Genomic DNA, 49,178 nt, shown 5'->3' on the forward strand with positions numbered 1-49,178 from the left:
GCGGGGCGCAACTAACAACTCCCGGGGGGGCTCCTGCGACCCCACCACGGCCCCCGCCGCCGGGGGGGGGCCCGGGGGGGGGCCCGGCGGGGGGGGGGCCGGGCCCCCGCCCCTTCGCCTTCGCGGCGGTGTCAGTTCACGCCGCCCATGAGCGCCTTGACCTTCTTCCGGTACATGAAGATCGCGACACCGGCGAGCGCGGCCAGGACACCCTGGCTGGCGAACCACGCCTGACTGTCCGTCGGGGCACCGATGAGCTGGAGCAGTGCGATCACGGAGTCACCCGCCGTCACGGCGAGGAACCACACGCCCATCATCTGGGAGCTGTACTTGACCGGGGCGAGCTTCGTCGTGAGCGACAGGCCGACGGGCGAGAGGCACAGTTCACCGACGGTCTGGATGAAGTAGACGCTGACGAGCCACATCGGGGAGACCTTGGTGTCGCCCGACGCCATGCCCTGGGCGATCATCATGACGCCGAACGAGCCACCGATGAGGACGAGGGCCGCAGCGAACTTCGAGAGCGTGCTCGGCTCCTTGTTCCGCTTGAAGAGCGCGACCCACAGCATCGCGAAGAGCGGTGCGAGCGCCATCACGAACAGCGGGTTCAGCGACTGGAACCAGCTCTCCGGGAAGTCGAAGCCGAACAGCGTGGACTGCGTGCTGTTCTTCGCGAAGAGCGAGAGCGTCGAGCCGGTCTGGTCGTAGATGCCCCAGAAGATGGCAGCGGCCACGAAGAACCAGACGTAGCCGGACATGCGGCCCTGCTCGATCGGGGTGAGCTCCTTGTCCCGCTTGATCCGGAACAGGTACCAGGCGGGCAGCACCAGACCGAGGACGGTCAGCGGCCACAGGGCCCAGTTGATGGTGAAGAGGCCCGCGAGCCCGACGATGGCGTAGGCGGCGCCGGCGACGCCCAGCCAGACCAGGGCCTTCCGGATCACGGTGGAGCGCTCGACGGGGCTCAGCGGGGCCGGGACCTCGCTCGACTTCTCGCTGAGGTGGCGGGAGCCGATGAAGAAGAAGAGCAGACCGAGGGCCATGCCGACGCCGGCCATGGCGAAGCCGAGGTGCCAGTTGACCTGCTGGCCGACCCAGCCGATGGTCAGCGGAGCGACGAAGGCACCCAGGTTGATGCCCATGTAGAAGATCGTGAAGCCGCCGTCGCGCCGGGGGTCGTTCTTGTCCGGGTAGAGGTGGCCGACCATCGTGGAGATGTTCGCCTTGAGGACACCGGAACCGGCCGCGATCAGCGCGAGACCGATGAAGAAGGACGCCTGGGCGGGGACGGCCAGCAGGAAGTGGCCGGCCATGATGACCACGCCCGCGACGGCCACGGCCTTCCGCGCGCCCCATACGCGGTCGCCGAGCCAGCCACCCGGCAGGGCGAGAAGGTAGACCATCGCGTTGTAGACCGAGTAGATCGCGACGGCGGTCGCGTCCTTCATCCCGAACCCGCCGTCGGCCACGTTCGTGGCCAGGTACAGCACGAGGAGGGCGCGCATGCCGTAGAAGCTGTAGCGCTCCCACATCTCGGTCATGAAGAGGAAGGCCAAGCCCATCGGGTGGCCGAGGAACGTCTTCTCGGAACCAGGGGTTCCGGTCGAAGCCGTCTTCAGGCTGGACGCCATGTCGATCCTTGCTCTGTCGGGACGCGCGCCTTGTGAGCGTGGTGCGCCCGGTGGGGGAGGCCGGCACCGGTGGCGCCGCGGGCGGCCCCACCGGGATCCACGCCCCGGGAGACGCGTCGTCGCGTCCCGGAACCCGGCCCACAGGTCATTCACTGTCCTCCAAGGTGCGGCAGGGCCGACCTCACGCAGAAGAGGACCTTGGCTCATGAAACTGGCCAAAGGTCCCCGTGTACCGCTACAGACGTCTCGCCACCATACGACATGACACTGTCGGATATGGAAGGACTTGAGAGATGGATCACAGGTCCTGATGCAACCGAACGGGAACATTCGAAGGTCTCGCGCGCGACCACCACAAGATCCGCAGGCGTTCCACGGGCCCGGCCGATCACGCCCCGGCCGGGCACCCGCGCCGACTACCATCACCCCATGACCCGTGTACTGCTCGCCGAGGACGACGCATCCATCTCGGAACCGCTGGCCCGCGCCCTGCGGAGAGAGGGGTACGAGGTCGAGGTCCGCGAGGACGGTCCGAGCGCCCTCGACGCCGGACTCCAGGGCGGCGTCGACCTGGTCGTGCTCGACCTCGGACTGCCCGGCATGGACGGACTGGAAGTCGCCCGGCGGCTGCGCGCCGAGGGCCACACGGTCCCGATCCTGGTGCTCACCGCGCGCGCCGACGAGGTCGACACCGTCGTCGGGCTCGACGCGGGCGCCGACGACTACGTCACCAAGCCCTTCCGGCTCGCCGAACTCCTCGCCCGGGTCCGGGCCCTGCTGCGGCGCGGCGCCACCGAGCCCGCCGTCGCCCCCTCGACCCACGGCGTCCGCATCGACGTCGAGTCGCACCGCGCCTGGATGGGCGACGAGGAGCTCCAGCTCACCGCCAAGGAGTTCGACCTGCTCCGGGTCCTGGTCCGGGACGCGGGCCGGGTCGTCACCCGCGACCAGCTGATGCGCGAGGTCTGGGACACCACCTGGTGGTCCTCCACCAAGACCCTCGACATGCACATCTCCTGGCTCCGCAAGAAGCTCGGCGACGACGCGGCGAACCCGCGCTACATCGCCACCGTCCGGGGCGTCGGCTTCCGCTTCGAGAAGAGCTGACCCGCCCGCCAGGGTCCGGCCCGGGAAGGGCCGGACCGTCGGGGGCCCGTACGGGAACGGCCGGACCGGCAGGGTCCGCCGCCCGGGGGCCCGGACCCGGACCCGGAAAGAGCTGACACCGCACCGTGCGCCGCCGTCTCATCAACTCCACGCTCGCCGTGGTGCTCGTCGTCATCGCCGTCTTCGGCGTCTCCCTGGTGATCGTGGAGACCCGGACCATCACCAGCAGCGCCCAGGAGAGCGTCGACTCGGAGGCCCTGCGGATCGTCTCCATCGTCGACAGCCGGCTGATCGGCGGCGAACCGGTCAACCCCGACATCCTCGCCGAGCAGAGCGGCGCCAAGCGGTACGCCGTCATCGACATCCCCGGCCGCTCCCCCATCGAGATCGGCACCCGCCCCAGGGGCGACGTCCTCAAGGGCTTCGCGGAGGGCGAGCGCGGCGAGACCGTCACCGTCGAGGAGTCCCGCTCCGCCGTCACCGCCGAGGTCGGCCGGACCCTCATGATCATCGGCGCGGTGGCGCTGCTCGCCGTCATCGCCGCCGTCCTGCTCGCCGTACGGCAGGCCGACAAACTGGCCTCCCCGCTCACCGACCTCGCGGAGACCGCCGAACGCCTCGGCTCCGGCGACCCCCGCCCCCGCCACAAGCGGTACGGGGTCCCCGAACTCGACCGGGTCGCCGACGTCCTCGACGCCTCCGCCGAACGCATCGCCCGGATGCTCACCGCCGAACGCAGACTCGCCGCCGACGCCTCCCACCAGCTCCGCACCCCCCTCACCGCGCTCTCCATGCGCCTGGAGGAGGTCGCGCTCGCCGACGACCTGGGCACCGTCAAGGAGGAGGCGACGATCGCGCTCACCCAGGTCGAGCGGCTCACCGACGTCGTCGAACGGCTGCTCACCAACTCCCGGGACCCCCGGACGGGCTCCGCCGTCGCCTTCGACCTCGACGAGGTCGTCAAACAGCAGATCGAGGAGTGGCGGCCCGCCTACCGCAGCGCCGGACGGGCCATCGTCCACTCGGGCAAGCAGGGGATGCGGGCGGTCGGCACCCCCGGCGCCGTCGCCCAGGTCCTCGCCGCCCTCATCGAGAACTCCCTCATGCACGGCGGCGGCACGGTCGCCCTGCGGACCCGGGTCACCGGAAACCAGTCGGTGATCGAGGTCACCGACGAGGGCCCCGGTGTCCCCGCCGACCTCGGCGCGCGGATCTTCGAGCGGGCGGTCAGCGGCCGCAGCTCCACCGGCATCGGACTGGCCGTGGCCCGGGACCTGGCGGAGGCGGACGGCGGCCGTCTGGAACTCCTCCAGCAGCAGCCGCCGGTCTTCGCGCTCTTCCTGAGCCGCGAGGTCCGGAGCGTCTCCGACACCCCCAGGGAACGGCCCGTACGGTGACCGACGGGCGGTCCGTACGGTGACGGGGCCGGGGTCCGTACGGTGACGGGCGGCCCCACCGGAAGGCCCGAGCGGGGTCCGGAGGGGCCGGAAAGAAGTCCGTGGAAGTCCGTCAGACCCGGTCGGGCTGGCGGCGGCTCGCCTGCCGCGGGGCGTGCTCCAGGAACGATTCGGCGGTCTGCACCGCCTCCTTCGCGGGCAGCGCGCGGAACACCCAGGTGCGGTACGACCAGAAGCGGAACAGGGTCGCCACACCGATGCCGAAGAACTTGAAGAAGTTGCTCTGGAGCGACGAGTCCCAGCCGAAGCCGTACGTCGCCGTGTACAGCAGCCCGTTCTGGATCACCAGACCGATCAGGCTGAAGACGAGGAAGAGCGACATCTCCTTGGTGCGGCTGCTCTTGTCCCGGTCCCGGTAGGTGAAGTACCGGAAGCCGACGTAGTTGAACGCGATGGCGACCACGGTGGCCACGACGCTCGCCCGGACCACCTGCAGGTCCGAGTAGTGGCGCAGGAGATTGAACACCCCGAGGTCGACCAGGACCCCGACGGCACCCACGGCACCGAACTTGGCGACCTCCCGGGCGAGCCGGTCGAGTCGCGTGCGCAGCGCGCCGGGTTCACTCATGGTGATGGCTCTGTCCCGTCCGTTCGGGTGGCGTCCGGTTGACGTCAACCCGACCATGCTAACCAGCGCTCCCGTCACCCGCCCGTGTACCTCGGAAACCACGGGAGAACCCCCTCCCCGCCCGCCCTTCGTTGTGCCAAAGCACAGCCGGACGAGTGTTCCCCGATGGTGCGGATACCCTAAGGGGGTGACGTTCCCGGTAGTCGGTATGGTCGGTGGCGGTCAGCTCGCCCGTATGACCCACGAGGCGGGCATCCCCCTCGGCATCAAGTTCAAGCTCCTCAGCGACACCCCGCAGGACTCGGCGGCCCAGGTGGTGAGCGAGGTCGTCATCGGCGACTACCGCGACCTGGACACGCTGCGTGACTTCGCGCGCGGCTGTGACGTGATCACCTTCGATCACGAGCACGTCCCCACGGAGCACCTGAGGGCCCTCGAAGCGGACGGCGTTCCCGTCCGCCCCGGGCCCGACGCGCTGGTGCACGCCCAGGACAAGGGGGTGATGCGCGCCCGGCTCGACGAGATCGGCGCCCCCAGCCCCCGGCACCGCATCGTGACGGACCCCGAGGACGCGGCGGCCTTCGCCGCCGAGACCGGGGGCTATCCGATCATCCTCAAGACCGTGCGCGGTGGGTACGACGGCAAGGGCGTCTGGTTCGTCCGCGCCCCCGAGGACGCCCACGAGCCGTTCCGCGCGGGCGTCCCCGTCCTCGCCGAGGAGAAGGTCGACTTCGTCCGCGAGCTCGCCGCCAACATCGTGCGCTCCCCGCACGGGCAGGCCGTCGCCTACCCGGTCGTCGAGTCCCGCCAGGTCGACGGCGTCTGCGACACCGTGATCGCCCCCGCCCCCGACCTCGACGAGCGGCTCGGCGGACAGGCGCAGGAGCTGGCGCTGCGGATCGCCGCGGAACTGGGCGTCGTCGGCCACCTGGCCGTCGAGCTGTTCCAGACCGCGGACGGCCGCATCCTCGTCAACGAGCTGGCGATGCGCCCGCACAACTCCGGGCACTGGACCCAGGACGGCGCGATCACCTCCCAGTTCGCCAACCACGTCCGTGCGGTCCTCGACCTGCCGCTCGGCGACCCGCGCCCGCGCGCCCCGTGGACCGTGATGTGCAACGTCCTGGGCGGCGACTACCCGGACATGTACTCCGCGTACCTCCACTGCATGGCCAGGGACCCGCAGCTCAAGATCCACATGTACGGCAAGGACGTGAAGCCCGGCCGTAAGGTGGGCCACGTCAACACCTACGGCGACGACCTGGACGACGTGCTGGAGCGCGCCCGCCACGCCGCCGGATACCTGCGAGGAACGATCACCGAGTGAGCAGCACGAGCAGTGTCCCCGCCCCCGTCGTCGGCATCGTCATGGGCTCCGACTCCGACTGGCCCGTCATGGAGGCCGCGGCGCAGGCCCTCGACGAGTTCGGCGTCCCCTACGAGGTCGACGTCGTCTCCGCGCACCGGATGCCCCGCGAGATGATCGCGTACGGCGAGGAGGCCGCCGGGCGCGGCCTCAAGGCGATCGTCGCGGGCGCGGGCGGCGCCGCTCACCTGCCGGGGATGCTGGCCTCCGTCACCCCGCTGCCCGTCATCGGCGTGCCGGTGCCGCTGAAGTACCTCGACGGCATGGACTCGCTGCTCTCCATCGTGCAGATGCCCGCGGGCGTCCCCGTCGCCACCGTCTCCGTCGCGGGCGCCCGCAACGCGGGCCTGCTCGCCGTCCGGATGCTCGCCGCGCACGACCCCGCGCTGCTCGACCGGATGCGCGGCTTCCAGCGGGAGCTGAACGAGCAGGCCACCGAGAAGGGCAAGACGCTGCGGGCCAGGGTCGAGGGCGCCGAGTCCTTCGGGTTCGCCCGATGAGCGCCGCCGACCGCCTCGAAGAGGCCCGCGCGCTGCTCGCCGACCACCCCGTCGCCGACGGCCACAACGACCTGCCGTGGGCGCTGCGCGAGCACGTGCGCTACGACCTGGACCGGATGGACATCGGCGCCGACCAGAGCGGCGCGCTCCACACCGACCTGGCCCGGCTGCGGGCCGGGGGCGTCGGCGCCCAGTTCTGGTCGGTGTACGTGCCCTGCCGTCTCGCCGGGGACGACGCCGTCAGCGCCACCCTGGAGCAGATCGACATCGTCGACCAGCTCCTGGAGCGGTACGCGGCCGACCTCGCCCCCGCCCGTACGGCGGACGACATGGAGGCGGCCCGCGCACAGGGCCGCATCGCCTCTCTGAAGGGCGCCGAGGGCGGCCACTCGATCAACAACTCGCTGGGCACCCTGCGCGCGCTGCACGCCCTGGGCGTGCGGTACATGACGCTCACCCACAACGACAACAACGACTGGGCGGACTCGGCGACCGACGTGCCCCGCGTCGGCGGTCTCTCCGCCTTCGGCCGGCAGGTCGTCCGCGAGATGAACCGCTGCGGGATGCTCGTCGACCTCTCGCACGTGGCCGCCACGACCATGCGGGACGCGCTGGACGCCTCGGTGGCGCCGGTGATCTTCTCGCACTCCTCGGCGCTCGCGGTCTGCGACCACCCGAGGAACGTGCCGGACGACGTCCTGGAGCGGCTGCCCGCCAACGGCGGCGTCGCCATGGCCACCTTCGTGCCCAAGTTCATCCTCCCGGCGGCCGTCGCGTGGACCGCCCGCGCCGACGAGAACCTGCGGGCGCACGGCCTCGACCACCTCGACACCACCGAGCGGGCGATGGCGCTGCACCGCGCCTTCGAGGAGGCGGACCCGCGCCCGGTCGCCACCGCCGCCACGGTCGCCGACCACCTCGACCACATGCGCGAGGCCGCGGGCATCGACCACATCGGCATCGGCGGCGACTACGACGGGACGGCCTTCACCCCGGCCGGACTCGACGACGTCGCCGGATACCCGAACCTGGTCGCGGAGCTGCTGCACCGGGGCTGGTCGCACCCGGACCTCGCCAAGCTGACCTGGTCCAACGCGGTCCGCGCGCTCCGGGACGCGGAGGCCGTCTCGCGCGATCTGCGGGCCCGTACGGCCCCGTCGAACGCGACGCTCGCCTCCCTGGACACCCTGGTCCCGCAAGGCGCCTGACGGGCCGTACGGTCGTCCCGCCTCACCCGGACGGCTCAGTCCGCCGCGCTCCCCCGGGGGCCCGGTGGCACGGTGGACGGTACTGCCCCGCCGCACATGGCGGGGCGGTACTGCATCACCGAGTTCGGAGTACGCCATGGCGGAACTGCTAGACGCCCACGCCCCCCTCTCCACCGTTCCCGCCACCGGCGGCGAGCCCCAGGCTCCCGAGCCGCCCCCACCGCCCGACGAGACCAGCCGGGCCCGCGCCCTGCTGGCCGCCCAGCCCGTCACCGAGGGGCACACCGAGCTGCCCCGGTCCCTCGACCCGGAGGACCTGCCGCCCGTCCGCGCGGCGGAGGCCGGAGCCCAGTTCTGGTCGCTGCGGGTGGACGGCGACGACGGGGTCGTCGGGACCCTGCGGCGCATCGACGCGGTCCGCGCGCTCGTCGCCGCCTGCCCCGAGGACCTGCGCCTGGCGCACACCACCTCCGAGATGGCCCACGCCCGCAACTGCGGCCGGGTCGCCGCCCTGCTCGGGCCGGTCGGCTGGAACGCGCTCGGCGGCTCGGCCGCGACCCTGCGGGCCTATCACGCCCTGGGCGTACGGGCCGTCGGCCTCACCCGCTACGACCGCTTCGCCCACGGCGCGGTACGGGAGATGAACCGCATCGGCCTGGCCGTGGACCTGTCGGGCGCCGACCAGGACACGCTCCGCCGGGTCCTCGCGGTCACCCGCGCCCCCGCGCTGCTGACCCGGGCGGCCCCGGAGGGCCTCGCCGACGACGTCCTCGGCCTCCTCGGCGAGAACGGCGCGGTCTGCATGGTCACCGTGACCGGTGATCCGGCCGCCGTCGCGGACGTCCTCGACCGGGTGCGGGCCCTGGCCGGTCCGCACTGCGCGGGCCTCTCCGGCACCACCGCCCCGGCCGTCGGCTACGTCCCGCTCTTCGCGGAGCTGCTCCGCCGGGGCTGGCCCGCCCAGGAACTGGTGGGGCTCGCCCACGCCAACGTCACCCGGGCGCTGCGCGAGACGGAGTTCCTGTCCCGGACGAACCGCATCCGGCCCGCGGCGGCCTGACCGTACGACGGGAGGAGGGGGGGGGGGGCGGCCGCCCCCCCCCCCCCCCCGCCGCGGCGGGGGGGGGGGGCGCGGGGGGGCCCCCCCCCCGCCCGCCCCGCCCGCCCCCCCCCCCCGCGCGGCGGGCCGCGCGGGGCGGCCGGCGGGGCGGCCGGCCCCCCCCCCCCCCCCCCGGCCCGGGGGCCCCCCCCCCCCGGGGGGGGGGGGGGGGGGGGCGCCCCCCCCCCCCCCCCTCCTCCCGTCGGCTCGTCGTCTCAGGCGCGCGGGCGGCCCATCGCCCGGTACGTCCAGCCGGCCGCCCGCCAGCGCTCGGCGTCCAGCGCGTTGCGGCCGTCCAGGATCACCGGGGAGGCGACCACTCCGGCCAGCTCCGCCGGGTCGAGCTCGCGGAACTCGCGCCACTCGGTCAGGTGCAGCACCACGTCCGCGCCGCGCACGGCCTCCCGCGCCGAGTCCGCGTACCCCAGGGTCGGGAAGACACGGCGGGCGTTGTCCATGCCCTTGGGGTCGTAGACGGTGACCTGGCCGCCCTGGAGGTGTATCTGTCCGGCGACGTTCAGCGCGGGGGAGTCGCGGACGTCGTCCGAGTCGGGCTTGAAGGTGGCGCCGAGGACGGCGACCCGGCGGCCCAGGAAGGAGTTCCCGCCGAGGACCTCGCGGGTCATCTCGACCATCTGGCCGCGCCGCCGCATGTTGATGGAGTCGATCTCGCGCAGGAAGGTCAGCGCCTGGTCGGCGCCCAGCTCTCCGGCGCGGGCCATGAACGCCCGGATGTCCTTGGGGAGGCAGCCGCCGCCGAAGCCGATGCCCGCGCGGAGGAACTTGGCCCCGATGCGGTCGTCGTGGCCGATGGCCTCGGCGAGCCGGACCACGTCACCGCCCGCCGCCTCGCAGACCTCGGCCATCGCGTTGATGAAGGAGATCTTGGTGGCGAGGAAGGAGTTCGCGGCCGTCTTCACCAGTTCGGCGGTCGGGAAGTCGGTGACGACGAACGGGGAGCCCGCGCCGACCGGGACGGCGTACACCTCGCGCAGCAGCTTCTCGGCCCGCTCGCCGCGGACACCGACCACGACCCGGTCCGGGCGCAGGGTGTCCTGGACGGCGAAGCCCTCCCGCAGGAACTCCGGGTTCCAGGCCAGTTCGACGCCCTCGGGGAGGACGTCCGCGAGCCGTTCGGCCGAGCCGACGGGCACGGTGGACTTGCCGACGACCAGGGCCCCTTCGCGGACGACCGCGGCGAGGGAGGTGAAGGCGGCGTCGACGTAGCTCATGTCACAGGCGTACTCGCCGTGCTTCTGCGGGGTGTTCACACAGACGAAGTGCACGTCGCCGAAGGCGCCGACCTCCTCCCAGGAGGTGGTGAAGCGGAGCCGCCCGGTCGAGCCCTCGATGCCGACGACGTGCTTCGCGAGGAGCTCCTCCAGGCCCGGTTCGTACATCGGGACCCGGCCGGTGGAGAGCAGTTCGATCTTCTCGGGGACGACGTCGAGTCCCAGCACGTCGAAGCCCAGCTCCGCCATGGCCGCGGCGTGGGTGGCGCCGAGGTAGCCGGTGCCGATCACGGTGATCTTGAGGGCCATGCGGTTCTCCAGGGAAGATCGGGCGAATGCCTGCCCGAGCATAGTCCTGCCCCGGTCGGGACTCCCGGCGCGGCCTGCCCTTCGACCTGATCGACGACGGTCGGCAGGGCCGGGGGCGGGCGGCCACGGCCCGCGGCCTCCTGCGGGCCGGGACGCGCGAGAAGGGCGCCCCCGGCGGGAGGCGCCCTTCTCGTACGTACGGGGGAGGGTCAGCGGTTCGACTCGACCGTGACCTTCTGGTCGTTCTTGATCTGCTCGACGAGCTGCTTCACCTTCGGCATGTCCCACTTCAGGGAGCCCTGCGGCGCGCTGCCCGCGATCGGCATGTTCATCGACTTCCCGTCGCCGCTGTTGATGCCCTTCATCGCGAAGAACATCTGGGCGAGGTCGTACAGCGACATGTCCTTGTCCACGATCAGCGTGTCCAGACCGGCGCCGAGCGTCGGGTACAGCGCGAACGGGTTGAGGATCGTGCCCGGCGTCGCCGCCTGGTTGGCCAGCGCGGAGAGGAACTTCTGCTGGTTCTTCGTCCGCTGGAGGTCCGACTCGGCGAAGGCGTACCGGGTCCGGACGAAGGCCAGCGCCTGCTCGCCGTCGAGGGTCTGGGTGCCCGCCTGGAAGTCGGCGCCGGACTTCTTGTCCTTGAAGCCCTTCTCGATGTTCAGCTCGACGCCGCCGAGCGCGTCCACGATGTTCGCGAAGCCCGCGAAGCCGATCTCGGCGTAGTGGTCGATGCGCAGCCCGGTGTTGAACTCGACTGTCCGCACCAGCAGTTCGGGGCCGTCCATCGCGTAGGCGGCGTTCAGCTTGGAGCCGCCGCGCGCCGGGAACGACTTGCCCGACTCGGAGCCGACGAAGTTCGGGATCGTCACCCAGGAGTCACGGGGCAGCGAGACCATCGTGTTCCCGCTGGAGCAGGCCGCGAGGATCATCATCGAGTCGGTCCGCTTGCCCTCGGCGGAGCCGGTGTGCAGCTTCTTCTTCTCCTCGGCGGACATGCCCTCGCGGCTGTCCGAACCGACGATCAGATACGTCGTGCAGTCGCCCTCGGCGGGCCGCTCGATGACCTTGGAGAGGTCCACCTCGTTGCGCATCCGCGAGCTGGCCCAGGCATAGGTGCCGACGCCCCAGACGAGGACGCCCACGACCAGGACGATCGAACCGATCTTGATCCGCTTGCGCCAGTCCGGGGCGGGCCGCCCGGGACGGCCGCCGCCGGGGCCAGGCGTGTACTGCGGGGGCACACCGCCGGGGCCGCCGCCCTGGGGACCACCGCCCTGCCGGCCGCCTCCCTGAGGACCGCCGTAGACCTGGCCCGAGCTGTAGCCGGAGTCGTAGCCGGTGCCCTGCGCCTGGGTGAAGCTCGGGTTGTAGCCCTGGTCGGGATTCTGACGACGCCCCTGGCCCTGACCCTGACCCTGGCCTTGGCCGTAGCCCTGATCACGGCCCTGGCCGCCGTAGCCCTGGCCCTGGCCTTGGCCGTAGCCCTGGTCGGGGCGCGGCGGCTGCTGCGGCATCTGCGGTCGCCGCACATGGCTCATCCGGCGCGGTCCCTCGGGCTGGGGGGTCGCGCCGCCGCGGCCGTAGCCGCCGTTTTCGGGCCAGTCATTCATGCGGACCAGTGTGCCGGTGCGGACTTCACCGGCGACAGGCCGGGTGGAGGATAGGACCGGTGCTGTTGCCAAGCTGATGCAAACCCGACCGAACGGCGACGGACGACGAGCCCGGCATATGGTGGAGGGCATGACAGATCAGGGCGATATCCCGGGCAAGCCCACCTCCGCCTCCCGCACCACCCTCAGCCACATCATGACCAGCCACGACACCAACCTCCTCGGTACGGTGCACGGCGGCGTGATCATGAAGCTGGTGGACGACGCGGCGGGCGCTGTCGCGGGCCGTCACTCCGGCGGCCCGGCCGTCACCGCCTCGATGGACGAGATGGTCTTCCTGGAGCCCGTCAGGGTCGGCGATCTGCTGCATGTGAAGGCCCAGGTCAACTGGACCGGCCGGTCCTCGATGGAGGTCGGCGTCCGGGTCCTGGCCGAGCGCTGGAACGAGTCCACGCCCGCCACCCAGGTCGGCTCCGCGTACCTGGTCTTCGCGGCCGTCGACGCGGACGGCAAGCCCCGTCCCGTTCCCCAGGTGGTCCCGGAGACCGAGCGGGACAAGCGGCGCAACCAGGAGGCCCAGATCCGCCGCACCCACCGCCTCGCCCGCCGCCAGGCGATCAAGGAACTCCGCGAGCGCCGCGCGGCGGACGGCTACACGGACTGACACCCCGGCCGGACGGGACCCGCACCTCCGCCCCGGCCCTCGGACCCAGTACGCCGGACCCCGTAGGTCCGCCCCGTGCGCCCGCCCCGGGCTCCGGACGGCCCTTACGGGTACATCCCCAGGGACAGTCCCTTACGGGCGTGCCCCCTACGGCAGGACCCCCACGGGCACGCCCGTACGGCCGAGCCCCTACGGGCACACCACCCGGTCCCCCGTGACCGCCTCGAACGGGCCCGTGCGGCCCGTCTCCTCCGCCCGTACCGCCGTCACCCCCTTGTAGTCCGCGCCCACCGTCACCCGCAGCGTCCCGCCGCGCCCCGGGACCGGCCGCAGCTCCGCGCCCGGCAGGGCCGCCGCCAGGGACTTCGCCGAACGGTCCCAGCGGGGGTCGTACTCGACGAGCGTCCGTGCCTGCTCCCGCCCCGCACCCGTCAGCGGGGTCCGGGTGGTGTCGAAGCCGGTGCCGCGCAGGGCGTCGTCCACCTTCCGGCCGAGCCCGTCGGTCCGGGTGCCGTTGTAGACCTGCACCCGGATCGTGCGCGGCGCCACGTCCACCACGACCGCCGCCGGGGCCTTCGCCGAGGTCGCGGGGCGCGCCGGGGCCAGCGGCCGGTCCTCCCGGAGCGACTGGAACAGCTTCTGCGCCCGGGCCGCGTCCCACTTCACCGTGGAGCCGATCCCCTTCACCGGGAAGCTCATGTCGCCGATCGGCACGGACACGAACTCCGACGAGGCCGGAGTGAAGCCGTGCATCGCCTTGGCGAGCGCGAGCAGCTGGTCCGTGCCGAACTCCTCGTCCGCCCGGACCGAGCTGAGCATGGTCGTCGCCACCTCCCGGAACCGCACCGGGTTGAGCAGCACCCCGCCGCTGCTCATCCGCTCGATCAGGGCCGCCATGAAGCGCTGCTGCCGCTGCATCCGCCCGATGTCGGCGGCGCCGTCGATGTGCCGGGAGCGCACGTACTGGAGGGCCTGGCCGCCGTTCAGCTCATGGGTGCCGGCGGGCAGGTCGAGCCCGGTGTTCGCGTCCTTCAGCGGCCGGCTCGTGCAGATCTGCACCCCGCCGACCGCGTCCACGGTCCGCATGAAGCTGGCGAAGTCCAGCTCCAGATAGTGGTCGATCTTGACGCCGGTCATCGACTCGACGGTCCGCACGGTCAGCCCGGGACCGCCCTCCGCGTACGCCGCGTTCAGCTTCACCGGATGCGCGTGGTGCTTCTTCCCCGAGGTCAGATCGGTGTGCTCGGGCATCTCGGCGTACGAGTCGCGGGGCAGGCTCACCACGCTCGCCCGCTCGCGGTCCTCCGAGATGTGCACCAGCATCACCGTGTCGGTGCAGTGGCAGGGCGCGCCGCCGAGCCGGTACCGCGTCCGTTCCTCCGGGGTGATCCGGTCCCGTCCGTCGGTGCCGACGACGAGCACGTTCATCCCGTGCCCGCCCTGCGGCCTGTTCTTCATGTCCTTGAAGGGGTCGACCCGGGTGATCCCGGTGTCGAGCCCGGTCACCACGGCGTGGCCGATGCCGCCCGCCAGGAGGACCGTGACGGAGAGCGCCGTCGCCATCCGCATCCCCCACCGGGGGCGCCCGCGCCTCCGCCGACGGACCGGCACGGTTCGGGCGGCGGGCCGTGGACGGGGTGTGCGGGGCGGTGTGGACACGGACGGACACCTCCGCGGGCGGGACCTGGGAACCGGAAGAACGGTAGGCCCATACGATCAGAGCAGGGGAGCGCCACCCGTGCGGGCGCGCCCGGTGTCCCCCGTTCGCGGTAACGTGGCGGCAAACCACCGTCTTACCGGGGGGCGACCCCCGAACTCCGAGGAACCATGCTGCCCCCCGTCTCCGTGATCATGCCGGTCCTCAACGAGGAGCGGTACCTGCGCACCTCGGTTCGCCACATCCTGGAGCAGGAGTACGACGGCGAGATGGAGGTGGTGATCGCGCTCGGGCCGTCCACGGACCGCACCGACGAGATCGCCGCCGAGCTCGTCCGCGAAACCGCTTCGGACGGGCGTCGTGTCCAGACGGTGCCGAACCCCACCGGCCGCACACCCGCCGCGCTCAACGCGGCGATCCAGGCGTCCCACCACCCGATCGTGGTACGCGTCGACGGCCACGGGATGCTCTCCCCCAACTACATCTCGACCGCCGTCCGGCTCCTGGAGGAGACCGGCGCGCAGAACGTCGGCGGGGTGATGCACGCCGAGGGCGAGAACGCCTGGGAGGACGCGGTCGCCGCCGCGATGACCTCGAAGATCGGCGTCGGCAACGCGGCCTTCCACACGGGCGGCGAGGCCGGGCCCGCCGAGACCGTGTATCTGGGGGTGTTCCGCCGCGAGGCCCTCGAACAGCAGGGCGGCTACAACGTGGAGTTCATCCGCGCCCAGGACTGGGAGCTGAACTTCCGCATCCGCGAGGCCGGGGGCCTGATCTGGTTCTCGCCGGAGCTGCGCGTCCAGTACCGCCCCCGCCCCTCGGTGCGGGCCCTGGCCAAGCAGTACAAGGACTACGGGCGGTGGCGCCATGTGGTGGCCCGCTACCACCAGGGTTCCATCAACCTCCGCTACCTGGCCCCGCCGGTGGCCGTCTGCGCCATCGCCGCGGGCCTGGTCGTGGGCGCCGTCCTCACCCCGCTCGGCTTCCTCGTCCCGGCCGGCTACCTCGCCGCGATCACGGCGGGCTCGCTCCCGGCGGGCAAGGGCCTGCCGCTCAAGGCCCGGCTGCGGATCCCGGTGGCGCTGGCGACCATGCACATGTCCTGGGGCTACGGCTTCCTGACGAGCCCCCGGTCGCTGGCGAGGAAGGTCATCGCGAGCCGCCGCCCGGCGGTGCGCACCGGCGAGACCGAAGCGGTCTGACCCTCCGGCACCTCCCGGGCGCGACGGCTCCGGTGCGACCGGGGCCGGGCGTCCCCGGCACCGCCCGCGCATGACGGCCCCGGTGCGGCCCGGTGCGACCGCTTCGGTGAGACCGGGTGCGACCGTCCCGGCGCGACCGGGCCGCAGGGTCTCCCGTACGACCCGGGCGCGACGCGCCACGCACGACGGCCGGGCCCCTCCGAGGGGCCCGGCCGTCGTGCGTGTGCGGGGGAGCGGGTCAGCTCTTCCCGTCCCAGCGGTAGACCGAGTAGATGTCCATGCAGGTCGTCTTGTCGTCGGCGCCCTCGGGCAGGTCGCCCGCCTTCGCCGCCGGGGCCTTGTAGCGGGAGCCCTCGTGCCAGTCCGCGCCGACGACGAGGGTGATGCCCTCCGTCTTCGCGTCGGCCCTGACCTTGGCCTCGGGGATGCCGAGGGCCTTCGCCACGGAGACGGCGTTCGCCTTGCCCTGGTCGCCGCCGGACTTCGGGTAGAGGACGACGGTGTCCTCACGGGGCTGCTGCTCCGTGGTGGCCGCGGCCAGCGTGAAGCCCTTCCCCGCCAGTGCCCCGGCGATGTCCTTGGCGCGGCCCTCGACGGCCGCCCCGCCGGTGCCCGCGGTGCCGTTGGAGACCGTGACCGCGAGGGAACCGGGGTCCTCCGCGACGGCCTTCGGCTTCGCGGACGCGGTCGGCCCGGTCTTCGTCCCGGTAGCCTTGCCGTTCTTGTCGAAGGCGATGTCGTCACGGAGCATCGACCACATCTTGTCGGCCGCCGACTCGATCATGACGACCTTGTTCCGGTTCTGGGACCACTCGGCGGTCGGGACCGTCGCCGTCGTCAGCCGGTTCATCTTCACGTTCTTGAGCTGCATCGACAGGTCGAACAGCTTCTTCACGGACTTCAGCTCGTCGGAGACCTGGAGCGCCTTGGTGGCGGTCTCGGCGAGGCCCATCAGCTGGCCGGTGTCGCTCCAGGCGTCCTGCTTCTGGAGCTTGCCCACCATGCCGTTGAGGTACATGTGCTGGGCCTTGGCCCGGTTCTGGTCGCTGCCGAAGGCGTGCCGGGTGCGGAGCCACTGGAGGGCCTGCTTGCCCTGGACCTCGGTGGTCCCGGCGGGCAGCTTGAGACCGGAGCCGCCCTTCACCATGCGGGTCGGCTTGTCGTGGACACCGGTCTTCACGCAGACGGGGACACCGCCGACCTCGTCGGCCATCGCCACCACACCCGCGAAGTCGATCATCATCCAGTGGTCGATGTAGATCCCGGTGATCTTCTCCCAGGTGGTGAGGGTGCAGCCGGGACCGCCGCGCGCCAGCGTCTCGTTGATGGGCGAGCTGGTGGTCGCCGGGTAGGTCGTGGCGCCGTCCTTGCACTCCGGTATGGGCACGATCGTGTCGCGCGGTATGGAGACGATGGAGGCGTTCTGCCGGTCCGCCGAGACGTGCAGCAGCATCTGCACATCGGCCAGCGGCTTGCTGTCCCGCAGGTCCTTGCCGCCGCCGAGCGCCACGTTCTTGGCGTCGGCGCGGCTGTCGGAGCCGATGAGCAGGATGTTCAGGGGAGTGTCGCCCAGCGCGTTCGGCGTGGCCTTCTTGACGCCGCTCTCGCCGCCCGCGCGGCTGCCGCCGCGGATGTTGCTGTTCAGGTGCTCGTAGTACAGGTATCCGGCGCCGGCCGTGCCGAGTATCAGCACCGACATCGTGATCGCCACCCAGCGCAGCGCCTTGCGCTTGCCCGCCTTCTTGGCGCGCCGGGAGCCGCCGCGCCGATGGCCGGACCGGCCGCCGCTCGCGCCGCCGCCCGTGCCGCCGCCCGCCGCGCCGCGTCGGCGCTCGGCACGCGTCGGGCCGGAGGCACCCGCCTCCTCGGACACGTCGCCCGCGCCGGTGGCTCCACCGGCGTCGTGCGGTTCGTCGTCCCAGCCCTGTTCACGAGCGCGCGGAACGCTGTCCCGCGTTCCCTCCCCGCGCACGCTGTTCTGTCCCACCCCAGGTCCCCTCGTCAGTCAGGCGCGCGCCGAGCCCCGGTGTTTCCGGGTCACTTGGCGCACACCTGCTTGTCAGCTTCTACCTTCACGACGTCCGGTGCCTTCACCGGGCCGTTGACGGGCACCCCCGCGCCCTTGAAGTCGGCGCCGAGGACGAGCGTCATGGGCTCGCGCGGCGCGGCGTCCTGCGGGCCAGGCTTGAGTGCCGTGGCCGGTAGACCCATCATGTCCGCGAGCTTGCGGGCCTGATCGGCCTGGTTCGGTGCGTAGGCGAGCGTGGTCCGCGCGGCCTTCTCCGGAGCGTTGCTCCGGTTCGTGGAGCGGTTCACGCCCTGCTCGTTCTGCAGCCAGTTGATGGTCGACTGGGCCGCGCCCCGCACCCCGCTGCCGTTGTAGACGTCGACCCGTACGTCGACGGCCTCGGCGCGGGTGCCCTGGAGGAGTTTCGCCTGGGCCTGCGCCTGGGCGTTCTTGGTGTCCTGGGCCTTCTTCTTCACCTCGGTCAGCGAGACGTCGTTCTGGAGCGCGGCGAAGAGTTCCGGTGCCTGCGTCGGGTGCGGCACCACGGTGATGGGCTTGGGCTCGTCCGGGTTGTCGATCACCGGGAGCGTCGCGAACGAGATGTTCTTGGTGTCGATCCCGGAGAGTTCCCCGGCCATGTCCTGGAGCTTGGAGAGGGAACCTATGCCCTTGTCGACGGTGAGCGCGTTGGTCGCCGCCTGGGCGAGGCCGTACAGCTTCGTCGGGCTGGTGAGCGTCTCGCTCGACTTCAGCTGCCGGATCATGGAGCTGAGGAACTGCTGCTGGATCTTGATCCGGTCCAGGTCGCTCTTGTTGCCGAAGCTGGAGCGGGTGCGGACGAAGGCGAGGGCCTGCTCGCCCTGGACGACCGACTCCCCGGCGGGCAGCTTCAGATGCGACTTCGGGTCGTCGACCGGCTTCTCGACGCAGACCTTCACACCGCCGACGGCCGTGGTCAGTTCCTTGACGGCGTTGAAGTCGACCATCATGAAGTGGTCGACGGTCAGCCCGGTCAGCTCCTTGACCGTGCGCATGGTGCAGCCCGGGTCGCGGCCGTCCTGGCCGAGGCTCACGTTGAAGCGGGCCTTCTCCTGGCCGGGGATCGTCAGGATCTTCCCGTCGGGCTGCCGGCTCTCGCACTCGGGGATCGTCGTCATCAGGTCGCGCGGGATGGACAGCGCCGTGGCGTTCGTCCGGTCCTTGGAGACATGGAAGAGGATCGTGGTGTCCGCGTGGCCGGGGCTGTCGTTGTCGCCGTAGCCCGCGTTGCCCTCGCCGGTCCGCTTGTCCGTGCCGATGACCAGGACGTTGAAGGCCTCGCCCTTGCGAAAGCCCTTGCTCTCGGCGCCGACGGGGTCGATGACGGAGATGTTGCCGTCGAGCTTCTGGTAGATCAGATACGCGCCGGTGCCCCCGCCCACCAGGACGAAGGCCATCGCGCCGCCGGTCCACAGCAGCACCTTCTTCTTGCGGGCCCCGCCCCCCTTGGGTCTGCGGCGGCTCGCGGGCGGCTGCTGGCCGCCCCCGCCCTGCTCGCCCACCCGGCGGCGGCGCTGTCCGGGCACGGGTGCGGCGGCCGGGGTTTCGACGGGTGGCCCGGCGGGCACGGATCCGGTGGATCTGTGCGTCGTGGCGGGCGCCTGGGACTGCCCAGCGGAGTGGTCCAGTCGCAGTTCGTAGTTGCCCGTTCGCGGGTTGAGGACCCACTGGTCGGCGGGATCGATGTCGTCCGCCCGTCCACGGCTGTGCGCGTCCACGGTTCCTCGAGTCCTCCGTCGGTGCCACGCGAGGCGCCTCCCCCGCAGGGCGCCGCTCTCCTGATCGGTCGATCCTCGGCGAGTGCGACCACGCGGTACGGGTGCACCGGATCGCGTCACACTATCCGCCCAGTTCAGCGTGAGGCGACGAGCGTGACAAATTCCACGCCCCTTACAACCGGTCAATTTGCTCAAAACTCATCCCTCCCCGCCCTCCCTTTGGCCCGTCCTTTACTCGCGCCCCCCTTCCGTCCCTGCTAGGAGCACACTCCTTCCGCCGCGTTCCGCCCCGTGAACGTGGGGGTCGCGGAGGGTGCGGGAGCGTCCGCGCCGTCGGGCTTCCCGTCGGCCCCCGGCGTCTTTCCGGTGCTCGGGGTCACCATCACCGGCCTGTCCTCACGGAGTTCCCCGAAGAGCTGGCTCGCCGCGGGCTGTACCAGTTCGTCCCGGTTCGCGTCGGAGGAGTAGGGGCGTCGGGGAACCGTGAGGAACTGCACCTTCTCCGTCGGGATCGCCCGCATCGAACGCGCCAGGTCGTAGAGGTCCCGCAGCGAGTCGAGGCCGGGGTCGGTCGTGATAGACCGGGTGGCCGCGTCAAGAACCGGATACAGCTTCGCCGGGTTCAGCAGCACCCCGTCGCTCTGCACCTTGTTGACGAGCGCGCCGAGGAACTGCTGCTGCCGGTCCATGCGTTCCGTGTCGCTGCCGTCGCCGATGGACTTCCGCGCCCGGACGAACCCCAGCGCCTGCTCGCCGTGGAGCGTCTGACGGCCCGCGGGCAGCTTCAGCTTCGCGTCCGGATCGTCCACCGGTTCCTTGAGGCAGACCTCCACCCCGTCGACCGCGTCCACCATCTTCTTGAAGCCCCGGAAGTCGATGACCATGTGGTGGTCCACCCGGACGCCGGTCAGCTTCTCGACCGTACGGATCGTGCACGCCGCCCCGCCGAACTCGAAGGCCCAGTTGAACTGCGCGAACTGCTCCCGGGTCCGGCTCCCGTCCGGCTTCAGACAGCCCGGGATCGTCACCATCAGATCGCGGGGCAGGGAGACGGCGGTCGCGCTCGTCTTCCCCGCCGCCAGGTGCAGCAGGATCGTGGTGTCGGACCGCTGGGTGCCCTCGTCCCTGCCGTACGGGCTGTTCCCGGCGCCCGCCCGGGTGTCCGAACCGATCAGCAGGATGTTCCGGGCGGCGGAGGTGCCCGCGGGCGGGCGCTCCTTCTCGTACTTCCGCAGTTCCGCCTCGGCGGTGGTGTCCGTGGTGATGTTGCCGTCGAGCTTCCGGTAGAACCACCATCCGACCCCGGCGGCGCCCAGCACGACGACCGAGACGCCGAGCGCGGTCCACCGCAGCCAGTGGCGTCGGCGCGGTGCCGGAGGGGCGTCGGACGCCGTGTCCTGTGCCTCCGGGGGATCCGGTTCGGCGGGCGAGCCCGCGCGGTCCGTCACGTCTGAGTCCGTCCTTCGTCGCATCGGCGGCGCGCCGGGCGACCGCCGGCCGTAGAGGGAGACGGCGGAACCCGGGGCGTGGTTGTGCGGAAGGAGTCGACTCCCCCCGGCCGATCATGTACCGGCGGGGGCGCGCGGACCGGGGGACTCGGCGCGTCGATGGGCCGAACGAGTGGGGTTTCGGCGGGGCCGGGGTGCGCTCGGGTGAGTGGCGGGCGGGGTCTCGCCGGGCCAGGGGCGCGCCGGGGCGAGTGACGGGCGGGCGCCGGTGGGGGCGCGCGGGCGTCCGGGGCACGGCCGGGGCGTCTTCGTCGGGGAGGGGCGTGCGGGTGTTCCTCGTCGGCGTCCTCGTCGGCGTCGGCGGGAGTGTTGGGCGTCGGCGGTGGCGTGGGCGCGAGGGGCGCGCGTGCGGGGCCGGTACGGCCTCCGGCCGCCCGGGGTGGCCGGAGGCGTTCGGCGTGGCCGGGGCGGGCGGAGCCGCTCACGGCGCCGAGGGTCCGGGTGATGCCCCGTCCGCCACGGAGCGGGCGGGGCACGGGTGCCGGGCGGGTCAGACCGCCGTGACCGTCACCCGTTCGCTCTCCACCCGCTTGGCCAGGGCGTCGGCCGCCGACCGGTCCAGGTTCCGGCAGAGGACCACGGAGCCGCCCGCCGCGAGGGGCGCGTACAGACCGGCCGACAGCCCCTCCCAGTCCCCGTACCCCAGCCCCGACAGCAGCCGCGAACCGGCGGTCAGATCGCGCTCCGCCGCGTCCGCGCGGGCCCGCTCGACGAGCTGAGCGCCGCTGAGCTCCGTACCGTCGACGACAAGGGCCGGAGCGCCCGGGTCGACCGGGACGAACGGGGCGAAACGGTCTCCCTGGCTGGGGACTTCGACCGCGTAGTCCGCGTACCCGGCGGGCACCGCGGGGAACCGGCGGCCCAGGGGGGCCAGGGACAGCGCGATCCGCTCCCCGGAGCAGGCGAGCCCCGCCTCCAGCGAGTCCGGCCCCGCGACCACGACGTCCGCGTCCGCCGGGTCGCCGCCGATCTCCGCGGTCACCCCGACGGAGGAGCAGGCCAGCAGCCAGACGGCGGTCTGCCAGTGGGCGGGCAGCAGCAGCGCCAGCCGGTCGCCCGGCGCGGCGGACAACTCGCCCTGGAGCAGGTTCGCCGTCTTCGCCACCCAATTGGCGAAGGTGGCGACGGACAATTCCACCCGTTCACCGGTGGCGTCGTCGTAGAAGGTGACCAAGGGGCGGGCGGCGTCCGCGGCGAGCGCGGATCGCAGCAGGTCGGCGGGGGTGCGGTCGCTGGCGTTCACGCCGGACAGCGTACGCGGGCGGGCCCGGCCGGGTCCGCCGTACCGGTGACGCCGTCCACCGGTCGGCCCGACGGCCCGTCAGCCTCCCGGCCCGCTCCCGGCGCGCGGAACGCCCCGGAGGTCCGCAGGATCGGCCCATGCGTGCCTCACTCGCCTCCTCGATCGCAGTCGCCTGCGCGGCGGTCCTCGCCCTGCCGGTCTCCTTCACCGCGCCCGCGACGGCCGTGGCGCCCCCGGCGGCCGGACGGCCACCGGCGGTCTCGGCGCTGCCCCCCGCACCCGAACTCCCCGGCTCCACCCAGTCGCTGCCGCTGGCCCCGCTCGGGCCCGCCTCCCGCGCGCTGGGCGGCGGGCCCGACGCCACGGCCGAGCAGGGCCTCACCCGACGTGACGTCAGGCCCTTCTCGCTCGTCGGCGTCGTGTGGGACGACCCGAAGGCCGTCCTGCACGGCACCGTGCAGGTCCGCACCCGGGCCACCGGAACCGGCACCTGGTCGGAGTGGCAGGACGTCGAGACCCACAACGAGGAGCACGGCGCCGACCCCGACACCGCCGAGGGCACGGACCGGAGGCTCAAGGGCGCCACCGCCCCGCTGTGGGTGGGCGACTCGGACGGCGTGGAGATCCGCGTACGGGGCGAGGAACCGCTCCCCGAGGGCCTGCGCCTGGAACTGGTGGACCCCGGAGAGTCCCCGGCGCCGGAGGGGCGGCCCGCGCCGGACGGGGAGACGGACGCGGAGACGGGTGCGGCGGACGCGCCGGACGCGGAGGCCGGAACCGGAACCGGCACGGAGACGGGAGCCGGGACGGAGGCGGGCGTGACGGCGGAGGCCGGGGCCGGTGCCGATTCCTTCGGTCCCGACTCCTGGACCGGTCCCGATTCCTTCGGTCCCGACTCGGGGATCGGTCCGGCCGCGACGGCGGAGGCGGAGACCGGCACGGAGGCGGAGACCCGTACCGACGCACGGACCGCCACGGAGGTGCGCGCCGGGGCGGACGGCGGGGCCGGTGCGCCCCGGACCCGCGCGGTGGCGGGGCCGCTCCTCTCGCCGGAGCCCCTCGGCCCTCCCGGTTCCCCCGGCCGGCTCGGCGAGGGCGTCGCCGCCGTGGCGAGCGAGGTCGACGCCCACCTCGCCCCGTACGGCTCGGCCTGGATCCCGGCCGTGTCGAAGGAGGCCGCCCAGGTCGCCGCCCCGTTCCTGCCGGAGACGGGTGCGGGGGCGGCAGAGGCGGCGGGGATCGCGGGGGCGGCCCAGACGGCGCAGGCTCCCGCCGCGCGGCCCGCCGCGGCCGCCGCCCAGCCGTACATCGGCCCCCGCCCGAAGATCATCACCCGTAAGGGCTGGGGCGCGGACGAACGTCTCCGCGAGAAGGGCTTCGTCTACACGAAGACCGTCAAGGCGGCCTTCGTGCACCACAGCGCGACCGGCAACAACTACACCTGCCGTCAGGCCCCCTCCGTGCTGCGGAGCATCTACCGCTACCACGTGAAGAGCAGCGGCTGGCGGGACTTCGGCTACAACTTCGCCGTCGACAAGTGCGGGAACATCTACGAGGGCCGGGCCGGTGGCGTGACCAAGCCGGTCCTCGGCGCGCACACCCTCGGCTTCAACACCAACAGCATGGGCATCGTCGTCCTCGGCACCTTCGGCAGGACCACCCCGCCCGCCGCCGCCGTGACCGCCGTCGCCCGGCTGACGGCCTGGAAACTGGGGCTCCACGGAGTGAACCCCAAGGGCACGACGTACCTCGTCTCAGGCGGTGGAAACCGGTACAAGAAGGGCACGCGCGTGCGGTTCAACACCATCGCCGGACACCGCGACGGATTCGCCACCGAGTGCCCCGGCGCCCGCCTGTACGGCAAGCTCGGCACCGCCCGCACCAGCTCCGCGAAGTACCAGGGAAGGCGCTGATGGGGTCATCGGGGCAACCATCCGCATAAACTGACCGGTCATATCGCACGGACGACCGAGACGGGCGAGCCGACCGGCCCCGAAACAGGAAGCAGAGACGACAAGGTGACTGAAGCGATCCTCCTGGTCGGTGGCAAGGGAACGAGGCTGCGACCGCTCACGGTCAACACGCCCAAGCCCATGGTTCCGGCGGCGGGCGTCCCCTTCCTGACGCACCAGCTGGCCCGCGCCCGCGCCGCCGGAGTCGAGCACATCGTGCTCGCCACCTCCTATCTGGCCGAGGTCTTCGAGCCGCACTTCGGCGACGGCTCCTCGCTCGGGCTGAGCCTGGAGTACGTGACCGAGGAGGAGCCGCTGGGCACCGGCGGCGCGATACGCAACGTGGCGTCCCGGCTCAGGTCCGGACCCGACGAGCCGGTCCTCATCTTCAACGGGGACATCCTCACGGGTCTCGACATCCGGGCGCTGGTCGCCACCCACGCCGACTCCGGCGCGGACGTCTCGCTCCACCTCACCCGGGTCGACGACCCGCGCGCCTTCGGTCTCGTCCCCACGGACGCCACCGGGCGCGTCACGGCCTTCCTGGAGAAGCCGCAGACACCGGAGGAGATCGTCACCGACCAGATCAACGCGGGCGCGTACGTCTTCCGGCGCTCGGTCATCGACACGATCCCCACCGGCCGGCCCGTCTCCGTCGAGCGGGAGACCTTCCCGCAGCTGCTCGCCGGGGGCGCCCACCTCCAGGGCATGGTCGACTCCACGTACTGGCTGGACCTCGGCACCCCCCAGGCGTTCGTACGCGGCTCCGCCGACCTGGTCCTCGGCCGCGCCCCGTCCCCCGCCGTGCCGGGCCGCTGCGGCGACCGGCTGGTCCTGCCGACGGCCCGGGTCGCCCCGGACGCCAAGCTGACCGACGGTACGGTCGTCGGCGCCGACGCCGTCGTCGGCGAGGGCGCCAGGATCAGCGGCTCGACGCTCCTCGCGGGCGCGGTGGTCGAACCCGGCGCGGTGATCACCGACTCCCTGATCGGCGCGGGCGCCCGCATCGGCGCCCGTACGGTCCTCACCGGCGCGGTGATAGGCGACGGCGCCCAGGTGGGCGCGGACAACGAACTCCGCGACGGCATCAGGATCTGGTGCGACGCCACCCTTCCCCCGGGCGCGGTCCGCTTCTCCTCGGACCAGTAGGAACCGGCCCCGGAAGGCCGCCCGGCGCGGCCCGCCGGGCAGCCGGTGAGTGATGCGCCGGGGGCACCGGGGACACGGCCCCGACGAGCGCGCGGCCACCGGGTGGGTCTCCGGCCCGCCCTCCCGGTGGGCCGCCCGGCCTCCGGCGTACGCCCCAGGCCACCCGGCCTCCGGCGTACGCCCCCGCTCTTGCGGCGAGCCGCCCGGCGGCCCCCGGGCCCGCCGGGCCGCCCGGTCCTCTCCCCGGTCCGACTACCCTCGCCTACATGGCAGGCCGTTTCACGCCCCCCGCTCACCCCACGCGCGCCAGTGCGCGCGGTGGGCATGTGGTCGTGCCGCTCGCCGGGGGCGCCCCGCTCGATCTGGGGCTCACGCTCGGACCGCTCCGGCGCGGTCCCGCCGACCCCGCCTTCCGGGTCACCCCGGACGGGTCCGTCTGGCGGGCCAGCCGGACCCCCGAGGGGCCCGGCACCCTCCGGGTCGCGGTCCGCGAGGGGCGCGCCGTCGCCGAGGCGTGGGGCGCGGGCGGCCCCTGGCTCCTGGAGCGGCTCCCGGCGCTCCTCGGAGCCGAGGACGACCCCGGGGCCTTCGTCCCCCGGCACAAGCTGCTCCTGGCGGCGCACCGGCGCCGTCCCGGCCTCCGCCTCACCCGGACCGGGCTGGTCCTGGAGACGCTGGTCCCCACGGTCCTCGAACAGAAGGTGACGGCGGACGAGGCCTACCGGTCCTGGCGGCTGCTCGTGCGGAAGTACGGCGAGCCCGCGCCGGGCCCGGCCCCCGACGGCATGTACGTGATGCCCGACGCGCGCGGGTGGGCGGCGATCCCCTCCTGGGAGTGGCACCGCGCGAACGTGGACGGCAGCCGCTCGGCGACGATCGTCCGCGCGGCACGGGTGGCCGCCCGCCTGGAGGAGGCCGCCGGGATGGACCCGGTGGCGGCCCGCGAGCGCCTGGAGCTGGTCCCGGGCATCGGCCCCTGGACGAGCGCCGAGACGGTCCAGCGCAGCAACGGCGCCCCGGACGAGATCACCACGGGGGACCTGCACCTGCCGGGCATCGTCGGCTGGGCCCTCGCGGGCGACCGCACGGCCGACGACGCCACCATGCTGGAGCTCCTGGCCCCCTACGCGGGCCAGCGCCACCGCGCCGCCCGCCTGATCCTCCTCAGCGGCCGCGTCCCGCCCCGCAGGGCACCGAGGATGACCCCGGGCGACATCACCCGCATCTGAGTCCGGCTCTGAGCCCGGCCGGGGAAAGCGGCTGGGGAAAGCGGCTGGGGAAAGCGGTCCCCCGCACGGCTCCCCGGGCCTCCTGGCGAGCACGGCCCCCCGGGCCTTCCGCCGCCTACTCCGAGTCCGGATGCAGCTGCACCCATCGCCCGCCGACCCACTTCATCTCCACGCCGTAGTACGGCGGGGGCACGGCGGGAGCCGGTCCCCGCACCCCGGGGCCGGACGGCTTCCGGCCCCGTCCGGAAGCCGCCTTTCCCCCGGAGCTCCTCTTCGGGGAGGCCGTCTTCTTCGCGGGCGCCGCCTTCCTGACGGACGAGGCGGTCTTCCCGGCGGACGTGGCTGCCTTCTCCGCGTCCCGTGCCTTCCGCGCGTCCCGCCCGCGCAGCTCGTCGATCCGGCGCAGCATCTCGGCCCGGCTCATCGGCTTCGGGGGCTTCGGTTTCGTGGCGGCGGTCCTGGCGGCGGTCCTGGCGGCCGCGGCGGCCGCCGCCCGGACGGGCACGCCCGTCACCGGGCGGCACGCGCGGTGTGCGGGCCGCCGGTCACCGACGAGGACGAGCTTCTTCGCGCTGACGGGCTGCGCGCAGACGACGCAGTGTCTGAGCCCCGGACCGCTGGACGTGGACATGCCCCCCCCTGATCGCACTCGGCCGGTACGAAGGCCGGTGCCCCGGTCCGTCGGACGGCGGCACGCCTTCCGCGCGGGCTTCCCGGTAGCCCCCTGGCTGCCCCCGTGGGCTACCGCACCTCGATGAACTCCGCCGCCGTCCGGGCCGCCCGTTCCCTCGGGGCCGTCGCGGGGTGGCCGATCGCCACCGCGCCCAGCGGGTCCCAGTCTGCGGGCAGGCCGAGGACCTCCCGTACGACGTCCCGGCAGAACATCGTCGAGGACACCCACGCCGAGCCCAGCCGCTCACCCGCGAGGGCCACCAGGAAGTTCTGCACGCCCGCGCCCGCCGCGACCACGAACATCTCGCGCTCGGCGGTGTCCCGGCGCGCGTCGCCGTAGTGGTGGGCGCCGTCCATCACGAGGCAGGGCACGGCCAGATAGGGCGCGGAGCGCAGGACGTCCCCGCGCCGCACCCGCTTGGCCACGGACTCCTCGGACTTCCCGTCCCGCCGCAGGTCCGCGATCCACGCGTCCCGCATCGCGTCCAGCAGCCGGGTCCGCGACCGCTCGGACTCCAGGAGCACGAACCGCCAGGGCGTGGTGTGGTGCGGTGCGGGCGCCGTCACGGCGGCGGCGACCGCCCGCCGTACCGCCCCGGGATCGACCGGCTCGCCGGTGAACTCCCGTACGGTCCGCCGCAGCGTCACCGCCTCCCGTACGGCCTCCGAGGTGCCCAGCCGGAACATGTCGTCGGCGGCCCCGCGCACCAGCCTCCGCGCGCCCGGCTCGTCGTCCCCCGCGACCACGTGCGGCAGTCCCCGGACGACGGCGACCGGCAGCCCGGCCGCCTTGCCCTTCACCAGGTCCCCGGCGGCGGCGAGTTCGTCGGCGGTGGCGACCACGGTCGCGCTCAGCGGATTGCCGTGCGCGTCCGTCCCGCCCCGCAGGTCGTCGAGGACCCGCACCCCGGCCGCCCCGATCGCCACGTCGGTCAGCCCGGCGCGCCAGGGGCGCCCGAAGGTGTCGGTGACGACGACGCCCACGTCCACGCCGAGCGCCTCGCGCAGCCCGGCCCGGATGCGTCGGGCCGAGGCGTCGGAGTCCTCGGGCAGCAGCAGGACCGTCCCGGCGGGGGTGTTGGAGGCGTCGACCCCGGCGGCGGCCATGACGAGCCCCTGCCGGTTCTCGACGATCCGCAGGGTGCCGCGCCGCGCCACCACCCGCACGGTCTCGGCGTCGATGGCCTCCTCGCGGTCGGCGGCGGCGACCACCCGGCCCTCGGCCTTGCTCACGATCTTGGAGGTGACGAGGAGGACGTCCCCGTCGGCGAGCTCCGGCACGGCCCCGGCGATCAGCTTCGCGAGGTCGTCGCCGGGCGCCACCTCGGGCAGCCCGGCCGGTGCCCAGACCCGGTAGGAGGGGGGCGCGCCGGTCATCCGCGCACCTCCTCGGCGAGCGCCAGCGCCTCCCGTGCCATCGCGGCCGTCGCGTCGGTGTCGGTCATCATCAGCGGGACCGCCCGGCAGCGGATGCCCGCCGCCTCGACGTCCGCGACCGCGTCCGCGTCGACGGTGTCGACGAGCCAGCCGCCGATGAGCTCGGCGCCGTAGTTCCGGGCGACGGCCGCCGCCGTGGACTCCACGCCGACCGCCGCGAGCACCTTGTCGGCCATGCCCCGCACGGGCGCGTCACCGACGATGGGGGAGAGGCCCACGACCGGCGCGGGCGAGGCGACGACCGCCTCGCGGATGCCGGGCACGGCGAGGATCGTCCCGACGCTGACGACGGGGTTGGACGGCGGGAAGAGGATGACGTCCGCCGAGGCGAGGGCCTCCAGGACGCCGGGTGCGGGCTTCGCGGTCTCGGCGCCGACCGGCACGATCGCCTCGGCGTCCACGGAGGCGCGCAGCTTCACCCAGTACTCCTGGAAGTGCACCGCGCGCCGCTCCCCGTCCACCTCGATCGCCACATGCGTCTCGACGCGGTCGTCGGACATGGGAAGCAGGCGCACCCCGGGCTGCCAGCGGGCGCACAGCGCCTCGGTGACGGCGCTCAGCGGATAGCCCGCGCCGAGCATCTGCGTACGGACGATGTGGGTGGCGAAGTCCCGGTCGCCGAGCCCGAACCACTCGGGCCCGACCCCGTAGGCCGCGAGTTCCCCCTTGACGGTGAAGGACTCGTCGCGGCGGCCCCAGCCCTGTTCCTCGTCGATGCCACCGCCGAGGGTGTACATCACCGTGTCCAGGTCGGGGCAGACCTTCAGCCCGAAGAGATGGATGTCGTCACCGGTGTTGCCGATGACCGTGATCTCCGCGTCCGGCACGGCCTGCTTGAGGCCGCGAAGGAAACGGGCACCACCGATGCCGCCTGCCAGAACCACGATGCGCATGGGGAGCAGTCTGTCAGGCCGTCAGGCGACGACGGCCTCAGGGGCGGCCGGGGCGCACTGGGCGAGCGGCGACTCGTGCATGGGCATCTCGGTGAGGCCGGGGAAGTAGACGTGCAGGCTGACGGCGGGTTCGAGGGAGTCGTTGACGACCTCGTGGACGTACCCCGGCGCGAAGACGCGTTCCCCGCCGGGCGTGAGCGTCCGCGCGCCCCTGTCCGTGCGTTCGGTCAGCTCGCCCTCCAGGACGGTCAGCACACCGGAGGAGGGGCCGTGGTCGTGGCTCCCGCTGCCCTGGCCGGGCACCCAGGAGAGCAGCCACACCTCGTAGCCGGGGCCGGTGCGCAGCCGGTGGTACCAGCGGGTGGTGGTGTCGTACTCGACGTACGGGGCCCACTGGGAGCGGTCGGCGGCGATGGAACGCGCGAGCCCGGCGAACTCGGCCACGGTGACGGGGTGGGCGCGCTCGGGCTGGAGGAGGTGCGGGACCTCGAGGATGTCGCCGGCGATCTGAAGGTCGCTGTCCATGTTCATGGGTGGGGAGGTTCCTCAGCAGAAACAGAAGCGGTGGGGGGTCACGGAGAAGTGGTGACGCGAGTGACGCGGGTGACGCTGAAAGGAAAAGCTGGAGCTCTACGGCATCAACAGCTGGGACAGCAACAGCAACAGCGCGCCTGGACAGCGCTGCGGAACCCACGGCGGTGGGTCGCGGAGAGCGCTGCGGTCGCTGGCATGCCACCAAAGGTGGCCGGAGGCGCACCCGACTGTCAACCCAATGCCCGATTTGTGGGTAATGTTTCACTCATCCGGTTACTGTGCGTGGAGAAGGTTTGGTCATGCGTCGACCAGGACAGGCGCCGCTTCGGCGGGCCTGTCGGGCGGGCGGGCGTGACCGGAATGTGATTCGGCTCGCTTCCCCGGCCGGATCGCAACAGGATCCGCGCCCCGAACGTCCTTCCTGGTGAAGGTGCCCGGCATCGCCTGGTCGGCGCCTTGTGTCATGTTTTTGGTGATTTGAACACTTTCCGCATACGCTTGGTTCCGCAGAGTGAATACCGGACCCAATAGCAGATCTCGGCTTGACTCACGCAGAGCACAAACTTGTAATTTCACTCGTGTCGTTCGGCCGGGTACGCAACGGCAACACCACGGGGACGCACAGAACAGACGAGGGGCGCACATGACCGAGTTGTTCCAGGAACTGCTGGTCGAGGACGCGGACGAAGAACTCGGCTGGCAGGAGCGCGCACTGTGCGCCCAGACCGATCCCGAGTCCTTCTTCCCCGAGAAGGGCGGCTCGACCCGCGAAGCCAAGAAGGTCTGCCTCGCCTGCGAGGTCCGCTCGGAGTGTCTTGAATACGCCCTCCAGAACGACGAACGGTTCGGCATCTGGGGCGGTCTCTCCGAGCGCGAGCGACGTCGGCTGAAGAAGGCCGCCGTCTGAACGGCACACCGCCCGCCGGGCGCCCCGCGCCCCGACGCGCACACCGCGCCACGCAGACCACCACGGAACGGTCCGCCCCTGTGCACCATCCACAGGCGGCGGACCGTTCCGCGTTTCCCCGGGGAAGCCGGACCTCCACCCCACCCAGCCCCTTCCCCGCCCTTGTCCACAGGCGATGGACACGTTCCTCCCGCTCTGTCCACAGGGCGGCGGACCGCTTCGCGCGCAGCCGTTAGTGTGGGCCTCCGTCCGAGACGCACCCCACGCCCCCCGCGGGCGACCCCGGCCGGAGGGCCCGTAGCTCGATGTCCTCAACTCCTGAGTTTCCGCGACACGTCGTCACCGCCGTGCTCGTCACCCACGACGGCGCACGCTGGCTGCCGGACGCCCTCGCCGGGCTGCTCGCCCAGGAACGCCCTGTGCAGAACGCGGTCGCCGCCGACACCGGCAGCGCCGACGACTCGGCCCAGCTCCTCGCCGAAGCCCTCGGAGCCGACCGCGTCCTGCACCTCGCGCGCCGCACCGGCTTCGGCGCCGCCGTCGAGGAGGCGTCCCGCACCGCGCCCCTGCTCGGAGCGGAGGACCTGCCCTATCTGAAGCGCCCCAGCGGCTGGGACCCCGTCAGCCGGACCTGGAACGACGACGCGTACGACCTCCCCGAACTCCCGCACGGCGAACCGGTCCAGTGGCTCTGGCTCCTCCACGACGACTGCGCCCCCGAGCCCAGCGCCCTCGCCGAACTCCTCCGCGTCGCCGACTCCGACGCGGACGCCGCCGTCATCGGCCCCAAACTGCGCGGCTGGTACGACCGCAAGCAGCTCCTGGAGGCCGGTGTCTCCATCGCCCGCAGCGGCCGCCGCTGGACCGGACTCGACCGCCGCGAGCAGGACCAGGGCCAGCACGACCAGGTCCGCTCCGTCCTCTCCGTCTCCACCGCCGGCATGCTGATCCGCCGTGACGTCTTCGAGGAACTCGGCGGCTTCGACCGCCGCCTGCCCCTCATGCGCGACGACGTCGACCTGTGCTGGCGCGCCCACTCCGCCGGCCACCGCGTCCTCGTCGCCCCCGAAGCCGTCCTCCGGCACGCCGAGGCCGCCGCCCGCGAGCGCCGCACCGTCGACTGCGCCGGACGCACCGCCGCCAACCCGCACCGCGTCGACAAGGCCGGAGCCGTCCACACCCTCCTCGCCAACACCCGGGGCGCCACCCTCCCGTACGTCTTCGTCCGCCTCGTCCTCGGCACCCTGTTCCGCACCCTCGCCTACCTCGTCGGCAAGGCCCCCGTCCAGGCCGTCGACGAACTGATGGGCCTCCTCACGACCCTGCTGCGCCCCGAGAAGATCCTCGCCGCCCGCAAGCGCCGCAAGAACCCGGCCGTCCCCGCGAGCGAACTCCGCCCGCTGTTCCCGCCGCCCGGCGCCACCGTGCGCGCCGCCGTCGAACAGTTCACCGCCGACTTCGGGGGCTCCGAGACCGAGCCCGGCGGCTCCCGCCACGGCGTCGTCGAGTCCGGCCCCGGCGGCGACGACGCCGACTACCTGGAGGTCGAGCAGTTCGCCCGGCTGAAGAAGATCGCCCGCAAGCCGGGCCCGGTCCTCTTCGCCCTGCTGCTCCTGGTCTCCCTCGTCGCCTGCCGCAACCTCCTCGCGGGCGGCTCGCTCGCGGGCGGTGCCCTGCTGCCCGCCCCCGACACCGTCTCCGGCCTCTGGTCGCGGTACGCCGACGCGTGGCACGCCCTCGGCACCGGCGGCACCCAGAGCGCCCCGCCCTACCTCGCCGTCCTGGCCGCGCTCTCCGCGCTCTTCCTCGGCTCCACCTCCACCGCGCTGACCCTGCTGCTCGTCTGCTCGGTCCCGCTCGCGGGCTGCACCGCGTACTTCGCCGCCCGGGGCATCGTCGAGTCCCGCCTCCTGCGCGCGTGGGGCGCCATCGCGTACGCCTTCCTGCCCGCCGTCACCGGAGCCCTCGCCACCGGCCGCCTCGGCACCGCGGTCCTCGCGGTCCTGCTGCCCCTCACGGCCCGCGCCGCCGTCGCCGCGCACGGCTTCAACCGGCCCGACCGGGGCAGTTGGCGCGCCACCTGGGCGTACACCTTCCTGCTCACCTTCACGACCGCGTTCACCCCGGCCGTCTGGCCGCTCGCGGTCCTCCTCGGGCTCGGCGTCCTCGTCGTCCGCCGCTCCGACATCACCGCGTACGGGCTGCGCTTCCTCGCCACCGTCGGCACCCCGCTGCTCGTCCTCGCGCCCTGGTCGCTCACCCTCCTCACCGACCCCGCCGCCTTCCTCCACGAGGCCGGGCTCGACGTCCGTACCGGTACGGCCACCGCGCTCGACCTGCTCGGCACCAGCCCCGGCGGCCCCGGCACCACCGGCGGCCTCCTCCTGCTCGGCCTCGTCCTCGCGGGTCTCGCCGGACTGCTCCGCGAGGAGCGGCAGCTCGCCGTCCGCGCCGCCTGGGCCGCCGCCCTCGCCGGACTCCTCCTCGCCGTCCTCTCGAACGGCGCGGGCGGCACCGGCTGGGCCGGACCCGCCACCCTCGTCTACGGCGCCGCCCTCATCGCCGCGGGCATGATCGGCGCCGAGGGCGGCCGCACCCGCGTCGCCGCCCACGGCTTCGGCTGGCGCCAGCCCGTCGCCGCCCTCATCGCCCTCGCCTGCGCCATCGGCCCGGCCGCCGCCGCCGTCGGCTGGATGTTCGGCGGCGCCGACGGCCCGCTGACCCGCCGCGACCCCGTGCAGGTACCGGCGTTCGTCGCCGAGGAGAGCGGCACCCGCGACCAGCCCCGCACCCTCGTCCTCGGCGCGGGCGCCCCCGGCGAGGTCGCCTACACCCTGGTGCGCGGCTCCGGCGCCCGCCTCGGCGACGGCGAACTCACCGCCGCCGCCGACCCGGACCGGCGCCTCGACTCCGTCGTCGCCCATCTGGTCGCGGGCTCCGGCGCCGACCAGACCCAGGAGCTCAGCGGGTACGCCGTCCGCTACGTCCTGGTCCGCGACGGCGCCCCGCGCGAACTGGGCCGGGTCCTCGACTCCACCCCCGGTCTCAGCCGCCTCAGCCAGCTCGACGGCAGCGCGCTCTGGCGCGTCGACCGCGAGATCGCCCGGATCATGATCGTTCCGCCCGCCGCGAAGAACCCCGACGCGGCCCCGGCCGACACCGCCAAGGCGTCCGCCCCGGTCGCCGTCGCCGCCGGTCCCGTCGAGGCGCACACCGAGATCCCGGCCGGTCCCGCTGGCCGTGTCCTGCGTCTCGCCGACCGCGCCGACGACGGCTGGACCGCCACCCTCGACGGCAAGGAACTGCCCCGCACCACCGTCGACGGCTGGGCCCAGGGCTTCGAGCTGCCCGCCGGGGGCGGCCGCCTCGACATCACGTACGACCAGCCGTTCACCCACACCGTGTGGATCTGGATCCAGGTCGGCCTCGCCGTCGTCCTGCTCGTCCTCGCCCTGCCTGGACGGCGCCGTCAGATCGACGACGACCTGCCCGAGGAGGAGGCGGCGATCCCCGCCCAGGCCGCCGAGGGCGACAGCCGCCGGGCCCGCCGACTGCGCGCCGCCGCCGAGGCGGAGGCCGAGGCCGGGACGGGGACGGAAGAGCCCGGGACCGACCCGGAGGGGCAGCCGTACGAGCCCCGGGAGTGGGACGCCGCCGGAGACCCGGGGGTCCCCGCCCCGCAGCAGCCCCCCGTCTACGCCGAGCAGGCCGGCCACCCCGGCCAGGAGTACTCCGCCGACCCCTACCAGCAGCAGCCGTACGCGTACCCCCAGCAGGGCTACGACCCGCAGCGGCCGTACCCGGACCAGCCGTACCAGGACCAGGGCTACGCACAGCCGCAGACGTACGAGGGACAGCAGACGTACGGAGAGCGGCCGCGGTACGAGGGACAGCAGACGTACGACGGCCACCAGGGCTACGACCCCCAGAACCCGCAGAACCCTCAGAACCCCCCGAGCTACGACCCGTACGGCTACGGCCAGGGATACCCCCAGGACCGAGAGAACCAGCAGCGTCCCGACGGGAGCAGCAACCAGTGAAGCGCACCACCCTCTCCCTGTTCGCGGCCGCCACGGCCCTCGCCGCCGTCACCGGCTTCGCGTCCCTCACCGCCCCCGGCGGCCCCACTGCCCCCGAGGCCAAGGCTCCCGCCCGGCTGCCGGTGCAGCGCGCCGCGGTGGTCTGCCCGGCCCCCAGCACCTCCGAGCTCGCCGAGACCCTCTACACCTCGTACACCCCGCCGAGCGCCACGGGCACGGGCGCGGCCCCGAACGGCCCGGCGGGGAAGGCGGAGCAGCCCACCGCCCGGCTGCGGCCCGCCGCGAACGCCGCCGCGGACGGCACCGGCAAGAAGCCCGGGACGGCCAAGGCCCCGGCCACCGTCACCGCCCCCGGCAAGCCCGTCACCGTCCAGGCCGACGGCAGCGGCGTCCCCGCGCTCGCCGGCGCCGCGACCGGCTCCCTCGCCCCCGGCTGGACCGTCCAGCAGACCACCGTCGTCCCGGCGGGCGGCTCGCGCGGTCTGCACGGCCTCTCCTGCGGCGTCCCCGACACCGACTTCTGGTTCCCGGCCGCCTCCACCGCCACGGGACGCCAGGACTACGTCCACCTCACCAACCCGGACGACACGGCGGCCGTCGCCGACATCCAGCTCTACGGAGCCAAGGGCGCCCTCAAGTCCCAGTTCACCGAGGGCATCCCGGTCCCGGCCCGCTCCACCGTCCCGGTCCTCCTCTCCACCCTGACCGCCGAGCCCGGCCAGTGGGACGTCACCGTCCACGTCACCACCCGCAGCGGCCGGATCGGCGCCGCCCTCGCCGCCGCCGACGAGAAGCTCGGCGGCGACTGGCTCCCGCCCTCCGCCGACCCGGCGGGCACCGCCGTGTTCCCCGGCATCCCGGCCGACGCCACCTCCGTGCGCGTGACGGCCTACGTCCCCGGCGACGACGACGCCGACCTCAAGGTCCAGCTGGCCACCGCGACCGGCACGATCGTCCCGGCGGGCGCCGACAGCCTCCTCGTGAAGTCCGGCATGACGGCCTCCCTCGACCTGCCGGACCTCACCCGGGGCCAGACCGCCTCCCTGGTCCTCACCCCGAGCGACCCGAAGAAGCCGGTGCCGTTCGTCGCCGCGCTCCAGATCGTCCGGGGCAAGGGAGCCAAGTCCGACATCGCGTTCGTGCCCGCGACGGCCCCCGTCGCCGCCCGTGCGACCGTCGCCGACAACCGGGCCAAGGCCTCGACACTGGCCCTGACGGCGGTCGGCTCCGCCGCCCAGGTGAAGATCACCGCCTCGGCCGGATCCGCCGGGGGGACACCCGTGTCGAGGACCGTGACCGTGAAGGCGGGCACGACGGCCGCCGTCACCGACCTCGTCCCCGAGGGCCTCAAGGGCTCCTACGCGCTGACCGTGGAACCGGTCTCCGGCGGCAAGGTGTACGCGTCGCGGATGCTGGCGCTCCCGCAGGACGGCGTCCCGATGTTCACCGTCCAGCCCCTCCTCGACGACCGGGGCATGGTGGAGGTCCCGGCGGCCCGCCAGGACCTCGGCGTCCTGGACTGACCGCCCGGAAGACCGGGCGCCCACGGACAGGGAAGCCCTCCCCCAGGGGATCCCCGTACGGCTCAGTCCTGCCCGTACCGGGGATCGACCGACTCGGGGGAGAGGCCCAGCAGCTCCGCGACCTGTTCCACGACCACCTCGTGGACCAGGAGCGCCCGGTCCTCACGGCTCTTGGAGCGGATCTCCACCGGTCGCCGGTAGACGACGACCCGGGCGGGCTCGCCCTTCTCCGCGGGCGCGGACCCGCCCAGCGGCACCGTCTCGCCCGGCACCGGCGGCGGCACCTCCATCACCAGGAACTCGACGTCCGCCAGCTGCGGCCAGCGCCGCTCCAGGCGCTCCACCGAGTCCAGCACCAGATCGCGGAAGGTGTCGGACCGGCTCGCGGAGAGCGGCACCTGCGGCGGGGCGACGGGCCCGCGCATCCCCCGGCCGTGCCGGTCACGACGGCGCACCCGGGGCTCCGCCGGGGGCTCCGTGGGGCTCTGCTGGGGGCTCGGCGGCACAGGACTGTCCATCACTGACGCAGCGTAACCCCCCTCGGTCCCCGCGCACGGTGAAGCATCCCCGCCACCGTCCGGCACGCTCCCGCCCGGCCGCCCGGCCCCGCGTCGAAACCAGAACAATCCGGCCAATCGTCCGCTCGTTCCCGTGGTCCGAGGTGTTCGGCCATCTGGCCGTGGACGGCCTGATCCGTACCCCGGAACGTCCGGACCGACTCCCGGCCGCACCTCCTTGCGAGCCTTCCCCCGCAGGTCGGAAGAGCCCGCCCGGAGGGCCCGGTGGCGGAGGCCGCACCACGACACGGTGGAGTGACCTGAGGGAGAGTCGTCGCGGCCCGCTCAAGAGTGCGGTACCGTCCAACGTCGTGAGCCCTGTACGTCGCTGTTCGCGCACCGCGTGCGGCCGCCCTGCCGTCGCGACACTGACGTACGTCTATGCCGACTCGACTGCGGTCCTCGGCCCGCTCGCCACCTACGCCGAGCCCCACTGCTACGACCTGTGCGCCCAGCACAGCGAGCGCCTCACCGCCCCGCGCGGCTGGGAGGTCGTGCGGCTCACCGACGGTTCCGCCCCGCCCCGCCCCAGCGGCGACGACCTCGAAGCGCTGGCCAACGCGGTACGGGAGGCGGCCCGCCCCCAGGAACGCGCGGCCGACGCGGGCGGCAAGGGCCGGGGCGGCGACCCCATGGAGGTCGGCCGCCGAGGGCACCTCAGGGTCCTGCGCTCCCCCGACAACTGACCGCAACCGGCCACCGTCGCGTCCCCCCTCCTGCGCTCCGGGTAGTTTGGGCGTTCCGTCCACGCGCCGCACCGCGTGGGAAGAACTCAGGAGGGTGGATCCGTGACTGCCGATCTGTCGCAGATCGTGAAGGCGTACGACGTCCGCGGAGTGGTCCCCGACCAGTGGGACGAGACCCTGGCCGAGCTCTTCGGCGCGGCCTTCGTGCGCGTGACCCGGGCCGACGCGATCGTCATCGGCCACGACATGCGGCCCTCGTCGCCCGGCCTCTCGAACGCCTTCGCGCGCGGCGCGGCCCGCCTCGGCGCCGACGTCACCCTGATCGGGCTCTGCTCCACCGACCAGCTGTACTTCGCCTCCGGCAGCCTCGGCCTGCCCGGCGCCATGTTCACCGCCTCGCACAACCCGGCCCAGTACAACGGCATCAAGATGTGCCGCGCGGGCGCCGCCCCGGTCGGCCAGGACACCGGCCTGACCGAGATCCGCGAGCTGACCGAGCGCTGGTCGGAGACCGGAGCGCCGGAGGCGGCCGCGACCCCGGGCACGATCACCGAGCGGGACACCCTCACCGACTACGCGGACCACCTGAGGTCCCTGGTCGACCTGACCGCGATCCGGCCCCTCAAGGTCGTCGTCGACGCGGGCAACGGCATGGGCGGCCACACCGTCCCCACGGTCCTCGGCGGGCTGCCCCTGGACATCGTCCCGATGTACTTCGAGCTCGACGGCACCTTCCCGAACCACGAGGCCAACCCGCTCGACCCGAAGAACATCGTCGACCTCCAGGCCCGTGTCCTGGCCGAGGGCGCCGACCTCGGCCTCGCCTTCGACGGCGACGCCGACCGCTGCTTCGTCGTCGACGAGCGCGGCGAGCCGGTCCCCCCGTCCGCGATCACGGCCCTCGTCGCCGCCCGCGAACTGGCGAAGCACCCCGGCGGAACGATCATCCACAACCTGATCACCTCCTGGTCGGTGCCGGAGGTCGTCCGCGAGCACGGCGGTGAGCCCGTCCGCACCAGGGTCGGCCACTCCTTCATCAAGGAGGAGATGGCGAAGAGCGGCGCGATCTTCGGCGGCGAGCACTCGGCGCACTACTACTTCAAGGACTTCTGGAACGCGGACACCGGGATGCTCGCCGCGCTCCACGTCCTCGCCGCCCTCGGCGGCCAGGACGGCACCCTGTCCGACCTGGTCTCCGCGTACGACCGCTACGCGGCCTCGGGCGAGATCAACTCCACCGTCGCCGACCAGACGGCCAGCACCACCAAGGTGCGCGCGGCCTACGAGAACGGGGACGTCGTCCTCGACGAGCTCGACGGCCTCACCGTGACGGCCGAGGACTGGTGGTTCAACCTCCGCGCCTCGAACACCGAGCCGCTGCTGCGCCTCAACGTCGAGGCCCGTGACGCGGCCACCATGGCCAAGGTCCGCGACGAGGTCCTCGCTCTGGTCCGGGCGACGGACTGAGCCGGGCGACCGCCGGGGGACGGGGCGGTCCCCGCCCCCCGGCGGTAGGCTGACCTGGCCCGTAGGGCAGCACCACCACCGTTTGTCCGAAGGGAAACCCCATGCCGCTCGAAGCCGGCCTCCTGGAGATCCTGGCCTGCCCCGCGTGCCACGCTCCGCTGAACGACCGCACGGCGGACGAGACCCCCGAACTCCTCTGCACCAACAAGGACTGCGGCCTCGCGTACCCGGTCCGCGACGACATCCCGGTCCTCCTGACGGACGAGGCCCGCCGCCCGTCCTGACCCGGGGACACACCCCGAGGAGGGGATACGTCTCCGGGGCCGACGGCCCGGCCCGGCGCGGAGACGCAAGGGAGCCGCCCGCCGAGGCCCGGCCGGGCACACCCGACTGAACACGAGGGCCACCCGGGACCGGAATCCACGAAGCCCCGCCCGGGAAGAACCACCCTGGAAGAACCACCCGCGGAGGTACGGCTCAGGCTCCGGCGGACCCGGCCGGAAGCGGCTGCCCCGGAAAGGCCCCCGGGAAGGGCCCGCCACGACGGACCGTCGGGGGAGGGCCGCTCCCGGAAAGCTCCGCTCCTGGAGGACCGTCATGGGAGAGACCACCCGGGTGGCCCTGGCCCGGAAGCGCTGTTCCGGGAAGAACCACGCAAGGAAGACCACCCCGGGAAGAACCACGCCAGGAAGAACCACCCCGGGAAGGTCCGCCCGCGTGGACGAGCCAGGAAGGGCCGCTCCGGAACGGTCCGCCCCGGTGGACGCCGTCGGGAAGGAGCATCCCGGGAAGGAACGCCGTGGAGAGACCCTCCCCGCCGGACCCCTTCCAGAAGGCCCGCCCTCGGGAGGACCACACCGGAAGGACCGGCCCCGTGGAGTTCGTCCGGGCGGAGCGCTTTCGTCGGACCGGGTGCGGACGGCCGATCGGATCGGGTGCGGACGGCCGGGCCGAGAGGGAACCCTCCCGGAGGAAGCCGCGACCATGGACCCTGTCCGTACGGGACCGCCCGGCTCCGGAACGGTCCGCCCGGCTTCGGAAAGGTCCATACGGGACCGCATCGCTCCGACGAGGACCGTTCCCGACGGATCCCGCCCGTACGGGGTACCCCGATCCGGCCGGCCGCGCCGGAGGGCAGCCGCCGACACCGAGCACCTTCCAACGGCGAGCGCCCTTCACGGCGAAGCCCGTACCTGTGCCCCGGCCGCACGGGCGGGAACCCGGTCGAGCCCGACCGGCGGTCGGACCCACGATGAAGAAGCCCGCACACCCCGCACCCCGGCCACCCGCCCGGCCACCCGCACGCGCAGCACCCCGCACGCGCAGCACTCCACCCGAAACGCCCCGCACGGGACCCGAACCCAGACGGCCCGTACCCCAGGGAGGCACCGCCCCATGCTCGACGAGACGCTCCTCGACGCCCCGGACGACCTCGCTCTGGCCGACCGCCGGGGCCTCCTCCGCGCCGCCGCCGAGGCGGGCGCGCGCGTCAGGACCGCCGCCCGGCACGCGACGGAGGCGGGCATCGCCGGCCTCCGTCCCGAGGGCCGCCCCCGAGCGGTCCTCGTCGCGGGCCCCGGCGCGGCGGCCGTGGCCGTCGCCGACCTGGTGGGCGCCCTCGCCGGAGCCGCCGCCCCCGTCGTACGCCTCGGGCCGACCGGTGTGGCCCCGGCGGGGGGCGCGCTGCGCTGGGCGCTGCCCGGCTGGGCCGGTCCCGTGGACCTCCTCCTGCTGCCGACGACGGACGGTTCGGAGCCGGGCCTGGCGCTGCTCGCGGAGCAGGCGTACCGGCGCGGGATCACCGTGGTGGCCGTCGCCCCGAGGGCGGCCCCGCTCGCGGAGACCGTCAGCGGCTCGGTGGGCCTGTTCGTGCCGATGGCCGTCGCCCCGCACGAGTCGCCCGACGAGCACACCGAGGGCATCGCGGCCGGTCCCGGCGCCCTGTGGGCCCTGTTCACCCCGCTCCTCGCGCTCCTGGACCGGGTCGGTCTCCTGACGGCCTCGCCGGAGACGCTGGAGAAGGTCGCCGACCGGCTGGACCGTACGGCCGAACGCTGCGGCCCGGCCGTCGCCACCTACAGCAACCCGGCGAAGACCCTCGCCGCCGAACTCGCCGAGTCGCTCCCGGTGATCTGGACGGAGGGCCCGGCGGCGGGCCCCGCGGGCCGCCGGTTCGCCGCGGTCCTCGCCGAGCTGGCCGGGCTGCCCGCGCTGGCGGCCGAACTGCCGGAGGCGCTGCCCGCGCACGGCGTCCTGCTGGCGGGCGGCTTCGCGGCGGGCGCCGACCCGGACGACTTCTTCCGGGACCGGGTGGAGGAACCGCAGGCCCTCCGGGCCCGGGTGGTACTGCTCCGCGACCGCCCGGCGGACGGTCTGACGGCCGCGCACGCGGCCCGCGAACTGGCCCTCGGCCACGACACGCCCATCAGCGAGCTGGAGCCGGAGGAAGGCGAGGACCTGGAGAGACTGGCCGAGCTGCTCGCCGTCACCGACTTCGCCGCGGTCTACCTCGCCCTGGCGACCCGCGGCCGCCCGGCCTCCTGAGACCCCGTGCCCCCGTAACCCGCCCCCGTAAACCCGTACTCAAGCCCCCGTAACCCCCTCGTCACCCACCCCCTGTCACCTGTCTCCCGACACCCCGCACCCTTCGTCACCCCCCCCGAGGAGCTGGCAGGCACCATGGACCGCCTCGTCAACACCGTCCGCCCCTACGCCTGGGGCTCCACGACGGCCATCCCGCGACTGCTCGGCACCGATCCGACCGGCGAGCCGCAGGCCGAGCTGTGGATGGGCGCCCACCCCGGCGCCCCCTCCCGCACCGCCCGCGGACCGCTGAACGAACTGATCGAAGCCGATCCCGTACGCGAACTGGGCCGTCCCTCCGTGGACAAGTTCGGGCCCCGCCTCCCGTTCCTCCTCAAAGTGCTCGCCGCGGGCGCCCCGCTCTCCCTCCAGGTCCACCCCGACCTCGCGCGGGCACGCACCGGTTTCGCCGCCGAGGAGGCCGCGGGCATCCCCGTCGACGCACCCCACCGCACGTACAAGGACGCCAACCACAAGCCCGAACTGATCTGCGCCCTCACCCCCTTCGAGGGCCTGTGCGGCTTCCGCGCCCCCGCCGAGGCCGCCGACCTCCTCGCGGACCTGGGCGTCGACACCCTCAAGCCGTACGTGGACCTGCTGCACGCCCAGCCCGAGGAAGCCGCGCTCCGCGAGGTCCTGACGGCGCTGCTGACCGCCGACCCGGAGGACATGGCGGAGACCGTCGCCGACGCGGCCGCCGCCGCCGACCGCCTGGGCGGCGCCCTCGCCCCGTACGCGAGCCTCGCCCACCACTACCCCCGCGACCCCGGCGTCATCGCCGCCATGCTGCTGAACCACGTCAGGCTCCAGCCCGGCGAGGCCCTCTACCTGGGCGCGGGCGTCCCGCACGCCTACCTCGACGGCCTCGGCATCGAGATCATGGCCAACTCCGACAACGTGCTGCGCTGCGGACTCACCCCCAAGCACGTCGACGTCCCCGAACTCCTCCGGGTGGTCCGCTTCGAGCCCTCCGACCCGGGCGTCCTGCGCCCCGAGGCGTCCGCGACCGGCGAGGAGGTCTACGACACCCCGACCGACGAGTTCCGCCTCTCCCGGTTCGTACGGGCCGAGGGCGCCGCGCCCAACGACCTGACCGCCGCCACCCCGCAGATCCTGCTCGCCGTCGAGGGCCGCCCGAAGGCGGGCGACCTGACCCTCACCCCCGGCGGTTCGGTCTTCGTCCCGGCGGGCGAACCCCTCGAACTCACCGGTACGGGTGCGGTCTTCCGCGCCACCGTCGTGGCCTGATGCAACAATGACCGGCCGAACCGCGGCGACAGAACCGGTGCATCGACGAAGGGACCACGTACACCCATGAGTGCGTCAGGCGGAACCAAGGCGATCGTCGCGGCACTCGCCGCCAACCTGGCGATCGCCGTAGCGAAGTTCGTGGCGTTCCTCTTCAGTGGCTCGTCGTCCATGCTCGCGGAGAGCGTCCACTCGCTGGCCGACTCCGGCAACCAGGGCCTGCTGCTCCTCGGCGGCAAGCGGGCCCAGCGCGACGCCACCCCGCAGCACCCCTTCGGCTACGGCCGCGAACGGTACATCTACGCCTTCCTCGTCTCGATCGTCCTCTTCTCCGTCGGCGGCATGTTCGCCGTCTACGAGGGCTACGAGAAGATCAAGGAGCCGCACGCGATCGAAGCCTGGTACTGGCCGGTCGGGGTCCTGGTCTTCGCGATCATCGCGGAGTCCTTCTCCTTCCGTACCGCCATCAAGGAGTCGAACCCGCTGCGCGGCAACCTCTCCTGGAAGGAGTTCGTGCGCCGCGCCAAGGCCCCCGAACTGCCCGTCGTCCTCCTGGAGGACCTCGGCGCCCTCGTCGGTCTGGTCCTCGCGCTCGGCGGCGTCGGCCTCGCCCTGCTGACCGGGAACGGCGTCTGGGACGGCATCGGCACCCTCTGCATCGGCATCCTCCTCATCCTGATCGCGGTCGTCCTGGCGGTCGAGACCAAGTCGCTGCTGCTCGGCGAGTCCGCGGGCATCGAAGAGGTGCGGAAGATCGAGGCGGCGGTCGTCGACGGCGACACCGTGACCCGTCTCATCCACATGCGCACCCTCCACCTCGGCCCCGAGGAACTCCTCGTCGCCGCCAAGATCGCCGTCCGGCACGACGAATCGGCCACCGAGGTCGCGGAGGCCATCAACGCCGCCGAGGCCCGCATCCGTGCCGCCGTCCCGATCGCCCGGGTCATCTACCTGGAACCGGACATCTACAGCGAGAAGGCCGCGGCGACCGGCGGGAACCCGGCGAAGACCCCCGACGCCCCCGCCCACTGACCCGCCCGGCACACCACCAGGACCCTGCCGGACCCCGCCGGACTCCCGCCGTCCCGAGACCCCCGCGCGCCTTCCGCCGCGGGGGTCTCGCACGTCCGTGCGAGCCCTGGAAGTCGGCCGTCGGCGAAATGCGGACTGTGGCCCGCCGGGCCGACCGGTGTAGATTCGTGACCAGCCAGACGTCGCTGCTGATGGCGGTCGGGCGGTCCGTGAGGACCGGCCGAGGGAGAGAGGGCCTCCGACGACGGCACCGTGGAAGACCCCGGGCACCCGTGTGCCCTGGGAGTTCCGTGGCGCCCTGCGCCCATGACCCTCACACCCGAACACACGAGGAGCAGCTCCGTCATGACGACCGCCGCACCCCAGGACTTCAAGGTCGCCGATCTCTCCCTGGCCGTCTTCGGCCGCAAGGAGATCACCCTCGCCGAGCACGAGATGCCCGGTCTGATGTCGATCCGCCGCGAGTACGCCGCGCAGCAGCCGCTCGCCGGCGCCCGCGTCACCGGCTCCCTGCACATGACCGTGCAGACCGCCGTCCTCATCGAGACCCTCGTCGACCTCGGCGCCGAGGTCCGCTGGGCCTCCTGCAACATCTACTCCACCCAGGACCACGCCGCCGCGGCCATCGCCGTCGGTCCGAACGGCACCCCCGAGGACCCGAAGGGCGTCCCGGTCTTCGCCTGGAAGGGCGAGACCCTGGAGGAGTACTGGTGGTGCACCGAGCAGGCCCTCACCTGGCCGAACTCGCCCACCGGCGGCCCGAACATGATCCTCGACGACGGTGGTGACGCCACCCTCCTCGTCCACAAGGGCGTCGAGTTCGAGAAGGCCGGCTCGGCCCCGGACCCGTCGACGGCGGACAGCGAGGAGTACGCCTACATCCTCCGTCTCCTCAACCGCACCCTCGGCGAGAACCCGCAGAAGTGGACCCAGCTGGCGTCCGAGATCCGCGGCGTCACCGAGGAGACCACCACCGGTGTCCACCGTCTGTACGAGATGCAGCAGGCGGGCTCCCTCCTCTTCCCGGCGATCAACGTGAACGACGCCGTGACGAAGTCGAAGTTCGACAACAAGTACGGCTGCCGTCACTCCCTGATCGACGGCATCAACCGTGCCACCGACGTCCTCATCGGCGGCAAGACCGCCGTCGTCTTCGGCTACGGCGACGTCGGCAAGGGCTGCGCGGAGTCCCTGCGCGGTCAGGGTGCCCGGGTGATCGTCACCGAGATCGACCCGATCTGCGCGCTCCAGGCGGCGATGGACGGCTACCAGGTGGCGACCCTCGACGATGTCGTGTCGACGGCCGACATCTTCATCACCACCACCGGCAACAAGGACATCATCATGGCCTCCGACATGGCCAAGATGAAGCACCAGGCCATCGTCGGCAACATCGGCCACTTCGACAACGAGATCGACATGGCCGGTCTCGCCAAGGTCGACGGCATCGTCAAGGACGAGGTCAAGCCGCAGGTCCACACCTGGAAGTTCCCCGACGGCAAGGTCCTCATCGTCCTGTCCGAGGGCCGCCTCCTGAACCTGGGCAACGCCACCGGCCACCCCTCCTTCGTGATGTCGAACTCCTTCGCGGACCAGACCCTGGCCCAGATCGAGCTGTTCACGAAGCCGGAGGAGTACCCGACCGATGTCTACGTGCTGCCCAAGCACCTGGACGAGAAGGTCGCCCGCCTCCACCTCGACGCCCTCGGCGTCCGGCTGACCACCCTCCGCCCGGAGCAGGCCTCCTACATCGGCGTCCAGGTCGAGGGCCCGTACAAGCCGGACCACTACCGCTACTGATGCCCCGGACGGTGACGGCCGCGCACTGACGCACCGCCGCCCCCGCCACCCGTAACGGAACCAGGCAGGCCCCCCGCACCCCGTGCCGGGGGCCTGCCCCGTCCCGTACCACCGCTCCCGGAAGCCCCCGAGGACCCATGCCCCGCGGCCGATATTCGCTCCACGACCCGCACGACCACACCCCCCTCGGCGAAGAACACTTCCACTGCGCCCCCGGCCCCTCCGGCTGGCGCTACGTCGCACGGACCACCACCCCCACCGGCGACCACCGGGGCTCCGTCGACCTGGCCGTCGACGAACTCGGCCGTCCCCTCCGGCTCGAACTCCACGCCGCCGGCTGGCAGGTCCGCGGCGCGGCCCTCGACGGCGTCACCTGGGTCCGCACGGACCCCACCGGAGCCGAAGCCGACGAAGGCAATGTGCGCGCCCACGCCTTCACCGGAACGTCCCCGGCCTTCCTCGTCGCCCTCACGCGATTCCTGCGTCTCACCCCCGCGTCCCCGGAGACCCGGGTCAGGCTCGTCGCCTTCACGGACCCCGTGCTCGCCCCCCTCACGATCGACCAGTCCTGGGCCCTGCTGGGAAGTGAAGCGCACCCCACTGACAACGGCCCCCTGACAGTGGACGAATACCAGGTCAGCGGCCTGGAGACAGGGGAGAGGCACACGGTCCACATCGCGGGTGACGTCGTCCTCGCGGCCCCCGGCATCGAGCTCGAGGAACTGGACACCCCGCCCTCCGTCTTCCCCTGACGGACCGGCGCCCGGCCCCGTCAGACGGGCGGCGCGAACCCGGTGGCGGCCGGAGCGGAAGCCCCGTCCGAGGCGGACGTCCCACCCGAGGCGGGGGAGCCACCTGAGGCGGGGGAGCCGCCCGAGACGGGGGAGCCGTTCGCGTCCCGCACCCCGGTCACCGGCGGACCACCCAGGACGGCGGGACCCGGCGGAACACCCTCCACACCCTCCGGCCCACCGCCGCCGACGTCAGGCAGCCCGCCCGGCGCACCGGTCGCCGCCCGGAACACCTCGCGCGCCCCGGACTTCTCCGACGCCGAGATCGAGGCGGAGGACCCGGGAGCGAACGCCCGCCGGGCGTCCCGCGCCTGCCGCTCGGCGACGATCCCCGCGAGATACGCGTCGGCGGACACCCCCGGCGGCGGGGGCGTCCCGGTCCGCGCCACCAGCTCGTCGGCCAGCCGCTCCGCGAGCCGCCGCCCCACCGCCTGATCCAGTTCACGCGCGCGCGTGAGGTACTGCCGGGCCTCCAGCCACAGCGCCTCGGGCACGGCGGAGAGGTCGAGCCCGGTGAACCGGCCCACCAGCCACGGCGGCGGCGGAGGGACCATCGGTGTCCGCGCCGCCGCCGGTATCCGCTCCCGCACCACCAGCGTCCCGGCGAAGACGTCCCCCAGCCGCCGCCCCCGCTCCGACACCAGCGAAGCGACACAGGCGACGACGCCGAAGGTCATCAGGATCTCCACGACTCCCATCGCCCCGCGCACCAGCGCGTGCCGGAACCGGATCGGCCCGCCGTCGTCCCGCACCACCCGCAGCCCGCAGGCCAGCTTCCCCAGGGACCGCCCGTGCGTCAGCGTCTCCACCGCGATCGGCGCCCCCACCAGGATCAACAGGAAGGAGGCGATCGACAGCGCCATGCCGGCGGCCTCGTCCAGCGAAGCCGTGGCGACCGTGAGGACCAGGGTGACCAGCAGGTACACGGCCCACACCACCACCAGGTCGATGAGCACCGCCAGCGTCCGGCTCGGCAGCCGCGCGGGCTCCACCCCCAGGACGACGGCGTCCCCCGTCACGAGACCACTCACAGCACCCACCCTTCTCCCGACCTTCCGAACCCCTCCGAACGCCAGTCTGCCAAGCTGACCGGCAGCGTGCCGCAGCAGTACGGACCGTCCGCCGCCGAAGCCCGGGAGCAGCAGCCGATCATGGACCTCGACGTCTACGTCACCGCCCACCGGGCCGAATGGGAACGCCTCGACCAGCTGCTCCGCCGGGGCCGGAAGCTCACCGGCGCGGAGGCCGACGAACTCGTCGCCCTCTATCAGCGCACGGCCACCCATCTGTCGATCGTCCAGTCCAGCGCCCCGGACCCGGTGCTCACCGCCCGGCTCACCCAGCTGGTGGCCCGCGCCCGCGCCACCGTCACCGGCACCCGCCGTGCCTCCTGGCGCGACGCGGCCCGCTTCCTGACCGCCGGATTCCCGGCCGCGGTCTACCGTTCCCGGCACTGGTGGGTCCCCACCGCACTCCTCTCCACCCTGCTCGCGGCCCTCATCGGCTGGTGGATCGGCATGAACCCGGAGGTCCAGGCGGCGCTCGGCGCCCCCGCCGACCTCCGTGAGATGACCCGCCCCGGTGGGCAGTACGAGACGTACTACTCCAGCCACCCGGCGGCCTCCTTCGCCGCCCAGGTCTGGACGAACAACGCCCAGGCCGCCGCCATGTGCCTGGTCCTGGGCGCGTTCCTGGGTATCCCCGTGCTCTGGATCCTCTTCATGAACATGCTGAACGTCGGGGTCGGCATCGGCCTGATGGCCTCCGCGGGCCGTCTCGACGTCTTCCTGGGCCTGATCCTTCCCCACGGCCTGCTCGAACTGACGGCCGTCTTCGTCGCCGCCGGTACGGGCCTCCGCCTCGGCTGGACGGTCATCGACCCGGGCCCGACCACCCGCCGGGCGGCCCTGGCCGAACGCGGACGGGCCGCCGTCGGCATGGCGATAGGCCTCGCGCTGGTGCTCTTCGTCTCGGGCCTGATCGAAGGCTTCGTCACCCCGTCGGGCCTCCCCACCTGGGCCCGCATCACCATCGGCATCGTCGCTGAGCTGGTCTTCCTCCTCTACGTGTACGTCCTCGGCGGCCGAGCGGCCCGCGCGGGCGAACGAGGGGACCTGGCGGAGTCCGACCGCGGCGCCACCCTGCCGACCGCGGCCTGATGTGCGTACGACCCCGCTGACCTGCTAAGGTCCTCCGGTGCCCACAAAAGTCATTGACATGACTGGCGTGGGGAGGTAGATTCAAACGGTTGCCTGGAACTGGACAGTTCGGCAGCGACCAAGTAGAGTTCCACTCACTCCGGTCGGGAATTCATTCCACGGAGTCACCCCGATTCTCATCCGAATCACGAAAGCCACCGATTAGGTCGGCCAAAATGATTCTGATAAAGTCGGAAACGCCGAAAGGCCCCCGGAGCGAAAGCGAAAGGGACCGGAAAGCACCGAGGAAATCGGGTCGGAAAGATCTGATAGAGTCGGAAACGAAGGAAGCGCCCGGAGGGCCTGGAAACAGGAACGAAGGAAGCGTCCGCACCTTGAGAACTCAACAGC

Annotated in this window: 38 protein-coding genes; 23 read left to right on the forward strand and 15 right to left on the reverse strand. The window is 73.0% G+C overall.

The window, feature by feature from the left end; all coding sequences use genetic code 11:
• Positions 1-131 precede the first annotated feature (131 nt).
• Positions 132-1,631 carry a peptide MFS transporter gene (locus tag ACIRQY_RS27550; RefSeq protein ID WP_403930341.1) on the reverse strand — a complete coding sequence of 500 codons (1,500 nt, stop codon included), beginning with the start codon at positions 1,629-1,631 and terminating at the stop codon, positions 132-134.
• Positions 1,632-2,060: 429 nt separating this feature from the next.
• Here ACIRQY_RS27550 and ACIRQY_RS27555 point away from each other — a divergent pair, with 429 nt between their 5' ends.
• Positions 2,061-2,738, forward strand: coding sequence for a response regulator transcription factor (locus ACIRQY_RS27555; RefSeq protein ID WP_351791578.1), 678 nt, complete (start codon positions 2,061-2,063; stop codon positions 2,736-2,738).
• Between the two features lie 125 nt (positions 2,739-2,863).
• Positions 2,864-4,135, forward strand: a complete 1,272-nt coding sequence (locus ACIRQY_RS27560; protein WP_351791581.1) for an ATP-binding protein — start codon at positions 2,864-2,866, stop codon at positions 4,133-4,135.
• 112 nt (positions 4,136-4,247) lie between these two features.
• On the opposite strand, the gene ACIRQY_RS27565 is transcribed toward ACIRQY_RS27560, so the two are convergent.
• Positions 4,248-4,763 carry a GtrA family protein gene (locus ACIRQY_RS27565; protein WP_351791583.1) on the reverse strand — a complete coding sequence of 172 codons (516 nt, stop codon included), beginning with the start codon at positions 4,761-4,763 and terminating at the stop codon, positions 4,248-4,250.
• Positions 4,764-4,950: 187 nt separating this feature from the next.
• Here ACIRQY_RS27565 and ACIRQY_RS27570 point away from each other — a divergent pair, with 187 nt between their 5' ends.
• The 4 genes from ACIRQY_RS27570 (at position 4,951) to ACIRQY_RS27585 (ending at position 8,897) form a co-directional block, all read left to right on the forward strand.
• Complete coding sequence (locus ACIRQY_RS27570; RefSeq protein ID WP_351791586.1) at positions 4,951-6,090, forward strand: 5-(carboxyamino)imidazole ribonucleotide synthase; 1,140 nt, start codon at positions 4,951-4,953, stop codon at positions 6,088-6,090.
• A gap of 41 nt (positions 6,091-6,131) precedes the next feature.
• The gene (gene purE, locus ACIRQY_RS27575; RefSeq protein WP_403930394.1) at positions 6,132-6,629 is read left to right on the forward strand and encodes a 5-(carboxyamino)imidazole ribonucleotide mutase; all 498 of its coding nucleotides are present in this window, start codon (positions 6,132-6,134) and stop codon (positions 6,627-6,629) included.
• Positions 6,626-7,837 carry a dipeptidase gene (locus ACIRQY_RS27580; RefSeq protein WP_351791588.1) on the forward strand — a complete coding sequence of 404 codons (1,212 nt, stop codon included), beginning with the start codon at positions 6,626-6,628 and terminating at the stop codon, positions 7,835-7,837. Before purE ends, ACIRQY_RS27580 begins: the two co-directional genes overlap by 4 nt.
• Before the next feature lie 136 nt (positions 7,838-7,973).
• Entirely contained in the window at positions 7,974-8,897 is a 924-nt protein-coding gene (locus ACIRQY_RS27585) for a membrane dipeptidase (RefSeq protein WP_403930344.1), read from the forward strand.
• 254 nt (positions 8,898-9,151) lie between these two features.
• On the opposite strand, the gene ACIRQY_RS27590 is transcribed toward ACIRQY_RS27585, so the two are convergent.
• On the reverse strand, positions 9,152-10,477 hold the full coding sequence (locus ACIRQY_RS27590) for a UDP-glucose/GDP-mannose dehydrogenase family protein (RefSeq protein ID WP_351791592.1): 1,326 nt from the start codon (positions 10,475-10,477) through the stop codon (positions 9,152-9,154).
• Positions 10,478-10,686: 209 nt separating this feature from the next.
• Positions 10,687-12,090, reverse strand: coding sequence for an LCP family protein (locus ACIRQY_RS27595; RefSeq protein WP_403930346.1), 1,404 nt, complete (start codon positions 12,088-12,090; stop codon positions 10,687-10,689).
• A 130-nt stretch (positions 12,091-12,220) separates the two neighbouring features.
• Here ACIRQY_RS27595 and ACIRQY_RS27600 point away from each other — a divergent pair, with 130 nt between their 5' ends.
• Positions 12,221-12,754 carry an acyl-CoA thioesterase gene (locus ACIRQY_RS27600; protein WP_351791598.1) on the forward strand — a complete coding sequence of 178 codons (534 nt, stop codon included), beginning with the start codon at positions 12,221-12,223 and terminating at the stop codon, positions 12,752-12,754.
• A 189-nt stretch (positions 12,755-12,943) separates the two neighbouring features.
• On the opposite strand, the gene ACIRQY_RS27605 is transcribed toward ACIRQY_RS27600, so the two are convergent.
• Entirely contained in the window at positions 12,944-14,323 is a 1,380-nt protein-coding gene (locus ACIRQY_RS27605) for an LCP family protein (RefSeq protein ID WP_403930349.1), read from the reverse strand.
• Positions 14,324-14,581: 258 nt separating this feature from the next.
• Between ACIRQY_RS27605 and ACIRQY_RS27610 the strand changes: the two genes are divergently transcribed.
• On the forward strand, positions 14,582-15,613 hold the full coding sequence (locus ACIRQY_RS27610) for a glycosyltransferase family 2 protein (RefSeq protein ID WP_403930350.1): 1,032 nt from the start codon (positions 14,582-14,584) through the stop codon (positions 15,611-15,613).
• Positions 15,614-15,851: 238 nt separating this feature from the next.
• Here the strand turns inward: ACIRQY_RS27610 and ACIRQY_RS27615 are convergent, their stop codons facing one another.
• The 4 genes from ACIRQY_RS27615 to ACIRQY_RS27630 all read right to left on the reverse strand — a co-directional run bounded on the left by ACIRQY_RS27615 (position 15,852) and on the right by ACIRQY_RS27630 (position 22,129).
• Positions 15,852-17,312, reverse strand: a complete 1,461-nt coding sequence (locus ACIRQY_RS27615) for an LCP family protein (protein ID WP_403930396.1) — start codon at positions 17,310-17,312, stop codon at positions 15,852-15,854.
• Between the two features lie 338 nt (positions 17,313-17,650).
• The gene (locus ACIRQY_RS27620; protein WP_403930351.1) at positions 17,651-19,378 is read right to left on the reverse strand and encodes an LCP family protein; all 1,728 of its coding nucleotides are present in this window, start codon (positions 19,376-19,378) and stop codon (positions 17,651-17,653) included.
• A gap of 257 nt (positions 19,379-19,635) precedes the next feature.
• Positions 19,636-20,826: an LCP family protein gene (locus tag ACIRQY_RS27625; RefSeq protein WP_351791609.1), complete on the reverse strand. Its 1,191-nt coding sequence runs from the start codon at positions 20,824-20,826 to the stop codon at positions 19,636-19,638.
• A 550-nt stretch (positions 20,827-21,376) separates the two neighbouring features.
• Entirely contained in the window at positions 21,377-22,129 is a 753-nt protein-coding gene (locus ACIRQY_RS27630) for a TIGR03089 family protein (RefSeq protein WP_403930353.1), read from the reverse strand.
• Positions 22,130-22,266: 137 nt separating this feature from the next.
• Here ACIRQY_RS27630 and ACIRQY_RS27635 point away from each other — a divergent pair, with 137 nt between their 5' ends.
• The 3 genes from ACIRQY_RS27635 to ACIRQY_RS27645 all read left to right on the forward strand — a co-directional run bounded on the left by ACIRQY_RS27635 (position 22,267) and on the right by ACIRQY_RS27645 (position 26,459).
• Complete coding sequence (locus ACIRQY_RS27635; RefSeq protein ID WP_403930355.1) at positions 22,267-24,042, forward strand: peptidoglycan recognition protein; 1,776 nt, start codon at positions 22,267-22,269, stop codon at positions 24,040-24,042.
• A 105-nt stretch (positions 24,043-24,147) separates the two neighbouring features.
• On the forward strand, positions 24,148-25,230 hold the full coding sequence (locus ACIRQY_RS27640; protein WP_351791618.1) for an NDP-sugar synthase: 1,083 nt from the start codon (positions 24,148-24,150) through the stop codon (positions 25,228-25,230).
• A 266-nt stretch (positions 25,231-25,496) separates the two neighbouring features.
• Positions 25,497-26,459: a DNA-3-methyladenine glycosylase family protein gene (locus ACIRQY_RS27645; RefSeq protein ID WP_403930357.1), complete on the forward strand. Its 963-nt coding sequence runs from the start codon at positions 25,497-25,499 to the stop codon at positions 26,457-26,459.
• A gap of 115 nt (positions 26,460-26,574) precedes the next feature.
• Here ACIRQY_RS27645 and ACIRQY_RS27650 read toward each other — a convergent pair whose 3' ends face one another.
• From ACIRQY_RS27650 to ACIRQY_RS27665, 4 genes are all read right to left on the reverse strand, one after another.
• Positions 26,575-27,090: a hypothetical protein gene (locus ACIRQY_RS27650; RefSeq protein ID WP_403930359.1), complete on the reverse strand. Its 516-nt coding sequence runs from the start codon at positions 27,088-27,090 to the stop codon at positions 26,575-26,577.
• Positions 27,091-27,200: 110 nt separating this feature from the next.
• The gene (locus ACIRQY_RS27655; protein ID WP_403930361.1) at positions 27,201-28,508 is read right to left on the reverse strand and encodes a coenzyme F420-0:L-glutamate ligase; all 1,308 of its coding nucleotides are present in this window, start codon (positions 28,506-28,508) and stop codon (positions 27,201-27,203) included.
• Positions 28,505-29,461, reverse strand: a complete 957-nt coding sequence (gene cofD / locus ACIRQY_RS27660; protein ID WP_403930362.1) for a 2-phospho-L-lactate transferase — start codon at positions 29,459-29,461, stop codon at positions 28,505-28,507. Before cofD ends, ACIRQY_RS27655 begins: the two co-directional genes overlap by 4 nt.
• A 21-nt stretch (positions 29,462-29,482) precedes the next feature.
• Entirely contained in the window at positions 29,483-29,992 is a 510-nt protein-coding gene (locus ACIRQY_RS27665) for a cysteine dioxygenase family protein (RefSeq protein WP_351791632.1), read from the reverse strand.
• A 646-nt stretch (positions 29,993-30,638) separates the two neighbouring features.
• Here ACIRQY_RS27665 and ACIRQY_RS27670 point away from each other — a divergent pair.
• The 3 genes from ACIRQY_RS27670 to ACIRQY_RS27680 all read left to right on the forward strand — a co-directional run bounded on the left by ACIRQY_RS27670 (position 30,639) and on the right by ACIRQY_RS27680 (position 36,465).
• Complete coding sequence (locus ACIRQY_RS27670; protein WP_015033978.1) at positions 30,639-30,902, forward strand: WhiB family transcriptional regulator; 264 nt, start codon at positions 30,639-30,641, stop codon at positions 30,900-30,902.
• A gap of 305 nt (positions 30,903-31,207) precedes the next feature.
• Positions 31,208-34,942, forward strand: a complete 3,735-nt coding sequence (locus ACIRQY_RS27675; protein ID WP_403930364.1) for a glycosyltransferase family 2 protein — start codon at positions 31,208-31,210, stop codon at positions 34,940-34,942.
• Positions 34,939-36,465, forward strand: a complete 1,527-nt coding sequence (locus ACIRQY_RS27680; RefSeq protein WP_403930365.1) for a DUF5719 family protein — start codon at positions 34,939-34,941, stop codon at positions 36,463-36,465. Before ACIRQY_RS27675 ends, ACIRQY_RS27680 begins: the two co-directional genes overlap by 4 nt.
• 62 nt (positions 36,466-36,527) lie before the next feature.
• Here ACIRQY_RS27680 and ACIRQY_RS27685 read toward each other — a convergent pair whose 3' ends face one another.
• Positions 36,528-36,983: a metallopeptidase family protein gene (locus ACIRQY_RS27685; protein ID WP_351791675.1), complete on the reverse strand. Its 456-nt coding sequence runs from the start codon at positions 36,981-36,983 to the stop codon at positions 36,528-36,530.
• A gap of 350 nt (positions 36,984-37,333) precedes the next feature.
• Between ACIRQY_RS27685 and ACIRQY_RS27690 the strand changes: the two genes are divergently transcribed.
• The 8 genes from ACIRQY_RS27690 to ACIRQY_RS27725 all read left to right on the forward strand — a co-directional run bounded on the left by ACIRQY_RS27690 (position 37,334) and on the right by ACIRQY_RS27725 (position 46,590).
• On the forward strand, positions 37,334-37,708 hold the full coding sequence (locus ACIRQY_RS27690; RefSeq protein WP_351791641.1) for a DUF3499 domain-containing protein: 375 nt from the start codon (positions 37,334-37,336) through the stop codon (positions 37,706-37,708).
• A 102-nt stretch (positions 37,709-37,810) separates the two neighbouring features.
• Positions 37,811-39,175 carry a phosphomannomutase/phosphoglucomutase gene (locus ACIRQY_RS27695; RefSeq protein ID WP_403930367.1) on the forward strand — a complete coding sequence of 455 codons (1,365 nt, stop codon included), beginning with the start codon at positions 37,811-37,813 and terminating at the stop codon, positions 39,173-39,175.
• A 101-nt stretch (positions 39,176-39,276) separates the two neighbouring features.
• Positions 39,277-39,459 carry a Trm112 family protein gene (locus ACIRQY_RS27700; RefSeq protein WP_351791647.1) on the forward strand — a complete coding sequence of 61 codons (183 nt, stop codon included), beginning with the start codon at positions 39,277-39,279 and terminating at the stop codon, positions 39,457-39,459.
• 1,111 nt (positions 39,460-40,570) lie between these two features.
• The gene (locus ACIRQY_RS27705; protein WP_403930369.1) at positions 40,571-41,719 is read left to right on the forward strand and encodes an SIS domain-containing protein; all 1,149 of its coding nucleotides are present in this window, start codon (positions 40,571-40,573) and stop codon (positions 41,717-41,719) included.
• Positions 41,720-41,854: 135 nt separating this feature from the next.
• Positions 41,855-43,006, forward strand: a complete 1,152-nt coding sequence (gene manA, locus ACIRQY_RS27710) for a mannose-6-phosphate isomerase, class I (RefSeq protein ID WP_403930371.1) — start codon at positions 41,855-41,857, stop codon at positions 43,004-43,006.
• 66 nt (positions 43,007-43,072) lie between these two features.
• Complete coding sequence (locus tag ACIRQY_RS27715) at positions 43,073-44,038, forward strand: cation diffusion facilitator family transporter (RefSeq protein ID WP_403930372.1); 966 nt, start codon at positions 43,073-43,075, stop codon at positions 44,036-44,038.
• 345 nt (positions 44,039-44,383) lie between these two features.
• Positions 44,384-45,838 (forward strand): adenosylhomocysteinase, encoded by a 1,455-nt coding sequence (gene ahcY / locus ACIRQY_RS27720; protein WP_351791658.1) that lies wholly within the window; start codon positions 44,384-44,386, stop codon positions 45,836-45,838.
• Between the two features lie 137 nt (positions 45,839-45,975).
• Positions 45,976-46,590, forward strand: a complete 615-nt coding sequence (locus tag ACIRQY_RS27725; RefSeq protein ID WP_403930375.1) for a hypothetical protein — start codon at positions 45,976-45,978, stop codon at positions 46,588-46,590.
• Positions 46,591-46,610: 20 nt separating this feature from the next.
• Here the strand turns inward: ACIRQY_RS27725 and ACIRQY_RS27730 are convergent, their stop codons facing one another.
• Positions 46,611-47,660, reverse strand: a complete 1,050-nt coding sequence (locus tag ACIRQY_RS27730; protein WP_403930377.1) for an RDD family protein — start codon at positions 47,658-47,660, stop codon at positions 46,611-46,613.
• Between the two features lie 120 nt (positions 47,661-47,780).
• Here ACIRQY_RS27730 and ACIRQY_RS27735 point away from each other — a divergent pair, with 120 nt between their 5' ends.
• Complete coding sequence (locus tag ACIRQY_RS27735) at positions 47,781-48,788, forward strand: stage II sporulation protein M (RefSeq protein WP_403930399.1); 1,008 nt, start codon at positions 47,781-47,783, stop codon at positions 48,786-48,788.
• Positions 48,789-49,178: the final 390 nt, after the last annotated feature.

The organism is Streptomyces sp. NPDC101490 (genome assembly GCF_044767145.1).
Taxonomy (GTDB): domain Bacteria; phylum Actinomycetota; class Actinomycetes; order Streptomycetales; family Streptomycetaceae; genus Streptomyces.

Coding starts and splice junctions, on each gene's coding strand:
- ACIRQY_RS27550 (WP_403930341.1), bottom strand. CDS start 1,631: ATGGCGTCCAGCCTGAAGACGGCTTCGACCGGAACCCCTGGTTCCGAG.
- ACIRQY_RS27555 (WP_351791578.1), top strand. CDS start 2,061: ATGACCCGTGTACTGCTCGCCGAGGACGACGCATCCATCTCGGAACCG.
- ACIRQY_RS27565 (WP_351791583.1), bottom strand. CDS start 4,763: ATGAGTGAACCCGGCGCGCTGCGCACGCGACTCGACCGGCTCGCCCGG.
- purE (WP_403930394.1), top strand. CDS start 6,132: ATGGGCTCCGACTCCGACTGGCCCGTCATGGAGGCCGCGGCGCAGGCC.
- ACIRQY_RS27580 (WP_351791588.1), top strand. CDS start 6,626: ATGAGCGCCGCCGACCGCCTCGAAGAGGCCCGCGCGCTGCTCGCCGAC.
- ACIRQY_RS27585 (WP_403930344.1), top strand. CDS start 7,974: ATGGCGGAACTGCTAGACGCCCACGCCCCCCTCTCCACCGTTCCCGCC.
- ACIRQY_RS27590 (WP_351791592.1), bottom strand. CDS start 10,477: ATGGCCCTCAAGATCACCGTGATCGGCACCGGCTACCTCGGCGCCACC.
- ACIRQY_RS27595 (WP_403930346.1), bottom strand. CDS start 12,090: ATGAATGACTGGCCCGAAAACGGCGGCTACGGCCGCGGCGGCGCGACC.
- ACIRQY_RS27600 (WP_351791598.1), top strand. CDS start 12,221: ATGACAGATCAGGGCGATATCCCGGGCAAGCCCACCTCCGCCTCCCGC.
- ACIRQY_RS27605 (WP_403930349.1), bottom strand. CDS start 14,323: ATGCGGATGGCGACGGCGCTCTCCGTCACGGTCCTCCTGGCGGGCGGC.
- ACIRQY_RS27610 (WP_403930350.1), top strand. CDS start 14,582: ATGCTGCCCCCCGTCTCCGTGATCATGCCGGTCCTCAACGAGGAGCGG.
- ACIRQY_RS27615 (WP_403930396.1), bottom strand. CDS start 17,312: ATGTCGGTGCTGATACTCGGCACGGCCGGCGCCGGATACCTGTACTAC.
- ACIRQY_RS27635 (WP_403930355.1), top strand. CDS start 22,267: ATGCGTGCCTCACTCGCCTCCTCGATCGCAGTCGCCTGCGCGGCGGTC.
- ACIRQY_RS27645 (WP_403930357.1), top strand. CDS start 25,497: ATGGCAGGCCGTTTCACGCCCCCCGCTCACCCCACGCGCGCCAGTGCG.
- ACIRQY_RS27650 (WP_403930359.1), bottom strand. CDS start 27,090: ATGTCCACGTCCAGCGGTCCGGGGCTCAGACACTGCGTCGTCTGCGCG.
- ACIRQY_RS27655 (WP_403930361.1), bottom strand. CDS start 28,508: ATGACCGGCGCGCCCCCCTCCTACCGGGTCTGGGCACCGGCCGGGCTG.
- cofD (WP_403930362.1), bottom strand. CDS start 29,461: ATGCGCATCGTGGTTCTGGCAGGCGGCATCGGTGGTGCCCGTTTCCTT.
- ACIRQY_RS27665 (WP_351791632.1), bottom strand. CDS start 29,992: ATGAACATGGACAGCGACCTTCAGATCGCCGGCGACATCCTCGAGGTC.
- ACIRQY_RS27670 (WP_015033978.1), top strand. CDS start 30,639: ATGACCGAGTTGTTCCAGGAACTGCTGGTCGAGGACGCGGACGAAGAA.
- ACIRQY_RS27675 (WP_403930364.1), top strand. CDS start 31,208: ATGTCCTCAACTCCTGAGTTTCCGCGACACGTCGTCACCGCCGTGCTC.
- ACIRQY_RS27685 (WP_351791675.1), bottom strand. CDS start 36,983: ATGGACAGTCCTGTGCCGCCGAGCCCCCAGCAGAGCCCCACGGAGCCC.
- ACIRQY_RS27700 (WP_351791647.1), top strand. CDS start 39,277: ATGCCGCTCGAAGCCGGCCTCCTGGAGATCCTGGCCTGCCCCGCGTGC.
- ACIRQY_RS27705 (WP_403930369.1), top strand. CDS start 40,571: ATGCTCGACGAGACGCTCCTCGACGCCCCGGACGACCTCGCTCTGGCC.
- manA (WP_403930371.1), top strand. CDS start 41,855: ATGGACCGCCTCGTCAACACCGTCCGCCCCTACGCCTGGGGCTCCACG.
- ACIRQY_RS27715 (WP_403930372.1), top strand. CDS start 43,073: ATGAGTGCGTCAGGCGGAACCAAGGCGATCGTCGCGGCACTCGCCGCC.
- ahcY (WP_351791658.1), top strand. CDS start 44,384: ATGACGACCGCCGCACCCCAGGACTTCAAGGTCGCCGATCTCTCCCTG.
- ACIRQY_RS27725 (WP_403930375.1), top strand. CDS start 45,976: ATGCCCCGCGGCCGATATTCGCTCCACGACCCGCACGACCACACCCCC.
- ACIRQY_RS27735 (WP_403930399.1), top strand. CDS start 47,781: ATGGACCTCGACGTCTACGTCACCGCCCACCGGGCCGAATGGGAACGC.